Annotated in this window: 41 protein-coding genes and 1 tRNA gene (1 of these 42 running past the window's edge); 22 read left to right on the forward strand and 20 right to left on the reverse strand. The window is 68.6% G+C overall.

The genetic code is table 11. The features are described 5' to 3' along the window. Positions 1 to 102: 102 nt before the first annotated feature. The 4 genes from ACQ66R_RS23405 to ACQ66R_RS23420 all read right to left on the reverse strand — a co-directional run bounded on the left by ACQ66R_RS23405 (position 103) and on the right by ACQ66R_RS23420 (position 3,567). Positions 103 to 882, reverse strand: a complete 780-nt coding sequence (locus ACQ66R_RS23405; protein WP_430426400.1) for a tryptophan 2,3-dioxygenase — start codon at positions 880 to 882, stop codon at positions 103 to 105. Between the two features lie 63 nt (positions 883 to 945). After that, a complete protein-coding gene (locus ACQ66R_RS23410; protein WP_430426062.1) occupies positions 946 to 1,398 on the reverse strand; it encodes a DUF3617 domain-containing protein in 453 nt (150 codons plus the stop codon). 61 nt (positions 1,399 to 1,459) lie between these two features. After that, positions 1,460 to 2,533: a 2OG-Fe(II) oxygenase gene (locus tag ACQ66R_RS23415; protein WP_430426064.1), complete on the reverse strand. Its 1,074-nt coding sequence runs from the start codon at positions 2,531 to 2,533 to the stop codon at positions 1,460 to 1,462. Further along, the gene (locus ACQ66R_RS23420) at positions 2,530 to 3,567 is read right to left on the reverse strand and encodes a 2OG-Fe(II) oxygenase (RefSeq protein ID WP_430426066.1); all 1,038 of its coding nucleotides are present in this window, start codon (positions 3,565 to 3,567) and stop codon (positions 2,530 to 2,532) included. The genes ACQ66R_RS23415 and ACQ66R_RS23420 overlap by 4 nt, the downstream gene beginning before the upstream one ends. Positions 3,568 to 3,740: 173 nt before the next feature. On the opposite strand from ACQ66R_RS23420, the gene gyrA reads away from it, so the two are divergent. From gyrA to ACQ66R_RS23450, 6 genes are all read left to right on the forward strand, one after another. Continuing rightward, positions 3,741 to 6,533 carry a DNA gyrase subunit A gene (gene gyrA / locus ACQ66R_RS23425; protein ID WP_430426068.1) on the forward strand — a complete coding sequence of 931 codons (2,793 nt, stop codon included), beginning with the start codon at positions 3,741 to 3,743 and terminating at the stop codon, positions 6,531 to 6,533. Between the two features lie 204 nt (positions 6,534 to 6,737). Then, on the forward strand, positions 6,738 to 7,229 hold the full coding sequence (coaD, locus tag ACQ66R_RS23430; protein WP_430426070.1) for a pantetheine-phosphate adenylyltransferase: 492 nt from the start codon (positions 6,738 to 6,740) through the stop codon (positions 7,227 to 7,229). Positions 7,230 to 7,296: 67 nt separating this feature from the next. After that, positions 7,297 to 8,595, forward strand: coding sequence for an O-acetylhomoserine aminocarboxypropyltransferase/cysteine synthase family protein (locus ACQ66R_RS23435; RefSeq protein WP_430426072.1), 1,299 nt, complete (start codon positions 7,297 to 7,299; stop codon positions 8,593 to 8,595). A gap of 68 nt (positions 8,596 to 8,663) precedes the next feature. Beyond that, complete coding sequence (locus ACQ66R_RS23440; protein ID WP_430426074.1) at positions 8,664 to 9,545, forward strand: peptidylprolyl isomerase; 882 nt, start codon at positions 8,664 to 8,666, stop codon at positions 9,543 to 9,545. Between the two features lie 3 nt (positions 9,546 to 9,548). Continuing rightward, positions 9,549 to 10,010 (forward strand): peptidylprolyl isomerase, encoded by a 462-nt coding sequence (locus ACQ66R_RS23445; protein WP_430426076.1) that lies wholly within the window; start codon positions 9,549 to 9,551, stop codon positions 10,008 to 10,010. After that, positions 10,007 to 10,573, forward strand: a complete 567-nt coding sequence (locus ACQ66R_RS23450; protein WP_430426078.1) for an HD domain-containing protein — start codon at positions 10,007 to 10,009, stop codon at positions 10,571 to 10,573. The genes ACQ66R_RS23445 and ACQ66R_RS23450 overlap by 4 nt, the downstream gene beginning before the upstream one ends. Here ACQ66R_RS23450 and ACQ66R_RS23455 read toward each other — a convergent pair. Further along, complete coding sequence (locus tag ACQ66R_RS23455) at positions 10,548 to 11,486, reverse strand: endonuclease/exonuclease/phosphatase family protein (RefSeq protein WP_430426080.1); 939 nt, start codon at positions 11,484 to 11,486, stop codon at positions 10,548 to 10,550. The genes ACQ66R_RS23450 and ACQ66R_RS23455 overlap by 26 nt on opposite strands. A gap of 53 nt (positions 11,487 to 11,539) precedes the next feature. Here ACQ66R_RS23455 and queA point away from each other — a divergent pair, with 53 nt between their 5' ends. Continuing rightward, positions 11,540 to 12,619, forward strand: coding sequence for a tRNA preQ1(34) S-adenosylmethionine ribosyltransferase-isomerase QueA (queA, locus tag ACQ66R_RS23460; RefSeq protein ID WP_430426402.1), 1,080 nt, complete (start codon positions 11,540 to 11,542; stop codon positions 12,617 to 12,619). Continuing rightward, positions 12,616 to 13,749 (forward strand): tRNA guanosine(34) transglycosylase Tgt, encoded by a 1,134-nt coding sequence (gene tgt, locus ACQ66R_RS23465; protein ID WP_430426082.1) that lies wholly within the window; start codon positions 12,616 to 12,618, stop codon positions 13,747 to 13,749. Before queA ends, tgt begins: the two co-directional genes overlap by 4 nt. On the opposite strand, the gene ACQ66R_RS23470 is transcribed toward tgt, so the two are convergent. After that, a complete protein-coding gene (locus ACQ66R_RS23470; protein WP_430426084.1) occupies positions 13,724 to 14,464 on the reverse strand; it encodes a hypothetical protein in 741 nt (246 codons plus the stop codon). The genes tgt and ACQ66R_RS23470 overlap by 26 nt on opposite strands. 119 nt (positions 14,465 to 14,583) lie before the next feature. On the opposite strand from ACQ66R_RS23470, the gene ACQ66R_RS23475 reads away from it, so the two are divergent. Continuing rightward, positions 14,584 to 14,658: transfer RNA gene (locus ACQ66R_RS23475), tRNA-Lys, on the forward strand. Positions 14,659 to 14,736: 78 nt separating this feature from the next. Here the strand turns inward: ACQ66R_RS23475 and ACQ66R_RS23480 are convergent. The 5 genes from ACQ66R_RS23480 to ACQ66R_RS23500 all read right to left on the reverse strand — a co-directional run bounded on the left by ACQ66R_RS23480 (position 14,737) and on the right by ACQ66R_RS23500 (position 25,498). Next, on the reverse strand, positions 14,737 to 15,132 hold the full coding sequence (locus ACQ66R_RS23480) for a hypothetical protein (RefSeq protein WP_430426086.1): 396 nt from the start codon (positions 15,130 to 15,132) through the stop codon (positions 14,737 to 14,739). A gap of 157 nt (positions 15,133 to 15,289) precedes the next feature. Then, positions 15,290 to 16,945: a glycosyltransferase family 4 protein gene (locus tag ACQ66R_RS23485; RefSeq protein WP_430426088.1), complete on the reverse strand. Its 1,656-nt coding sequence runs from the start codon at positions 16,943 to 16,945 to the stop codon at positions 15,290 to 15,292. Between the two features lie 36 nt (positions 16,946 to 16,981). After that, positions 16,982 to 20,128, reverse strand: coding sequence for a CHAT domain-containing protein (locus ACQ66R_RS23490; RefSeq protein ID WP_430426090.1), 3,147 nt, complete (start codon positions 20,126 to 20,128; stop codon positions 16,982 to 16,984). After that, the gene (locus ACQ66R_RS23495) at positions 20,125 to 23,904 is read right to left on the reverse strand and encodes a filamentous hemagglutinin N-terminal domain-containing protein (RefSeq protein WP_430426092.1); all 3,780 of its coding nucleotides are present in this window, start codon (positions 23,902 to 23,904) and stop codon (positions 20,125 to 20,127) included. Before ACQ66R_RS23495 ends, ACQ66R_RS23490 begins: the two co-directional genes overlap by 4 nt. A gap of 19 nt (positions 23,905 to 23,923) precedes the next feature. Then, positions 23,924 to 25,498 (reverse strand): ShlB/FhaC/HecB family hemolysin secretion/activation protein, encoded by a 1,575-nt coding sequence (locus ACQ66R_RS23500; RefSeq protein ID WP_430426094.1) that lies wholly within the window; start codon positions 25,496 to 25,498, stop codon positions 23,924 to 23,926. A 478-nt stretch (positions 25,499 to 25,976) separates the two neighbouring features. On the opposite strand from ACQ66R_RS23500, the gene ACQ66R_RS23505 reads away from it, so the two are divergent. From ACQ66R_RS23505 to ACQ66R_RS23520, 4 genes are read left to right on the forward strand one after another with little or no spacing between them, the layout of a single operon-like run. Beyond that, a complete protein-coding gene (locus ACQ66R_RS23505; protein ID WP_430426096.1) occupies positions 25,977 to 27,245 on the forward strand; it encodes a multiheme c-type cytochrome in 1,269 nt (422 codons plus the stop codon). Beyond that, entirely contained in the window at positions 27,242 to 29,200 is a 1,959-nt protein-coding gene (locus tag ACQ66R_RS23510) for a heme-binding protein (protein ID WP_430426098.1), read from the forward strand. Before ACQ66R_RS23505 ends, ACQ66R_RS23510 begins: the two co-directional genes overlap by 4 nt. A 2-nt stretch (positions 29,201 to 29,202) precedes the next feature. Further along, the gene (locus tag ACQ66R_RS23515; protein WP_430426100.1) at positions 29,203 to 31,233 is read left to right on the forward strand and encodes a hypothetical protein; all 2,031 of its coding nucleotides are present in this window, start codon (positions 29,203 to 29,205) and stop codon (positions 31,231 to 31,233) included. Between the two features lie 7 nt (positions 31,234 to 31,240). Continuing rightward, complete coding sequence (locus tag ACQ66R_RS23520) at positions 31,241 to 35,263, forward strand: hypothetical protein (protein WP_430426102.1); 4,023 nt, start codon at positions 31,241 to 31,243, stop codon at positions 35,261 to 35,263. A 7-nt stretch (positions 35,264 to 35,270) separates the two neighbouring features. On the opposite strand, the gene ACQ66R_RS23525 is transcribed toward ACQ66R_RS23520, so the two are convergent. Genes ACQ66R_RS23525 through ACQ66R_RS23550 form a run of 6 tightly spaced genes read right to left on the reverse strand, consistent with a single transcriptional unit; the run spans position 35,271 to position 42,550 of the window. Next, complete coding sequence (locus ACQ66R_RS23525; RefSeq protein ID WP_430426104.1) at positions 35,271 to 36,020, reverse strand: SDR family oxidoreductase; 750 nt, start codon at positions 36,018 to 36,020, stop codon at positions 35,271 to 35,273. After that, positions 36,017 to 36,634 carry a TetR/AcrR family transcriptional regulator gene (locus ACQ66R_RS23530; RefSeq protein ID WP_430426106.1) on the reverse strand — a complete coding sequence of 206 codons (618 nt, stop codon included), beginning with the start codon at positions 36,632 to 36,634 and terminating at the stop codon, positions 36,017 to 36,019. Before ACQ66R_RS23530 ends, ACQ66R_RS23525 begins: the two co-directional genes overlap by 4 nt. Positions 36,635 to 36,693: 59 nt before the next feature. Then, complete coding sequence (locus ACQ66R_RS23535) at positions 36,694 to 38,529, reverse strand: CHASE2 domain-containing protein (protein ID WP_430426108.1); 1,836 nt, start codon at positions 38,527 to 38,529, stop codon at positions 36,694 to 36,696. Positions 38,530 to 38,562: 33 nt separating this feature from the next. Then, the gene (locus ACQ66R_RS23540) at positions 38,563 to 39,423 is read right to left on the reverse strand and encodes a metallophosphoesterase (RefSeq protein WP_430426110.1); all 861 of its coding nucleotides are present in this window, start codon (positions 39,421 to 39,423) and stop codon (positions 38,563 to 38,565) included. A 23-nt stretch (positions 39,424 to 39,446) separates the two neighbouring features. Then, a complete protein-coding gene (locus ACQ66R_RS23545; RefSeq protein WP_430426112.1) occupies positions 39,447 to 40,880 on the reverse strand; it encodes an aldehyde dehydrogenase family protein in 1,434 nt (477 codons plus the stop codon). Positions 40,881 to 40,903: 23 nt separating this feature from the next. Continuing rightward, entirely contained in the window at positions 40,904 to 42,550 is a 1,647-nt protein-coding gene (locus tag ACQ66R_RS23550) for an acetolactate synthase large subunit (RefSeq protein WP_430426114.1), read from the reverse strand. Positions 42,551 to 42,727: 177 nt separating this feature from the next. Here ACQ66R_RS23550 and gdhA point away from each other — a divergent pair, with 177 nt between their 5' ends. Next, on the forward strand, positions 42,728 to 44,086 hold the full coding sequence (gene gdhA, locus ACQ66R_RS23555; RefSeq protein WP_430426116.1) for an NADP-specific glutamate dehydrogenase: 1,359 nt from the start codon (positions 42,728 to 42,730) through the stop codon (positions 44,084 to 44,086). Between the two features lie 86 nt (positions 44,087 to 44,172). Next, positions 44,173 to 45,708, forward strand: coding sequence for a cryptochrome/photolyase family protein (locus ACQ66R_RS23560; RefSeq protein ID WP_430426117.1), 1,536 nt, complete (start codon positions 44,173 to 44,175; stop codon positions 45,706 to 45,708). A gap of 4 nt (positions 45,709 to 45,712) precedes the next feature. Here ACQ66R_RS23560 and ACQ66R_RS23565 read toward each other — a convergent pair whose 3' ends face one another. From ACQ66R_RS23565 to ACQ66R_RS23575, 3 genes are read right to left on the reverse strand one after another with little or no spacing between them, the layout of a single operon-like run. After that, positions 45,713 to 47,563, reverse strand: coding sequence for a cytochrome c3 family protein (locus ACQ66R_RS23565; protein WP_430426119.1), 1,851 nt, complete (start codon positions 47,561 to 47,563; stop codon positions 45,713 to 45,715). A 3-nt stretch (positions 47,564 to 47,566) separates the two neighbouring features. Continuing rightward, entirely contained in the window at positions 47,567 to 48,415 is an 849-nt protein-coding gene (locus ACQ66R_RS23570; RefSeq protein WP_430426121.1) for a hypothetical protein, read from the reverse strand. 33 nt (positions 48,416 to 48,448) lie between these two features. Beyond that, on the reverse strand, positions 48,449 to 50,902 hold the full coding sequence (locus ACQ66R_RS23575; protein WP_430426122.1) for an NAD(P)-binding domain-containing protein: 2,454 nt from the start codon (positions 50,900 to 50,902) through the stop codon (positions 48,449 to 48,451). Positions 50,903 to 51,048: 146 nt separating this feature from the next. Here ACQ66R_RS23575 and ACQ66R_RS23580 point away from each other — a divergent pair, with 146 nt between their 5' ends. The 7 genes from ACQ66R_RS23580 to phoB all read left to right on the forward strand — a co-directional run. Then, on the forward strand, positions 51,049 to 53,019 hold the full coding sequence (locus ACQ66R_RS23580) for a heme lyase CcmF/NrfE family subunit (RefSeq protein WP_430426123.1): 1,971 nt from the start codon (positions 51,049 to 51,051) through the stop codon (positions 53,017 to 53,019). Next, the gene (locus ACQ66R_RS23585; RefSeq protein ID WP_430426125.1) at positions 53,016 to 53,558 is read left to right on the forward strand and encodes a DsbE family thiol:disulfide interchange protein; all 543 of its coding nucleotides are present in this window, start codon (positions 53,016 to 53,018) and stop codon (positions 53,556 to 53,558) included. The genes ACQ66R_RS23580 and ACQ66R_RS23585 overlap by 4 nt, the downstream gene beginning before the upstream one ends. Further along, positions 53,555 to 54,022 (forward strand): cytochrome c-type biogenesis protein, encoded by a 468-nt coding sequence (locus tag ACQ66R_RS23590; protein ID WP_430426127.1) that lies wholly within the window; start codon positions 53,555 to 53,557, stop codon positions 54,020 to 54,022. The genes ACQ66R_RS23585 and ACQ66R_RS23590 overlap by 4 nt, the downstream gene beginning before the upstream one ends. Next, positions 54,022 to 55,242: a c-type cytochrome biogenesis protein CcmI gene (ccmI, locus tag ACQ66R_RS23595; protein WP_430426129.1), complete on the forward strand. Its 1,221-nt coding sequence runs from the start codon at positions 54,022 to 54,024 to the stop codon at positions 55,240 to 55,242. The genes ACQ66R_RS23590 and ccmI overlap by 1 nt, the downstream gene beginning before the upstream one ends. Continuing rightward, positions 55,242 to 56,384 (forward strand): ATP-binding protein, encoded by a 1,143-nt coding sequence (locus tag ACQ66R_RS23600; RefSeq protein ID WP_430426131.1) that lies wholly within the window; start codon positions 55,242 to 55,244, stop codon positions 56,382 to 56,384. Before ccmI ends, ACQ66R_RS23600 begins: the two co-directional genes overlap by 1 nt. Positions 56,385 to 56,454: 70 nt before the next feature. After that, positions 56,455 to 57,153 carry a phosphate signaling complex protein PhoU gene (gene phoU, locus ACQ66R_RS23605; RefSeq protein WP_430426133.1) on the forward strand — a complete coding sequence of 233 codons (699 nt, stop codon included), beginning with the start codon at positions 56,455 to 56,457 and terminating at the stop codon, positions 57,151 to 57,153. Next, on the forward strand, positions 57,150 to 57,671 hold the 5' portion of the coding sequence (phoB, locus tag ACQ66R_RS23610) for a phosphate regulon transcriptional regulator PhoB (protein ID WP_430426135.1). 168 nt of this gene lie beyond the right edge of the window; the window shows 522 of its 690 coding nt (coding positions 1–522); its start codon is at positions 57,150 to 57,152; the stop codon falls past the right edge of the window. The genes phoU and phoB overlap by 4 nt, the downstream gene beginning before the upstream one ends.

Here is a 57,671-nt window from a genome sequence, read left to right on the forward strand (position 1 = left end):
AGATTCGCCTGTGAGGAGAAAAATCGCCTTCAGAATCGCCCATGAGGGGAAGGCGACTGCGACCTGTCGGCTCTCGCCGGTCAGCGACGTGGTCGGACAGGATCAGAGCCGTGTCCGCAAGGACCACAGCTCAGGGAAGCAACGGCGCTTGAGCGTGCTCTGCAGGTAGCTTGCGCCGTCGGTGCCGCCGGTGCCGCGCTTGCCGCCGATGATCCGCTCGACGGTCAGCACATGCTTGTGCCGCCAGGTCAGCAGCGCGTCGTCCAGGTCCACCAGCTTCTCGGCCAACTGATAGAGTTCCCAGTGGCGGGCGGTGTCGCGGTAGACCGCGAGCCAGGCGTCCTCCACCTCGGCGGAGGGCGCATAGGGCTGCGAGACGTCGCGGTTCAGCACCTCGGGCGGCAGGGACAGACCGTGGGTGGCCATCCGCGCCAGGGCGTCGTCGTAGAGGCTGGGCGCCGACAGCGCCGCCTTCAGCTCGGCCAGCGCGTCGCTGCCTTCCTCCTGGAACGCCAGGAACGAGGCGTCCTTCAGGCCCAGCAGGTACTCCACCGTCCGGAACTGCCAGGACTGGAAGCCGGAACTTGTCCCCAGGCCGCCGCGGAAGGTGAGGTAGTCGGCGGGCGTCATGGTGGCCAGCACGTCCCACGACAGCGTCATGATCGTCTGGATTCGCGAGACCCGGGCCAAGGCCTTGTAGGCTGGCTCCGCGTCGCCCTCGCGGATCAGCCGTTTGGCCAGCTTCACCTCGTGGATGATCTCCTTGAGCCACAGTTCCTTCGTCTGGTGGATGACGATGAACAGCAGTTCGTCGTGGCGATCGCTGGCGGGGTGCTGGGCGCTGAGCAGCCGGTCGAGGCCGAGATAGCCCGCGTAGGTGATGGTCTTGTCAGTCACGGGCGGGAGAGGGACCGGCTCGGCCGCTCCAAGTCAAGCTGTCGAAGGCTAGTTGGAGCCTTCGCCCTTCGGCTCGGGCGGCGGGCAGACGTCGGCGATCCGGTGGGCGTCGGTCGAGGCCTTGCCGGTGATGTCGAGCCCCAGGAACTCGGTGGCGATCTCGGCCGTCAGGGTGAAGCTGGTAGGGGTGTAGGCGCCCGCGCCCTTTACGGCCACCTTGTGCCCCTTCTTGGAGACGCAGGTGCCCTTGAGCGCGATCTTCCCGCCGGAGAACACCTTGGTGGGATAGGTGCAGGCGTAGTGGCGGTTGGACGGGCCCGAAACGAACTTGTCGACATCGGCCGGCGTGATGCAGCGCCGCTCGGTCTTGCTCTGCTTGATGGGCGACAGGAGCTTGTTGGTCGACTCCCAATAGCCTGGCTGGATCGGCGGCGGGGCGGCCAGGGCGGCGCCGGCGCATAGCGCCGCGACCAGGGAGAGGGGGACGGTGAGGCGGGTCATCGCGTCGGACTCTGGTTTCGGATTCCGGCGCCAGGGTGGCGAGAGTCGGATGAACGGTGGCTTACCGGGTGTCCAGGCGCAGGGCAGGGCCCGTGTCCAACTTGTCCATGTTCTGCTGACGGATCGCTTCGCCGGCGGCGTCGTACAGGAAGGGCAGCACCGCGTAGCGCCGACCCCGGGTGACGGGTGTCGCCTCGTGCAGCAGGCTGCAGCAGAACACCACCGCGCCTCCGGTGGGCGGCCGGTAGGTGCGCGGTCCAAACTCGGGGAAGCGCAGGTCGCCGCCTTCGAAGTCCTCGGCGTTCAGGTTGATCGAGACGGCGAACTTGCGGTGCGCGGTGCCCAGCGAAACGTTGTCGCGGTGGGGCCGGAAGAAACCGCCTTCCCCCGCGTCGTAGCAGGCGATCAGGTAGCGCTCGAGCCGCGTCGGGTTGAAGTGGAAGGCGCGGCGGATCATCCCGCTGAGATTGCGATCCAGTCCGGTCATGATCCCGGCCTTCAGCTCGGGATCGGTCACGCTGACGTCGCGACGGCTCTTCATGTTGTCGAGCACGCCCACGGTGCGCCCGCCGATGTCGCGCATCACGCCTGAGACCTGTCCGCCCTGAGCGTCGTAGTAGGCCATCAGCTTCCGGCAGAACTCGGGCTCGAAGACCCGCGGGACGACCAGCACCGGCGCGATGAGGGGGGCGCCCGCATGCATCGCCACCGGCGGCAGCGCCGAGATTCGCTGAAGCATCGCCTGGGTCTCGCTGAGCGGCGACCGGGCCATCACCCGCAGCGTCGGGTCCAGCAGCACCCAGCCCGGTTCGTCGCCGAACCGCGACGCGACCTTGGCGTCCGGGTCCAGGAACCAGCGCACCCCCGGGACGGCGTCCGGCGGTACGTTGGCGAAGTCGCCCTGCGGCGAGATCATCAGCCCGCAGACGTGGCGATCGTTCAGCAGCGCCCGAATCGGGGCGAGCGCGGCGGCGGCCTCGGCCTCGGCCGCCGTGTCGCGCGGCATCAGCCCCAACAGCACGTAGCGGCCGGCGACAGTGTTGAAGTGGAAGTTGGGGTTCGCCCGGGTGGGTGCGAAGAATTCCGGCGCGAATTCGCCCTCGGACAGCGGCGGCAGGGCCCAGCGGTCGCTCATGCCTGGGTCTCCCGGGGCGCGGCTGTGCGCGCCTCGTAGGCCGCCCGCACTTCGGCGCCCGCGGCGTCGAACAGGAAAGGCAGGAACGCATAGCGTTTGCCCGCCGTGACTGGCAGGGCCTCGTGCATCAGGCTGCAGGAGAACACCACCGCGCCTCCCGGCGGCGGGCGATAGGTGGCGGTCCCGAACTCGGCGAAGCGCAGGTCGCCACCCGCGAAATCGTCATTGAGGTTCAGCGAGCAGGCGAACTTGCGGTGCGCGGTGCCTTGGGTGGTGTTGTCGCGATGCGGGTGGAACACGGCCTGATCGGCGGCGTCGTAGCAGCTCACCAGGTAGCGCTCGATGTGGGTGGCGTCGAATTCGAAGCTGAGCTTGATCAGCGGGAACAGGCGCCGTTGCAGCCGCGCGCGGATCGCCGCCTGCAGCTCTGGATCGTCGAGCCAGATGTCGCGACGCTTCTTGAGCTCGTCCATCACCGCGACGGTGCGGTCGCCATCGTCGCGCATCACGCCAGTGAAGTCGCCCCCGGTCTGCTGGTGGCGCTCGATCAGCGCCTGGCACAGCTCGGGCTCGAAGATGCGGGGCGCGATCAGCACCGGCGCGTGCAGCGTCACGCCAGCATGGTCGTTGACCGGGGGCAGGGCGGTCACACGGGCCATCATCGCCTCGCCCGCCTCGATCGGCTCGGCCGCTATCACCCGCAGCGTGGGATCCAGCAGCACCCAGTGCGGCTCGGGTCCAAAACGGTCGGTGATCGCGCCGGTGCGGTCGTGCATCCAGCGCAGGCCCCGCATGTCGCGGACGCCGGTCACAAGACCCGCGCTGCGCATCACAACGAACGCCGAGGCCTTGGCGTCGTCGAACAGCCGCTGGTGAGCCGCCAGGGTCCGCATGGCGGGGCCCTGGGCGTCGGGCTCCGTCGGCATGAACAGGAGCAGCACGTAGCGCCCGGCAGCGCTGTCGAAAACGAACTGGGGATTGGAGGGCGTCGGCGCGACGAACCATGGCGCCGCCCGACCAGGAGACAGGGTCATGCGGCCCAACCTAGACATCGGCGGCGCAAAGGTCACCAGGGCTGCGACGCCGCAACACCCGCGCGTACGCGCACGCGCACGCACGTGCGTACGCGCGTTGTGGCCTTGGGTTGTTGCAGGTGCTAACTGGGAGGCCTACCTGCCCCGTCCGATTCTCACGGTTTTTCCTTCCCTTGACCGACGACACCCAAACACCCCCCGAGCACGGCCACGGGGGCATCGCCCCTATCGCGATCGAGGACGAGCTGCGCCGCAGCTATCTCGACTACGCCATGAGCGTGATCGTCAGCCGCGCGCTGCCGGACGTTCGTGACGGGCTGAAGCCGGTTCACCGCCGAATCCTGTTCTCGATGGGCGAGAACAACCACACGCCCGACCGGCCGTACGTGAAATCGGCCCGCGTGGTCGGTGACGTGATGGGTAAGTATCACCCGCACGGCGACGTCGCGATCTACGACACCATGGTCCGCCTGGCCCAGCCGTTCTCGATGAGCCTGCTGCTCATCGACGGCCAGGGCAACTTCGGCTCGGTCGACAACGATCCGCCGGCCGCCATGCGCTATACCGAGAGCCGGATGACCCGGGCCGCCATGGCCATCCTGGCGGACCTCGACAAGGACACGGTCGACTTCAAGGACAACTACGACGGCTCCGAGCAGGAGCCGGTGGTCCTGCCGTCGCGGATTCCCAACCTGCTGGTGAACGGCGCAGGCGGCATCGCCGTCGGCATGGCCACCAACATCCCGCCCCATAATCTGGGCGAGGTCGTCGACGCCTGTCTGGCTTATGTCGACAACCCCGAGATCGGTCTGGACGAGCTGCTGGATATCGTGCCCGGCCCCGACTTCCCGACCGGCGGCCAGATCGTCGGCCGTACGGGTCCGCGCACGGCGCTGATGACCGGCCGCGGCTCGGTGATCATGCGCGGCGTGGCCACCGTGGAGGAGCTTCGCAAGGACCGCGAAGCGATCATCATCCACTCGATCCCCTATCAGCTGAACAAGGCTGCCCTGGTCGAGCGCATCGCCGAGCTGGTGCGCGAGAAGCGGATCGAGGGCGTCGCCGACCTGCGCGACGAGAGCGATCGCCAGGGGATGCGCATCGTCATCGAGATGAAGCGCGACGCCTCGGCCGACGTGCTGCTGAACCAGCTCTACCGCTTCACGCCGCTGCAGTCCTCGTTCGGGGTCAACATGCTGGCGCTGAACCGCGGGCGGCCCCAGCAGATGGGCCTGCATGACATGATCAAGGCCTTCGTGGATTTCCGCGAAGAGGTGGTCGTCCGGCGCATCAAGTTCGAGCTGAACAAGGCCCGCGACCGCGGCCACGTCTTGGTTGGCCTGGCCATCGCCGTGGCCAATATCGACGAGTTCATCCACATCATCCGCTCGTCCAAGGACCCGACCGAGGCGCGCGAGCGTCTCGTGGCCAAGGACTGGCCGGCGGGCGACATGCTGCCCCTGGTCGAGCTGATCGCTGACCCGCGCACGCTGGTGATCAACGAGAACCTGATCCGGCTCACCGACGAACAGGCGCGGGCGATCCTGGCGCTGACCCTGTCGCGCCTGACCGGTCTCGGCCGCGACGAGATCTTCGGCGAGGCCAATGAGCTGGCCGGCACCATCCAGGGCCACCTCGAGATCCTGGCGTCGCGCGAGCGCGTCATGGCCATCGTCCGCGAGGAGCTGGTCGAGGTGAAGGACCAGTTCGCCGTCCCGCGCCGCACCGAGATCATCGAGGGCGACGCCGACGTCGAGGACGAAGACCTCATCGCCCGCGAGGACATGGTCATCACCGTGACCCACGGCGGCTATGTGAAGCGCACGCCGCTGGCGATCTACCGGACCCAGCACCGGGGCGGGAAGGGCCGCTCGGGCATGGCGACGAAAGACGAGGACGCCGTCACGCGCGTGTTCTCGGCCAACACCCACACGCCGATGCTGTTCTTCTCCAGCGGCGGCAAGGCGTTCCAGCTGAAGGTTTGGCGCCTGCCCGTCGGCACGCCGACCAGCCGCGGCAAGGCGTGGGTCAACCTGCTGCCCATCGAGCCTGGCGAGAGCATCACCTCGATCCTGCCGCTACCCGAGGACGAGGCGACGTGGGACCAGTTCGACGTGATGTTCGCCACCAAGTCGGGGAACGTGCGCCGCAACAAGCTGAGCGATTTCATCGGCATCAAGCGCAACGGCAAGATCGCCATGAAGCTGGACGAGGGCGACTCCATCATTGGCGTCGGCGTCTGCAACGCCGAGCAGAATGACATCCTGCTGACCACGGCGCTGGGCCGCTGCATCCGCTTCGCCACCGAGGAGGTCCGTGTGTTCGCAGGCCGCGACTCGACCGGCGTGCGCGGTATCCGTCTGGCCGAGGGCGACAGCGTCATCTCCATGGCCATCCTGCGCGCAGTCCCGGCCACGCCGGCTGAGCGCGCGGCCTATGTGAAGCAGTCCAACGCCAATCGCCGCGCCACCGGCGAAGGTGACGACGTCGAGGATGTGGCCGCGCCGGACGACGAGGAAGACGTCGCCGACGAGGCCGCCCTGTCGGTCGAGCGCTTCGCCCAGCTGGGCGCCGCCGAGGAGATCATCCTGACGGTCTCCACCGAAGGCTATGGCAAGCGCACGTCGGCCTACGAGTTCCGCCGCACCGGCCGCGGCGGCCAGGGCCTCTTGGCGCAGGACCTCACCAAGCGCGGCGGGCGGCTGGCGGCTTCGTTCCCGGTGGACGACAGCGATCAGATCCTGCTCGTCACCGACCAGGGTCAGCTCATCCGCACCCCGGTGAGCCAGGTTCGCATGGTGGGCCGCAACACCTCGGGCGTGATCATCTTCCGCACCAGCGCCGACGAGCACGTGGTCTCGGTCGAACGCCTGGCCGACGCCGGCGAGGACGAGGTCGAGGCGATGGGCGAGGCCGGCGAAGCGCCGGACGCGACCGACGCGCCGCCGGAGAGCGGGGAGGGGTAGACCCTCGCCACGCCGGGCCTTTGTCGGGCTCGCCAACCCGGAGACATCGGGGACCCGCGGTGGCGACGCTTGCGGGTTCCTTCCGTTGTCGGCCTTGCGCCTTCGCATGATCGAGGGTCACCTAGCGGGACAGCGCTTTTCGCTTGCCAGAGGCGGCGGCGGCGGGCGAAAGGGCAAACAGGTGTGTTGGGGGACCTCTGCCGCATGACCCGCGTCGGCCTTTATCCGGGCACGTTCGACCCCATCCACAATGGCCATACGGACATCATGGGCCGCGCCGCCAAGCTGGTGGACAAGCTGGTGATCGGCGTGGCGATCAACGCCGGCAAGGGGCCGCTGTTCTCGCTCGAGGAACGCGTCGCCATCGTCGAGGAAGCGGTCAATCCGCTGCGCAATCAGTGCGAGATCGTGGTCCAGCCCTTCGAGGGCCTGACCATGCACTTCGCCCGCGAGGTCGGCGCCAGCGTGATCGTGCGCGGCCTGCGCGCCGTGGCCGACTTCGAGTTCGAATTCCAGATGACCGCCATGAACCAGCAGCTCGACCGCGAGATCGAGACCGTCTTCTTCATGGCCGACCCTCGCCACCAAGCCATCGCCTCGAAGCTGGTGAAGGAAATCGCGGCCCTCGGCGGCGAAGTCGGCAAGTTTGTCAGCCCCTCGGTGAAGTCGAGGCTGCTGGAAAAGGTCGGGCGCTAGGGGCTCGCCTCTCACGCTCATCGGACCGCGTCGGATCCCGACGCCGGCCAGAACGACAAGGTGGATGATGCCCAACGGAAAACTGCATCCGGATACGCTTGCGCTGCATGCCGGCTGGCGCGCGGATCCTTCGACCGGCTCGGTGGCGGTGCCCATCCACCAGACGACGTCCTACCAGTTCCGCGACACCGACCACGCGTCGGCCCTGTTCGCCCTGCAGGAGCTGGGCAACATCTACACGCGGATTATGAACCCGACGACCGACGTCCTGGAGCAGCGGGTCGCGGCGCTTGAGGGCGGTGTGGCGGCCCTGGGCGTGAGCTCGGGCCAGGCGGCATCGGCGCTCGCGATTCAGACTCTCGCCAAGGCCGGCGACAACATCGTCAGTTCGACAGCGCTGTACGGCGGCACCTGGAACCTGTTCGCCAACACCCTGCGTGACCAGGGCATCGAGGTCCGGTTCGTGGATCCGGCCGACCCCGAAGCCTTCGCGCGCGCCACTGACGCCAAGACCCGCGCCTACTATGCCGAGACCCTGCCCAACCCCAAGCTTGAGGTCTTCCCGATCGCCGAGGTCGCGGCCATCGGGCGGGCCAACGGCGTGCCGCTGATCATGGACAACACCGCCGCGCCGCTCCTGTGCAAGCCGCTCGAGCATGGCGCCGCCGTCGTTGTCTACTCGGCCACCAAGTACTTGGGCGGTCATGGCACATCGATCGCCGGGCTGATCGTGGACGGCGGGAACTTCGACTGGGCGGCGGCCGGTGACCGGCAGCCCGCGCTGAACGCGCCCGACCCCTCCTACCACGGCGCCGTCTGGACCGAGGCGGTCAAGCCGCTGGGCCCCGTCGCCTACATCATGCGGACGAGGACGGTCCTGCTCCGCGACCTCGGGTCGGCGCTCTCGCCGTTCAACGCGTTCCAGATCCTGCAGGGCGTCGAAACCGCGCCGCTGCGCATGCCGCGGCACTGTGAGAACGCCACCAAGGTCGCCGCCTGGCTCGCCGGCCGCGCCGGTGTCACGCGCGTGATCCATCCCAGCCAGCAGACCGGCGAGGCCCGCGCCCGCGCTGATCGCTACCTGTCGGGAGGCTTCGGCGGGCTGGTGGGATTCGAGCTCGAGGGGGGTGTCGAAGCGGGCCGCCGCTTCATCGACGGGCTGAAACTGCTCTATCACGTGGCCAACATCGGCGACGCGCGCAGCCTGGCGATCCACCCGGCCTCGACCACCCATTCGCAGCTCGACGCCGAGGCCCAGCTGGCCACCGGCGTGTCGCCCGGCTACGTCCGGCTCTCGATCGGCCTCGAGCATATCGACGACATCCTCGCCGACCTGGATCAGGCCCTGACGGCCGCCGGCGCCTGACGGCTGGTCGCCGATCCAGGGGCCGGAGGGCCTAGCCGCCGCCCAAATCGGTCGCTACGAGAGGCGCCATGAGGTTCGTACCCGTCCTGATCAGCGCCGCGCTCGCGGCGAGCCCCGCGTTCTCCCAGCCGAAGCCGGCGCCCGCCGCGCCCACGAAGCCTGCCGTGGCCGCGGGCCCCGCGCCGACCGCCGCTGACTGGCGCACGCCCAACCCAGCCGACGTGCTGGTCATCGACACCAACAAGGGCCGCGTCGTCGTCGAGATGACCCCCGAGACGGCGCCGTTGTACACCGCGCGTGTGCGGGAACTGGCGCAGGCCAAGTTCTACGATGGGCTCACCTTCTTCCGGGTCATCGACGGCTTCATGGCCCAGACGGGCGACCCTGAGAACCGCGGCACGGGCCAGTCCGACAAGCCCAACGTGCCGGGCGAGTTCCAATTCCGCCGCGGCCCCGACACGCCGTTTGCGCTGCTCGCCGACCAGAGCGTCTCCGAGCTGGGCTTCATCAAGACCATGCCGGTCCAGACCCAGTCGATGGCGCTGGCCCCGCTGACCCGCGACGGCAAGGTCTCGGGCTACGTCAATTTCTGCCAGGGCGTCGCCGGCGCGGCGCGCGGCGAGGACCCCGACACGGCCAACAGCCAGTTCTACCTGATGCGCGACCACTATCCGGCGCTGGATCGCCGCTACGCCGCGTTCGGTCGGGTGATCTCGGGATTGGACGTGGTGCGCGCCATCAAGGTGGGCGAACCCGTGGCCGATCCGCAGGACCGCATGCTGACCGTGCGCATCCTCTCTGACATGCCCGAGAAGGACCGCCCGAAGATCCGCGTGATCGACCCGGCGGGCCCCTGGTTCAAGGCCGAGATCGCTCGGGTCAAGGCCGCAGCTCCGGTCGGGACGAACGTCTCGGTCTGTGACGTCAACATTCCTGTCGAGGTGAAATAGAACATGGACGCCGAAAACACCCTGCTCGTGGAGCTGGAAACCGGTCCGGTAACGATCAAGCTGCGGCCCGATCTCGCGCCCCAGCACGTGGCGCGCATCAAGGAACTGGCCCGCGAGGGTTTCTACGACGGCGTGGTGTTCCACCGCGTGATCGCGGGCTTCATGGCCCAGGGCGGCGATCCGACGGGCACCGGCACCAGCGGTTCGTCCAAGCCGAACCTGCCGGCCGAGTTCAGCCGTGAGCCGCACGTGCGGGGCGTCTGCTCGATGGCGCGGACGGCCAACCCCAACTCGGCCAACAGCCAGTTCTTCATCTGCTTCGACGACGCCCGCTTCCTCGACGGCCAGTACACCGTCTGGGGCGAGGTGACCGAGGGCATGGAGAACGTCGATGCGCTGCCCAAGGGCGAGCCGCCGCGCGCGCCCGGCAAGATCGTCTCGATGAAGGTCGCGGCCGACGCGTGACGCCGGCGCTCGAGCGGGCCTACGCTGAGCCCGGGCGGCGCTATCACACGCGCCGCCACATCGAGGAGTGCCTTGAGAAACTCGCCGCCTGGCCGGACCTCAGAGAGGCCGAGCGGCGGGTGCTTACCTGGGCGATCTGGTGGCACGACGCGGTCTACGACGCGAAAGCCCCGGACAACGAGGCGCGGAGCGCTGAGCGGGCGCGCCGCGACCTGCCGGCTCTCGGCGCCACGCCGGATGAGGTGGCCGAGGTGACGCGCCTGATCCTGCTGACCGCCGGCCATGCCGTCGCCGCGGGCGACCGACTGGGAGAAGTCCTGGTCTCGATCGATCTCTCCATCCTGGCGGCCGAGCCTACGGCCTATGACGCCTACGTGCGCGGGGTGCGGGAAGAATACGCACACGTGCCCGACGAGGCGTGGCGGCGCGGCCGCGGGGCAGTGCTGCAGCGCTTCCTGGACACCCCGTCGCTCTTTCCCGACCCGACGTTCCGCGCGGCGCACGAGCCTCAGGCGCGGGCCAACCTGCAGCGCGAACTCAGCGCGCTACAGGCGCCAGGGTGACGATCAGGGGGTAGTGGTCCGAGCCCAGGTGCGGACCGCGCTCGACCTTGACCGTCGCCCAGTCTGGGCCGGCGTAGACGTGGTCGATGGGCAGGAAGGGCAGGGGCCAGGCACGGCCCATCACCTGCGCGGGCCACGTCGCCATCGCGCGGTCGCGACGGGTCAGGCCCAGGCTGTCGTCCAGCCTTCGCAACTGCGCCGACCAGGGCGAGGCGTTCAGGTCGCCCGTCAGGATCATCCGTTCGCGTGGCCGTGCGGCCGCCACGAACTCCACGGCCCGGACCTGGCGGGCGATATCGGGCCGCGTCGGCCAGGTGAAATGGGCCGTCACCACCTCGATCGGACCCCCAGGTCGGTCGTAGGTTGCATTGACGAACGTGACGATGTCGGGCTTCGGCGGGCGGGGCCGGACCATGCCGGCGTATTGGTCGCGGGTGTAGATCACCAGCTGGCCGTGGCCGCCCGCGGTGCGCCAGCCGGTTCGCTTCTGGATCAGCCTGCGCAGCTGTCGGCGGCCTTCGGTGAGAGTGATCACGTCGGCGTCCTGGGCGATCAGCCAGTCCACCACGCCCTGGATGTCGCCGTTGTCGCGGCCGGCGTTGAACTGGATCACCTTGATCTGTCCGCGCGCCGTCGCGTCGGCCACGGGTCCGGCGTCGCGCCGGAACTCGGGCACGATCAGGATCCCGCTGGCGAGCAGGCCGAGAAGCGAGGCGGCGATGATCGGCCCGCGACCCGCGACGACCGACCACACGAGCCCGAACGCGGCTGTGATCGCGTACAACGGCGCGAAGTGCGAAAGAAGGTCCAGCCGGTGGAACTGCCCCCCCAGGAGGCTCAGGCCCGCCGCCACCGCCACGGTCAGCATCAGCAGGGTCAGGGCGACGTTCACCCAGCCTATGACCCGCGCCATCCCCGCCCCGACCTTGACGCGAGACCCCCCGCGTGTGTTTCACCTCGCCCTTCATGCAGCTTGCCGACTTCGATTTCCACCTCCCCGAGGACCGCATCGCGCTCCGGCCCGTCAGCCCGCGGGATTCCGCGCGCCTGTTGCTGGTCGCACCGGACCGGCCGATGGCCGACCTGCACGTGCGCGACCTGCCCGATCTACTGCGCGCCGGCGATGTGCTGGTCATGAACGACACCCGCGTAATACCGGCCCGCCTGAAGGGCGTGCGGTTGCGCGGCGAGAGCCGGGTGGCTGTCGAGGCGACCCTGCATCGCCACCCCGAGGCCCACGTCTGGAGCGCGTTCATGCGGCCGGGAAAGAAGCTGGCGGTGGGCGATCGGGTGGTGTTCGGAGAACCCGAAGACCGCGCCTGCCTGCTGGGCGCCCTCGAGGCGACGGTGCAAGCGAAGGGCGAGGGCGGTGAGATCACCCTGGCCTTCGACCTCTCGGGCCCTGACCTGATGGCCGCCATCGCCGAGCGCGGTGTGATGCCGCTGCCGCCGTACATCGCCGCCAAGCGGCCCGAGGACGTCCAGGACCTGACCGACTACCAGACCGTCTACGCCGCCGAGGACGGTTCGGTAGCCGCGCCCACAGCCGGCCTGCACTTCACCCCGGAACTGCTGGCGCGCCTGGAGGCGATGGGCGTGCGACAGGAGTGGGTGACCCTGCACGTGGGCGCGGGCACCTTCCTGCCGGTGAAGGTGGACGACATCGCCGAACACCGCATGCACGCGGAATGGGGCGAGATCGACCCCGCGACCGCCGAACGCCTGAACGCGGCCCGCGCCGCCGGCGGCCGGATCGTCTGCGTCGGCACCACGTCGCTGCGGTTGCTGGAGAGCTCCGCCGATGCGGACGGGACCGTGCGCCCGTTCATGGCGGAGACGTCGATCTTCATCACGCCGGGCTATCGCTTTCGGGCGGCCGACGGGCTGATGACCAACTTCCACCTGCCCAAATCCACCCTGTTCATGCTGGTCTCGGCCTTCGCGGGCTTCGAGACCATGCACGCGGCCTACGCCCACGCGATCGCCGACGGCTACCGGTTCTACTCCTACGGCGACACCAGCCTGCTCTGGAGGGCCGATCCGTGACCGCGTTTCCGTTCAAGGTCAGCGCCACCGACGGCAAGGCGCGAACCGGGGTGCTGAGCACCCCGCGCGGCGACATCCGCACGCCCGCCTTCATGCCGGTGGGCACGGCGGGCACGGTCAAGGCGCTGACCGTCGATCAGGTGGCGGCCACTGGCGCCGACATCATCCTGGGCAACACCTACCACCTGATGCTGCGGCCCACGGCCGAGCGGGTGCGGCGGCTGGGCGGGCTGCACAAGTTCATGCGCTGGGAGAAGCCCATCCTGACGGACTCGGGCGGCTTCCAGGTGATGTCGCTGTCCAAGATCTCGAAGGTGACCGAGGAGGCCGTGACCTTCCAGAGCCATCTCGACGGCAGCCGTCACGCGCTCTCGCCCGAGCGGTCGATGGAGATCCAGGCCGATCTTCTGGGCTCGGATATCGTCATGCAGCTGGACGAACTGGTGGCCTTGCCGGCTTCGGACGACCGGATGGCCGACGCCATGCGCCGCTCGGCGCGCTGGGGACAGCGTTCGAAGAGCGCGTTCGGCGAACGCGATGCGCAAAATCTGTTCGGCATCCAGCAGGGCGGCACCTCCGAGGTGCTGCGCCGTGAATCCGCCGAGCGGATGATCGAGACCGGCTTCGACGGATACGCCATCGGCGGTCTGGCGGTGGGCGAGGGGCACCAGGCCATGTGTGAGGTGCTGGACTTCGCCCCCGGCATGCTGCCCGTGCAGCGACCGCGCTACCTCATGGGCGTCGGCAAGCCGATCGACATCGTGGAGGCGGTCTATCGTGGGGTCGATATGTTCGACTGCGTGCTGCCCACGCGCTCGGGGCGCCACGGGCAGGCCTGGACCTGGGACGGGCCGATCAACCTGAAAAACGCCCGCTTCGCCGAGGACGAGAGCCCGCTGGATCCGCAGAGCGACGTCCCGGCCAGCCGCGACTACTCCAAGGCCTACCTGCACCATCTGGTGAAGTCTGCCGAGATCCTGGGACAGGTTCTGCTGTCCTGGCACAACCTGGCTTTCTTCCAGGCCCTGATGGCCGAACTCCGCTCCGCGATCGCCGAGGGCAGAATGGAGACCTTCCGTCGCGAGTTCGCCGCCCGACAGGGCCCTACCGGGTCGGATACTTCGGCGTAGGTCCACGCTTGGCCGTCGGCTGCGGCGTCGGTGGCGGCGCGCTGGGGGCCTGTTGCGCCGCTGCGGCCTGCTTGAACGCCGTCCGCTCGTGACTGGGCGTTGCGGGGGGACCGCAGCCGCGGGCCTCGCCCAGGCCCTTCAGATAGGCGCGGCGCGTGTGCCCGGCGATGATGGCCGCCGAAACCTGCCGGTCGTGGCTCTCGGCGCCCGACAGCTTCCTGACGACGCCCCGGAACGGAATGGCCCCGCCGGCCAGGTCGCCGGCCACGCCCAGCGCGGTGGACTTGCCCTTGGCGGTCAGGCCCTCGTCGTCGGAGGGGATGGTGTCGATGTCGGGCCCCAGCACGTCGTTGAGCGGCCGGATCAGCGCGATCAGCTGTGGGCACTTCGCGGACCTGGGCGGACGCGCATACGGGTCTTCCAGCGCGTCCAGCAGGACCTGCGGGATATCCACCTTCATGACGCCCAGGTCCCGCAGCGGGGTTGTCGCGGCGCCCTCCACGCTGCTCCGCTTCATCTGGTCCGAGGTCTTCAGCCGGTCGGCCGACGCCGGCGGCGGGTCGGGCGGCGGCATGGACGACCCCTTTGCGGCCGGGGCCTTGCCGGCCTGTGTCTTGGCGGGCGGGGCCTTTGCCGGGGTCCTGTTGGTCTGGGCGAAGGCCGGCGCGGCCAGGAGCGCCGCGGCGACGATCAGGTGAAAGGCGGAGCTACGCATGCGGACACCATACGCCTGCCCACGCCGCTGTTAAGGCCGCAGAGACAAGAACACGCTTGGCCTTTGGCGCGGCGCCCTCTAGGTTCCGCGCCGCTTCGCCCGAGCATCGCTCGCGAAGAGGGCCGGTAGCTCAGTGGTAGAGCATTCGACTTTTAATCGAATGGTCGTGAGTTCGAACCTCACCCGGCCTACCAATCTTCGTCTTCACAGACCTGGAATCGAAAACGCCGCCCGTGGTGCGGGCGGCGTCTCGAAACCGGATGAAACCGCGACTACTGGCCGGTCTTGGCGAGATAGTTTTCCAGCGCCTGGCGGGCGACGGTCTTGCAACCGCTGGCCTCGGCGGTGCGGAGGATGTCGTCCAGCGTCGTGAGGGTTTCGACGGCCGGGCAGATGCCGCCGCGGCGGGCCCCGAACGTGCGGCCCTGGGGCGGCGGTTCGACCAGCGCGCGCAGCGTCTCGAACCGCGCCGTGTCTGCGGAAGCGAGACGATTGGCCGGCACCACGACGCCGCTGGCGGCGCCCTTGAGCGTGGTGACTTCGCCGGAAGCGCGCATCAGGGTGATCGTCTTGCCCGCCCCCAGTTGAACGCGCGCGCCGGCGTCGAACGCCTGGCCGCGCTTGATCGCCGGATCGGTCGATCCAACGACGATGTAATCGCTGGCCATCGCGGCGCCGCCGCAAACCAGTGAAACAGCAAGTCCAGTCAGAAGCTTACGGATCATAGACCTCATTCCCCGTACGATATTTCGGATCGTGGACGCCCCGATGCCGTACCTAGCACATTCAGCGCTTGAACGGTACCTGAACAACCCTCCGGTCGCCTCAGTTACGCGGCGGTCTGCCGCTCAGACGCACAAACCCAAATTTCGCCAGCCAAAGGATTCCTCGTTCGACGAAGGGTCTCCGGTCTGGCGGGAACGCCGCAAGAAGGGCGCCAACCGTTCGCGGCCGATCGGTTATGGCCGCAATCAGTGATTCGGCCTCGGTCGTTGTGGGCAGGCGCGCGGCTGTGTTGCGCACGCCCGGCGACTCGAGGAGGAAGGCCGCCTCGCCGTCGATGAACGGTCGCGCCGACGCGACGAGATCGTCGGCCTCGAGGACCGCCGTCGGATAGGCGGCGAACATCCGGAAAGGGTCAGGCCGGTAGGGGTTTTCCATCCCGGGCCGCCGTCCAGCGGCCGAGCGACGACGTGCAAGCTCGGCCCAGAGCGCCTGATACTGGGGGATGACCGCGCGCCAGTCGAACACCTCGCGCGCCCGGCTCCGACCTGCGGCTCCCATGCGGGCGCGAAGGCCGGGGTCGGAGAACAGCAGCGTCAGGGCCTCGGCCGTCTGGCCGACATCGACGGCGGTCATGAGCGAGGCCGACCCCGCATAGTCCTCATAGGTCATCAGACGCATGGCGTAGGCGTAGACGAGGTCCGCCCCCAGGCCGGCCTGGGGCTGGGTCGTATGAATCCGGAACCCGTCGACGCCGTGGCGGACCGTGTCGCGATAACCGTTCCAGTCGCTGACGACGCAGGGCAGGCCCGCAGCCATCGCCTCGACCGGCGTCAGCCCGAAGGTCTCCTGCAGGTTGTCCGAAAGTGAGAGGAACACGTCGGCGGCCGAGACCAACTCGTCCCGGGTCCGGGCGGTGGTGTCGGGCGCCTGGCGAATGCGGACGTCGGGCGCGAAGGCGGCGGCGGCGGCCAGGAACGCCTGTTCCTCCTCGGTCTTCCGCGCGCCGCCGAACATCAGCCAGTAGACGGGCCGCCCCAGCCGCTCGGCCGCCTGTTGCAGCGCCAGACCCGACGGGCCCGGATGCAGCTTCGTCGTGACGCTGAAGCGGCCCATGTGCAGGGCGACGGGCGCGTCGTCAGGGATGTCCAGCTGATCGCGCCACTTGCGGCGCAGGCCGTCGTCGCGGCCGAAATCTTCCGCGTGGATGCCCAGGGGGATTGTCACCAGTTGGGCCGGCGGGATTCGCGTTGCGCCGAAGCGGTCCTGGAGGTACCCGGCCACGCCTTCCAGCAGGTTTTCGACCGCCCGGCGACCGGGATCGGATGTGCAGATCAGCGCGTCCCATGGCTCCAGCGGGGCCAGGAGCAGGGCCGCCAGCTCGTCCATGATGTAGGTCTCGGCGATCGTGTGGGTGACGCCGGTCAGCGAATGGTTGTGCGCGCCCAGCGCACGCCGCGCCCATGCCTCGCCCTTCATCTCGGGCGTCGGGATGTAGAGCGCGCCGGCGGCGGCCACCTCTTGGCGATCCGCGCGGGCCAGCCACCGGATGGGGCGGTTCACGGGCCCCAGCCGCGCCAGCAGCGCCTCCAGTTCCTCCTGGGGCAGGGCGCGGACGTTCCAGAAGTGGAAGGCGTCGACGTCGGCATGCTTCAGGAAGCCGCGCAGGAACCCTTCGCCCGCCGAGTTGCGCCCCATCGGGCGGGGGATCGAGGCGTCGTAGGCCTCCACATCGAGCTGGATGACGGCGTTGGACATCACGGAACGCGGCGTCGCACGGACGCCGCTACCGGATCAATCCGCCTCGCGCGTGGCCGCGGCCGGAAGCGGCTTGGAACCGTCGCCGACGATGGTGAAGGGCGCCCAATAGTAGGGATGCGAGAACTGCTCGCTCTGCTGAAGGATGACCTGCGATCGGGTCAGCGACTCGGCCTTGCTGGGCGCCGCAGCCGAGAACATCCCGGTCATCAGACGCACGGTCGCCACCGAGTCGACCGACCAGTGCGAGACGATCAGCGAGCGGCCGCCCGCGTAGATCACCGCCCGCGTCAGGCCGCCCAGCGCCTCACCGCCGCCCTGCAGGCCGCTTGACGCGGTGTCGCCGCCGGCGCCGCCGGTGTCGCAGGCTGAGAGAACGACCAGGTCGGCGTCCAGCTTCAGGTCCAGGATCTCGCTGGTGTCGAGCAGGCCGTCCGAATCGCCGATGCCCACCGAGGTCATCAGCGCCGGCTCGGGCAGGCAGGCCGACGGCTGCGGCAGCAGTCCGTGGGTGGCGAAGTAGAGCACCTTGTAGTCGGACAGGTCCTTGCGGTCCTTGACCTTCTCGTCGGTGAACTGCGAGCCGACGATGATGTCCTCGGGCTTGACGCCGCCGATGCTGGCGCCGACCGCGCGCACTTCGTCGGCCGTATCGGGCAGGGGCGGCATCTGCAGCAGCGCCAGCCGCGTATTCTCACAGACGTTCGAGAGGTCGCGTTCGCTGCGCAGGCTGACCGCCCGCTTCACCATGCCGGCATACGCGCGCGTGTCGGATTTCGCCGGCGTGGAGGGGTCGGCGAAGCCCAGGAAGCTCTGCTTCGCCCGCGAGGGCGCGAAGGCCCGCGACTGCATGAAGCTGGCGGCCGAAAGGACCAGCGCCGAGTCGGTCTTGGCGCCCAGCCAGGCCACCTTGCGGTAGTCGGGATCGCCGCCCGCGGGGACGCCCGCCAGGACAGCGGTGGGGTCTTCCGTCACCAGGGTGGCGACCGGCAGCGAGATCAGCGGGCCGTCGGGCTCGTAGATCAGGTGCTTGGCGGCCGTCACGTCCGAGGCCACCGGGCCGAACAGCTGCTTGAACAGCTGGTGCGAGCGGGCGACGTCGAAGGCGGGCAGGGTGTCTTCGGCCTCGAACGGCGAACGCAGCCGGCGCACCTCGGCGCCCGCCGTGCCGCGGTTCAGCCCGATGGCGTAGGGCTCGACCTTGGTCGGCGTCACCAGGAGGCCATAGCCGCGGCTGTCGAGCAGCAGGACCTTCACATAGGCCTCGTCCTTGGCGAGCACCTTCTGGAGGTCGGCCAGCGAGGCCTGCGACGAGACCAGCTGCGAGTAGCGCGGGTTGGCCGACAACAGTTGGCTTTCCAGGCTGTCGGACTGTTCCTGCAACGTCTTCAGACGAGCTTCGAGGTCGGCGCGTTCCTGGCCCACATAGGCGTTCGCGGCCTGGAGGTTGGCGGCCTGGGCCTCGGCGGCGCGCAGTTCGCGGCGGGTGTCGTCCAGGGCGCGCACCAGGCCGGTGACGGCGCCGTCGCCCGAGGCGACGCGGGCGGCCAGTTTGGAGACAGTCTGGGCCGTGGCGTTCGAGACCACGCTGGAGGCGGCGTTGAAGAAGCGCGACTTGTACTCGTCGGCCTTTCCGGGGTCGCTCTTGATGCGCTTTAGCAGCAGGTCGAAGTAGGGCGCGGCGTCGTCGGCCGAGGCGCCCAGGGCGCCGCGCTGCTCCTGGAACAGTTCGAAGGCGCGGGCATAGGTGTCGAGCGCCGCCTCTTCCTGGCCGGCGGCCACCTGCGCGCGGCCCAGGTCGAGCAGCAGCCCACCTTCGGCGGCGGTGGCCGCATGGCGCAGGCGAATGATGCGGATGGCGTTGTTGTACTTGGCGATCGCCTGGACCGGCTGGCCGGTGTCCATGTCGATCTCGGCCATATCGGCTTCGATGCGGGCGCGGAGCCAGACGTTGAGCGCGCCGCTGGCTTCGGCGGCAGTCAGCAGGCGGCTGGCGCGGCCCAGGGCCTCTCGGGCCCCCGCCGCGTCACCCTGGGCGGCGAGTGAGGAGCCCACCACCTCGAGCGCCTGAGCGTCCTGGACGGCCAGCCGATCCGCCAGCGAGACTTGGCTGCCGCCCATCACGTCCCGGCCGGCGGGACGGCGGTTGAGAGCCTGCGAGAGCTCGGGGCCGATGGCGACCTCGCCGGACGCATTGGCGATCGGCGCAGGCGCCCCCGAGCCCAGACCGCGATCGGTCCGGACCTGCTGGCTGGCGCGCAGCGCGGCCTGGCCGGCCTCGACCGCTTCGGCGAAACGGCCAGCGTTGCGCAGGTGGAGCGCGCGATAGGTGCGGGCCTGGGCGCTGAGCAGCGGATCAGCCGCGGCGGCCACCTGGGCGTCGGCGTCGCGGAACAGCCGGTCGGCCTCGGCGAAACGGCCGTTGTTCGAGACGTTGAGCGCCAGGTTCAGCAGCGCCTCGGCCATTTCCGCCGGCGCGGCGCGGCGGGCTTCGGCGTCGGCGACCAGGGCCTGGAAGTCGGTCTCGGCCGCCTCGAAGCGCCACTCGTTGTTCTGGACATAGGCGCGCGCGCGCAGGCGCGCCGGGTCGGCTGCGGCGGCGGCCTGGGCGCGGGCGAGGCCGCCGGTCGAGCCGCCGAAGTCGGCGGCGATCTCGGCGCTGGCCGCCGAGGTCTGGACCGCCGAGGCGGACGGCGGCTTCATCGCGCCCGACACCACCTTCAGGCCCGTCTCGAGGACGTCTGCGATCTGGGCCGGGCCTTCGGCGGCGAAGAGCCCGCCGCCCTTGTTCGACGAATAGGCCAGATAGGGCGCCTTGCCGGCGTTGCTGCGGCAGGCGCGGCGGCTCACGCCGCCCAGGCCGGCGACCTGTTCGGATTTGCTGGCGTCGCAGCTGGCGCGCGAGGCCAGCGAGGCCTCCCACACCCCGGAGTCAGCAGCCTTGGGCAGAACGTAGATGCGGCCCAGGCTGCCTTCCCATCCGCGGCAGCGGATGTTCCAGGCGCGACGGCCGGCGGCCTGCACGGCCGGATCGTCATAGTCGCGCACGGCCTGGCACACCGCGCCCGAGGCGGCGCTCTGCCCCAGGGGGATCAGGTCGGCCCGCGTCTGCGCGCCGGCCGAGGATGCTGCGCCGGTCAGGAGAACCGCGCCGCCCAGGAGGAGGAGGGTCTTGCCGATCATTTCTTCTGCCTGCGCTTGCGCCAGATTTCTTCGCTGCCGGTCCCCGCCACCACAGGATCGGTGACGATTTCGTCCGTGCTGGGGGGCGCCACGCCCAGGATCACCGGCGGACTGATCAGGCTTTCCGACGAAACCGCGTCGGATTGACCCTCGTCCGAGAGGTCGCTGTCGCCGTCGCCCAGGGTGTCGCGGATGCGCAGGGAGCCGTCGGCCATGCCCGAGCTCACCCCGCCCGTGCCGCCGTCGCCGCCCAGGCCGTCGCCCAGCCCGCCAGAGGCCAGCTGGCAGTTCGCCGTGCCGACATCGCAGCTGTTGAAGCGGTATGTCGCGCCGGCCGGCTGGCTGATCGGGTTGCCGTTGTTGTCGACCACCGTGAAGGTCAGCGCGCTGCTGGCTTGCTGGCCGCTCAGGAACTGGCCGTTGTTGGCGAAGGCGCCCCACAGGTCCACGACCTTGGGCGGGTCGATGATCAGGGCAGGCGTGAACTGGCCGGTGAACAGCAAGCCCACCGACTGCAGGCTACCCGAGGCGGCGGCGTTCTGCTGGACCACCTTGTTATCGGCCGAGACCTCGAGGCGGCCGGTGGAGACATAGACCTTCGACAGTTCGTCGCCGGTCGGCGCCACGCCGGTGGGCAAAAGGTTCGCGAGGTCGATGTTCTCGGGCGCCGTGGCCTGGATCAGCGTGATGAACCGTTGCGAGCCCATCAGGATATCCTGGCGGGCGGCGAGGCGGACTTCGCTGAAGGCGCGGATGTTGTTGTACTGGCCGCCGGAGAACGTGGCCGCGCCCAGTCCGCCGGTCACCAGAATCGAGCCCGGCCTCCATGTGAGGTCGGTCGCGTCGCCGATGCGCAGGATGCCGCCGCTGGTGGTCGGGGCCGCGATCCCGGTCACCCGGGCCGTGGCGGTCGAGCCGACCAGGAACGTCACGTTCGGCGTGTTCGTGGTGTTGATCGCCAGGTCCAGCAGCGAGAGGTCGCCTCGCGCGCCGCCGGTGGTCAGGCCGGCATAGATCTTGACCTGGCTGGAGGCGCGGATCTGACCGAACTCGGTGTTGTCCAGGACAAATCCGCCGCCGCCGGCGGCCCCGCCGACCTGTAGCGCGCCGCTGCGCGACTCGATCTGCACGGTGGGCGCCGTGACGGTTCCGGTGAGGTCGAGATCGCTGGCGGCGATGCGGACGACGCCCGCGCCGGTGGTCTGGCCCAGGGTCGCCTTGCCGGCGACGTCGATGTTGACGTTGCGGCCCGCCGACAGCGGGCTGGTCGCCGTGAAGTTGCCGAGGGACGTGATCGAAAGGTCGCGGACGACGGGGGCGATCGCATTGCCGAGGGACAACGTCGTGCCCTGCAGGATCAGGTCGCGCCCGGTGCGGTAGCTGGCGGTGGTGACGCCGCCGGTGGTGGCCCGCAGCGTCAGGTCTTCGCTGGCCGAGACATTGCCCGCCTGTACGGTGCCGCCCTGCAGGATGATCGAGCCCGCGTCGGCGCGCACGTCGCCCACGCGCAGCGCGCCGAGCGCGGTGACGGTGATGTTCCGCACCGCGACGAGCGGGTTGGTCAAGGTGAGGTCGCTGGTCGTGCTGCCGACAGTCAGGTCGCGGCCAGAGGTCACGTTGTCGAGTTGGATGGATGGCGCGCGCAGCGTGGCGTCGCGCGCGGACACAACCGAGACTGAGGCGGCCGACTGGCGCGTGATGTCCAGCGCCGCATCGCGGCCGCCGCGTACGGCGATTGTCGTGGCGCCGGTGACGCCGCCCGTGCCCAGTCCCAGCTTTGCGTCGAAGTCCTGGGATTCCACGCGCACCACGCGACCGTTGCCCGCGGTGTCGGGGTTGCCCACGAACTCGACGCCGACGGAGTCGGGCGAGGCGCCCGTCAGCGTCGCGTCGCCCAGCGAGGCCGTGCCGTGGTTGGCCAGAATGAAGATGTCGTCGCCGGCCCGCGCCGTGCCCACGATCGCGTCGCCGTTCGTCGCGACCACATAAAGGTCGCCCGAGGTGGAGACGGTCCCCAGCTTCACGCTGGCCGCCTGCGCGAAGACCCGGGGCGCGGTGACCGTGCCCACGTCCAGTGCGCCGCCGCGCAGATTGACGTTGCCGGCGGTGATCGATTCGATCTTGGCCGAGCCCAGGTCGACCAGCACGTTCTGGGGCGCGTTCAGCGAGATCGCGCCCGTGACCGTCGAAACGCCGTCGCCCAAGGTGATGTCGCGGCCCGAAGTTATGTTGAGCTTCTGGACGGCGGTGACCGCGTCGATCTTCACGTCGACCGTGGCCGAGATCGACCCGTCGCGCATGACGCCGACGCCCGCCAGCAGGACGTCGCCTTCGGTGGCCGTCGCGGTCAGGGCGCCCGAGGCGATCAGGCTGTTGGCCTTGACCGAACCGGACTTCGCATCGACGTCGCGCCCGGCCACGATGCGGCCCAGTTCGATGCTGGCGGTCGCGGCGATCTTGGCGTCCCGGCCGCTGCTGATGGTCGAAACCGCCGTCGCGTCGAACAGGCTGGCCACCAGAGCCCGGTCCAGCACGACGGACTCGACCATTGAGTCAAAGCCAAAGCCGTTGCCGTTGCCGTTACCGTTACCGTTGCCGTTCCCATTCCCGTTGCCGTTCCCATTGCCGCCGCTCTCGCAGCCTGCTAGCAGGCCGGCGTCGCAATCGGCGGTTTCGGACAGCGTCAGCGGGTCCCTGGTTTCCTCGGCGGGGCGCAGCCAGGGCCGCGGGAAGATGCGGCCGACGTTGTTGATGCGCAGGTCGCGCGCCGCGGTCGCCCTGTTCAGGAACAGGTCGGCTGAGCCGGCGCCGCTGGCCGCCGCGGTCGGCGCGCGGTCGATGATGCTGCCGCCACCCGACAGCACGATGTCCCCGCCGTCCGCCTTGGCGCCGGTGGCCGTGATCATGCCTTCCAGGTTGATGACCGCACCGCCCACGGCCGAGCGGTTCATCGCGGCGATGAAGACCGAGTTCGCGCGGCTCTCGCCGGCGAGGTCCAGGGCCACTTTGCTGTCGGTGCCCGCGCTGGCGCTGGGGATGATGAAGTCGACCAGGTCGAAATCGCCGCCGACCCCCGGCGCGAACCGGATCTGGTAGGTGCGCGCGGCGCCGTAGACCGCGCTGCCGTCGGCCGCAATTATGGACGAGCCCGAGCGGGTGACGACGCTGGGCCCCGCGAAGACCGCCGATCCCCCGTGAGCCGTGATGTCGGCGTTCGACAGGACGTATACCCGCGCGCCCGGCAGCGCATCGTCGCCGCTGAACGAAAACAGGTTCTTCGAGGGGTCCAGGAAGCTGGCCGTATCCGGCGTGCCGATCCCGACCAGCAGGCCGCCCACGTCCACGCGGGCGGTCTTGCCGAAGATGATGCTGTTGTTGCCGACGAACCAGACATTGCCGCCGAAGGCGCTGCCGACCTTACCCTCGATGACCCCTTCGATCTTCGTCGGGTTGAGGCTGCCGATCCGGTTGAGGACGATCCAGTTGCGGGCGCCGAAGTTGAAGGTGACCGTCTCTTCAGGCTTCACGTCGAACGTCGACCAGTTCAGCACCGTGCGCTGGGCGTTCAGGGTGACGTTGGTGTTCAGGCCGCTGGTCGAGATGACCGGATTGGCCCCGCCGGAGCTCACTTCCGGAATGCCGCCGACGGGCGCGGCCGAGACGCCCGAAGGCGCCAATGTCTGCAGGCCGCAGAGAGCGCCGCAGATGGCCGTGCGCGTGAGCAGCCGCACGCGGCGACCCTCGGACGATGCGTGGATGCGGATAAGCGGCGACATTACTACTCCCCCCTTCGCATCATAGCAGGCTGGCCGTGAGCTGGATCAGCACGCGGTCGCCCCGACGCGGCCCGCCGGGACGCGTGTTGTCCAGCGGGTGGGCATAGGTGACTTCAAGATTGGCGCGGTTGTTGACGCGGAAGATCACGCCGCCGCCGACCGACGAGAGCGAGCGGCTCTTCTCCACGCCGGTGACCCGGATGTTGTTGTTGGCCACATAGCCGGTGTCGAAGAACATGTAGGGCGCGGCCTGCACCTTGGGGTGCACAGCCAGAGGTCCGTAACGCAGCTCAAACGCGCCCGAGATCCCCTTGTCCCCGATCACGGCGGCGGGATCGTAGCCACGGCCCACCGTGAGGCCGCCCAGCGAGAGCTGCTCATAGGGCAGCAGGGGGCTGGAAGAATACTGCGCCTGACCGCGGACCATGCCGGTCAGGCGGTCGGTGAAGGCGATGTCGATGCCGCCCTGGCCCTTGACCACCCACGCTTCGGGTTTCGCTGCTTTGCGCGTTAGCAGCGCATCGCCAGCGTCGCTGCCGCCTAGGATCGAAAGTCCCTTTCGGACCCCAAGCCCGCCGCTCAGCAGCATCGGACGGCCACCGACCTCGGTGCGGTAGTCGCCGTCGGCGCGGGCGTAGAACACACGCAGCTCGTCATGGCTGAGACGTCCCGCCCCGCCGACGCTGGTCTTCTGGTCCACAAGGTCCAGGCCGCCCACCAGGTTCAGGTTCTGGTTGCGCGAGCGGACGAACGGGTAGGCAGCCTCGAGATTGGCCACCAGTGACTTGCTCTTGAGGTTCAGCGGGCCGAGCGAGCCGCCCGGGCGGCTCTCGCCGTAGGTGAGGGCGCCGCGTCCGGTCAGGCCTTCCGAGCCGAACCGGGCGCTCTCGGCCACCTGCAGCAGCCACTGCTCGTTGGAGTCCATGGTGTGGAAGGCCGTGATCGCGGTGCTCTCGCCGTAGCCGGTGTAGCCGGCGAGTTCGGTCCGCAGCAGGGCGCCCCAGCGGCCCGCGGCTTCGGAGCCGGTGTTAGTGATGTTGACGAAGGCGGAAGGCCCCTCGCGGGCGACGCTCAAGTCGATGTCGACGGCGCCGCGCGCGGCGCTGGTCGACGGCCGCACCGCGGCCCGCACGCGAACGCCCGGCACGTCGGACGCCAGCAGCAGATAGCGTTGGGCTTTGGCCATGTCGAAGGGCTTCATGCCCCTGAGCTTCTCCGCGTAACGCTCGATCGCTTCCTGTACGGGCCCCACATCGCCGCGGACGCGGACATTGACCACATGAGCCTCGATGACCTCGAGGGTCAGCGCGCCGCCGGCGATCCGCTGCTCCGGGATCTCGACCCGGGCCAGGACGCCGCTTTCGAAGATGATTCGCGCGGCGCGGTCGCGGATGGCGCAGATCACCGAAACCTTCTGGGGCTTGCCCAGAAATTCGGCATAAGTGGCGCGCAATTCGGCGTCGGATACAGCCGTCGCGCCACGGAAACTGACGCTGTTCAGCGTGACTTCAACGTCGGACGACTCGAGCGGGCAGGGGCCGGGCGGCTCCGCGGTGAAGGCGCCGCCGCCGCGGGACGGCGGCGGACGTGACACCCGCGCTCCCGGATCCAGCTCAGGGGCCGTGACGCCTGGGACGGCTGCGCCAGGCGTAGATTGAGATAGCGCAGGCGAAGTCAGGGCGGTCGTCGCGAGTACGAGCAGCCCAATGCGTGGCCAATGGCCGACGCGCCGCGCGGCACGATCACCCCCAAACATACGCGCACCCCCACACCCTAAGTTCGAACAGTCTTACCTTTCGCAAAAGGTGTTGTTAAGCGAAGACTCCTACTGGGCGACGGTGCCGCCACGGCAAGCGTCTGGGGTTGGTTTTGACAGGAATGCGCCGTATTCGGGCTACCTAAGCGGGTGTGAGCCCGCTAAGACTGGATACCTGTTCGCCGGGGGAGGGCCTATGGGGGGAGCACGAGCGTCGGGAGTCGTCGGCGCGCTATGCGCGACGATCGCAGCCGTCGTTGCCGCCTTCGCCCTGAGCGGAGGGCGCACGGCCACGGCCGCGCCTGAGAATTCGTCCATGGCCGCAGTCCACGAAGGCGTCGCCTCGTGCGCCGGGTCCAGTTGCCACAGCCGCCAGGTCGATTCGGGCGTCAACGTCCGCCAGAACGAGCTGATCAGCTGGCAGGACCCGTCCAGCCTGACCGGCGCGCACAGCCGCGCCTACAAGGTTCTGTACGAAGGCCGCGGCCAGGCGATCATCCGCAAGCTGGGCCTGGGCGAAGAGGGCGTCGCTCGCCAATGCCTGGGCTGTCATGCCGATCCCGCGCCGGCCAATCTGCGCGGCGCCAAGTTCCAGCTGAACGACGGCGTCGGCTGCGAGGCTTGTCACGGCGGATCGCGCAACTGGCTGGCCAGCCACCGCGCCGTGGGCGGCACCCACGCCGACAACGTCTCCCGCGGCATGCGGGCTCTTGAGAACCCCAAGGTTCGCGCCAGCGTCTGCCTCGACTGCCACTTCGGTGGGTCCCGCCAGGGCCAGTTCGTGACGCACGAGATCATGGCCGCCGGCCACCCGCGCGTCGCCTTCGAGCTCGACCTGTTTTCCAGCCTGCAGCAGCACTGGGACGTCGACGCTGACTATGTGAAGCGCAAGGGCCACGCGGGCGGGGTCAAGACCTGGGCCGTGGGCCAGGCCATGGCGCTGGAGCGGGCGCTGACGCTCTACGGCGAACCGGGCCGCACGCGCGGTGTGTTCCCCGAGCTCTATTTCTTCGACTGCCATGCCTGCCACCGGCAGATTTCGGACGATCCCAAGGCCCGCCCGCAGTGGCAGGCCAACCCAGGCCGTCCGATCCCGTCGGGCACGCCGCCGTTCAACGACGAGAACATGATCATGCTCTCGGCGGCCGCGAAGGTGGTGGCCCCGGGGCTGGCGGCCCGGCTCGACGCGGACAGCCGCGCGTTCCATGCCGCGATCGCCCGTGACCGGGCCGAATCGGTGCGGGCCGCGGCGAAGCTGGCGGGCACGGCGCGGGCGCTTTCGGACGCCTTCGCCGCGCGCAGCTTCTCGCGGGCTGAGACTCTGGCGATCGTCGACACCATCCTCCAGGGCGAGATCGCGCGCCGCTACACCGACTACACGGGCAGCGCCCAGGCGGTGATGGCGGCCGACACTCTGCTCAACGCGCTGGTCTCGTCCGGCCAGGCCGACCGTGGCGCGGTGGCGCGTATCCGCCCCAACCTGGATCGCGCCTATGCTCAGGTGCGGGACCCCAATGCCTATCGTCCCGAGGCCTTCCGGGCCTCGCTGACCCAGGTCGCCCAGGCCGCGAGGTCGCTGCGATGAAGCCACTGGCCCGTTCGGCCGCGTTTCTGGCCGCATTGGCGCTGGCGTCCTGCGGAGGCGGCGGCGGAGGCGGCGGTGGCTCGACCACGCCGCCCGTGACGACGCCACCGCCCACGGGTGCGACGGGCGTCTACACGCTGCCGGGCGCGCAGGCGCTGACGGCGGCCGAGGTGCAGCAGATCATCGCCCAGGCCGTGGCCGAGGCGCGCGCCCGCAACCTGCCGGCCGTGATCGCCGTCAGCGACCGGGTCGGCAATGTGCTGGCCGTCTATTCGATGACCGGCGCGCGCGCGACCGCGACGCTGCGCGCCGGCCCCACTGGCGTGAACACCGACGCCCAGGGCGCGGTCGTGCCCGCGGCCGGGGCCGCGATCGCCAAGGCCATCACCGGGGCCTATCTGTCGTCGGGCGGCAACGCGTTCTCGACCCGCACCGCCAGCCAGATCGTGCAGGAACACTTCCCGCCGGCCCCCACGACCGTGGGCCTGGAGAGCGGCCCGCTGTTCGGGGTGCAGTTCTCGTCGCTGCCGTGCTCGGACGTGACCACCCGTGTGGCTTCGAACGTGACCGGGCCTCGCCGTTCGCCGCTCGGTCTGTCGGCCGATGCGGGCGGCCTGCCACTGTACAAGGGCGGCGTCCTGGTGGGCGGCGTCGGCATCATGGCCGACGGCGACTACGGCTTCGACAAGAACATCCTCGACGTGGAAGACGACGCGGAGGAGGCGATCGCCTTCGCCGCCGCGACCGGGTTCCTGGCGCCGGAAGAGATCCGCGCCGACCGGGTGACCGTCGACGGCACGTCGCTGCGCTTCTCCGACGCCAACTCGGGCACGCTGCGCTCGACGCCGTCCAGCGCGCCGGCCTTCGCCAGCCTGCCGGCGGGCACGGGCGCGTTCACTGCGGTCAACGGCTACTACGCCGGCGGCGGCGCCCTGGCCGGCCAGGTCTATGGGACAGAGGCCTCGGGCCTGCGGCTGGCCACGACGGCCGAGTTCTCGATTGCCGGCGCCATGGTGCTGTCGAACGGCTCTGGCGCGAACCGCTTCCCGATCCGCGGCGGCACCGACGGGGCCGACGGCCTGACGCCGCTGACCCAGGCCGAAGTCCGGGCGATCCTGGAAGAGGCCTTCACGATCATGAGCCGGGCGCGGGCCCAAATCCGTCGCCCATTGGACAGCCGCGCCGAGGTTTCGCTCAGTGTGGTCGACACCCGCGGCCAGATCCTCGGTATCGTCCGCTCGCCCGACGCCCCGGTGTTCGGCATCGACGTCTCGGCCCAGAAGGCGCGCACGGCGATGTTCTTCTCGGCGCCGTTCGCGGCGTCCGATCTCCTGGCCGACCCCAGCGCCGACGTGCGCAGCTTCGTCCAGAAGTCCCGCGACTTCTTCGCGGACACCAACGTGTTCACCGGCCGCACCGCGTTCGGCGCCCGCACGATCGGCAACCTGTCGCGGCCCTACTATCCTGACGGTGAGGTCGGACGGCCAAACGGACCACTATCCCGCCCGATCACCCAGTGGAGCCCGCTCTCCACCGGTCTTCAGTCGGCGCTCATCATCGGCAACGTGGTCCAGCACCTGAACTTCGTGACGGGCGCCTCGGCGACCGACACGCCCCAGGTCTGCACCGCCCAGCCTGACGTCGCGCCGGGTCAGAAACGTCTGGCCAACGGTATTCAGATCTTCCCGGGCGGCGTGCCGATCTATCGCGGCGGCCGCATCGTCGGCGGCATCGGAATCTCGGGCGACGGCATCGACCAGGACGACATGATCGCGTTCCTGGGTACGCACAATGGCGGTCTCAAGGTGGGCGGCTCGGTCGGCAACGCGGCGCAGAGCATCCGCGCCGACCAACTGATCGTGGGACCTGTGGCGCCGGCGAGGCTGCGCTATGTGGGTTGCCCGTTCGCGCCGTTCCTCGATACCAACGACCAGAACGCCTGCCAGGGGAAATAGGCATGCGCCAAGTGTCCCTCATTGCGCTCATCGCTTTCGCCGGCCTCGCCGGCCAGGCCGAGGCGCGTGCGCATGGGGCCGGCAAGGCGCTGACCATCGACGAGATCCTCGCCCAGGCGGCGGCGACGGACTCGGGCGCGGTCGCCGGTCAGGACGCCCAGGCCGTGGTGCGGGGCGGCAACAAGGGCCGCAGTATCGATGACGTCCTGGCGATGGATGGCCGGTTCCAGCTGGCGGCTCTGGATCAGGAGCATGCCCCGTCCGCTGCGGCCCAGCCCGCGCCGACCGCGCCCGTCGATGCCGTGCCGCCGCCCGAGAGCGAGCCGGTTCCTGCCGACGACAAGCCGCTGGACGGCCGCCGCCGCCCCGGGCGCATCCAGGAACTGCCGCCGGCGATCGATCAGACCAACCCCGGGGCCGTGCGCGCGCCGCCGCCCGACGCATTCCCGCACGATGAGGTCCCGATCCCCGATCGCTGGCGTCTGGCCGGCGCGCTGGGCGTCACCAAGCCGCGCTGGTTCGACCCCTACAACCAGAACTTCCTGAAGGGCGACATCCCCATCAAGGGGACGCACGACTGGTTCTTCGCCTTCACCGGCATCTCGGACACGGTGGTCGAACCCCGGACGTTCCCGATCCCCGTGAGCGTGCAGACCACCTCGCGGCCCGGCAGCCTGGACATCTTCGGGCGCGACTCGAGCCTGGTGCTCGCCCAAACCTTCATCGCCGCCGCCTCGCTGATCCAGGGCTCGACGGCCTACAAGCCGCCGGACCTGGAGTTCCGCATCGCGCTGGCGTTCCAGGACAACTACGTCGACGTGCCCGAGAAGCGGGTGCTCTACGTCGAGCCGTCGAAGAAGACCAATCGGAACGACGCGTTCATCGGCGTGCAGGAACTGTTCGTCGACAAGCACCTGAGCAACGTTTCGGACCGCTACGACTTCGACTCGATCCGCATCGGCATCCAGCCGTTCTCCAGCGATTTCCGCGGCTTCCTGTTCCAGGACAACCAACTCGGCGTCCGGCTGTTCGGCAACCGCGACAACAATCGCTTCCAGTACAACCTAGCCGCCTTCTGGCGCGTGGAGAAGGACACCAACTCGGGCCTCAACGACCTGACCCAGCGGCTCCGCGACGACTACATTTTCCTGGCCAACGTCTATCGCCAGGATCTGCCGCTGCCGGGGATCACCTCGCAGGTCACGATCGTCCACAATCGCAACGGCGAAGGCGACGAGATCCAGATCGACAAGAACGGCTTCCCGGTGCGGCCGGCGCTGATCGGCGATCTGCGTGGGCGCAACTACAACGTCACCTATCTGGGCTACAACGCCGACGGCCGGATCGGGCGGGTCAACCTGACCGCCTCGGCCTACTACGCGTTCGGCGAGGACCGGAACAACATCTTCACCGGCCGCCCGGCCAAGATCCGCAGCTACTTCGTCGCCGCCGAGCCGTCGATGGATTTCGACTGGATCCGGGTGCGCCTGACGGGCCTGTACGCCTCGGGCGACAAGGACCCCTACGACAACCGCGAGCGCGGCTTCGACTCGATTTTCGAGAACCCGCAGTTCGCCGGCTCCGACACCAGCTACTGGATCCGCCAGACTATTCCGTTCGCCGGCGGCGGCCGGGTCATCGGGGTGAACGGGCGCAATGGCATCCTGAACTCGCTCCGGTCCTCGAAGGAAGAGGGGCAGTCCAACTTCAACAATCCCGGCACCGTGGTGCTGGGCGGCGGCGCCGACTTCGATGTCCTGCCCGAACTGCGAATCTCGACCAACGTCCAGCACATCGGCATGGCCAACACCTCGATCGTCCAGGCCCTGCGCCAGGAAGGCTCGATCCCGAAGTCGCTGGGCTGGGACGCCTCAGTCTCGACCATCTGGCGTCCGCACATGACGCAGAACATCGTGTTCCGCGGCTCGGTCGCGGTGTTCGATGCCGGCAAGGGCTTCAACGACCTGTTCTCGAACACGGCCCGGCACGACAAGTACTACTCGATCCTGCTCAACGCCATTCTGACCTTCTAGGGGCAAGATGCTGAAATTCGGGAGAAAATGGCTGGGGTTGGGGGCGCTGGTGGCGCTGACCGTCTTCGCGCCCGTGTCTCTCAAGGCCAGCGACGCCGAGAAGCCGGTGAAGCGCACCTACGTCACCGCTCCGGCCGCCAAGCTGGGCATGACCGATGCTGAGGTCGACGCGGCCAGCAAGGGCTGCGTCTCGTGCCACACCGACTCAGACGCCAAGACGATGCACCTGTCGCAGGCGGTGAAGCTGGGGTGCGCGTCCTGCCACGGCGGCGACGCGACCGTGTTTGCTCCCGCCGGCATGGCGATGAATGCGCCGGGCTATGCCGCGCTGCGCGACAAGGCCCACGTGCTGCCCAAGTACCCGAAGACCTGGCACTACCCCAGCTCGGCCAATCCGAAGGCCAGCTATACGCTGCTCAACAAGGAGAGCCCTGAGTTCGTCCGGTTCGTGAACCCGTCTGACTATCGTGTCGCGCGCCAGGCCTGCGGCGCCTGCCACATGGAGCTGATCGAGAAGGCCGAGCGCTCGCTGATGGCCACCGGCGCGATGCTGTTCGGGGGCGCGTCCTACAACAACGGGATCGTGCCCTATAAGAATTACGTGCTCGGCGAGGCCTACACCGCGCATGGCGAGCCGGCGCGGCTGCTGAGCGCCAGCCCGGGTCACGGCAAGCCGCACGGTACGGTTTCGCCCGAGCAGGCGAAGCGTGGCGCATTGCCGACCCTCTATCCGCTGCCCACCTGGCAGGTGACGCCGCCCGCCGACATCTTCCGCGTGTTCGAGCGCGGCGGTCGCAACATCAACACCCAGTTCGCCGAAGTGGGCCTGCCCAACGCCAACGGCGCCATCCAGCGCCTGGAAGAGCCGGGCCGTCCCGACATTCGCCAGTCGAACCGCGGCCCGGGCACCGGCCTGCGTGCGGCGATCCCGCTACTGAACATCCACAAGACCCGCCTGAACGACCCCTTCATGTGGTTCATGGGCACCAACGACCAGCCGGGCGACTATCGTTCGTCGGGCTGTGCGGGCTGCCACGTGGTCTACGCCAACAACCGCCAGCCGCACGCCAGCGTGACGTGGGCCGAGTACGGTCGCGATGGCCAGAGCGCCCAGGCGGACCCGACCATCAAGTGGACGGTCGACCACCACACCAACGAAGTCGTGGAGCGCAAGGAATCGGGCCACCCGATCAAGCACTACTTCACGCGCGCCATCCCCACGGCCCAGTGCATGAACTGCCACATGCACCAGCCGAATATGTTCGTGAACACCTACCTCGGCTACACGATGTGGGACTACGAGGCCGACGCGCCCTCGATGTGGCCGGAGAAGCAGAAGTATCCGTCCACGGCGGAAATGCGCGAAGTCCTGAACCGCAACCCCGAGGGCGCCGCGCCGCGCGGCAAGTGGGCCGACCTGGACTTCCTGCGCGAGGTTTTCGGGCTGAACAGGAAGCTGAAGGACACCCAGTTCGCCGACTATCACGGCCACGGCTGGAACTTCCGCGCCATCTTCAAGCGTGACCGCGAAGGCAACCTGCTCGACAAGGACGGCGCCGTCGTCGCCAACGACGACCCCGAGAAGTTCCACAAGAAGGGTGCGCCCGAGTTCACGCCCGTCGGTCAGAATGCGCCCGGCAAGGCGGTCCACATGATGGACATCCATGCCGAGAAGGGCATGCAGTGTGCCGACTGCCACTTCTCGAACGACAGCCACGGCACGGGCCTGATCTACGGCGAAGTCGCCAACGCGGTGGAGATCCGCTGCAAGGACTGCCACGGCAGCTCGTCGGCCTATCCGACCCTTCGCACCTCGGGACCGGCCGCGGATCCGAAGGGCAACGACCTCTCGCTGCTGCGCAACCCCGACGGCCAGCGCCGGTTCGAGTGGGTCGAGCGCGACGGCCGTCAGGTGCTGATCCAGCGTTCGCTGCTGGATCCCAAGCTGGAGTGGCGGATCAAGCTGACCAAGGACACGGTCGATCGCAATTCGCCGGACTTCAACGCCAAGTCGGCCCGCGCCAAGCTGATGGGCAAGATCAGCCAGAACGGCAAGCCGTTCGCCTGGGGCCCCGGCGTGCCGGCCGGCGAGCGCGCGCACAACGACGACGAGATGGAATGCTTCGCCTGCCACACCTCGTGGACCACGGCGTGCGCCGGCTGCCATCTTCCGATCGAGGCCAACTGGAAGACCAAGACCCACAAGTACGAAGAGCAGGAGACCCGGAACTACGCGACCTACAACCCGCAGGTCGCCCGGGACGACATGTATCAGCTGGGCCGTCATCAGACGACCAAGGGCTCGACCATCGCACCGGTCCGTTCGTCGTCGGCCCTGGTGCTGTCCTCGACCAACGTGAACCGCGAGCGGATCTACGTGCAACAGCCGCCGATCGCGGCGTCGGGCTTCTCTAGCCAGGCGTTCGCGCCGCACTTCCCGCACACCGTGCGCACGACCGAGACCAAGACCTGCACGGACTGCCACGTGAGCGCGGCCAACGACAACAACGCCATCATGGCCCAGCTGCTGCTGCTCGGGACCAACTTCGTGAACTTCGTGGGCCAGAACGCCTGGGTGGGTCTCGAAGGCGGCATCCAGGCCACGCGCGTCTCCGAGTGGAGCGAGCCGCAGGCGGTGATCGGCAGCTACCTGCACCGCTATGCCTATCCCGACTTCTTCAAGCTGCACGTCGACCAGAACAAGCGCGAGCTGAAGAACTGGGTCCGCGGCAAGCCCTTCGTCGACGGCCTGAAAGGCGGCGAGGAAGACAGCGCTGAGGAGTTCTCGAACTTCACCCATAAGACCGAGGGCGCGGCCCGCTGCGTCCAGCTGCGCGGCGAGTACCTGTTCACGGCGGAAGGGAAGGGCGGCTTCCACGTCCTCGATGCGGCCAGCATCGCCAACAAGGGCGTCTCGCAGCGCGTGATCAATGCGCCGTTCTCGCCACTGGGCCACGACACCCGCGTGCAGTCCAAGAACGCCACCTGCATGGCGCTGGCGACCAACCAGAACATCGCCCCGCTTCGCAATGAGGCGATGAAGACGATCATGGTGAAGGACGCGGTCACGGGCGGCGACGTCAGCCTGCTCCAGGCCAACCAAGAACAGGAATTCCACCCGCTCTACTCGTACGCGGTCATCACCGACAGCGAAGAGGGCCTGATCCTCGTCAACGTCAACACGCTGGCCGACGGCGATCCGCGCAACAACATGCTGAAGCGCGCGGTCACCTGGAACGCCGGCGGGGTTCTCAAAGGCGCGCGCCACATCACGCTGGGCGGCCACTACGCCTACATCGCCGCCGACGCGGGCCTGGTGGTGGTCGACCTCAACAACCCGCTGCAGCCGCGGCACGTGACGACCGTGGCGCTGCCCAACGTGCGTGGCTCGGCGCTCCAGTTCCGCTACCTCTGGGTCACGACCCAGCGCGGCCTGGAAGTTCTGGACGTGACCAAGCTCGAACAGCCCAGGCTGATCGAGGGCGCGACGATCCCGCTGGTGGACGCCCGCCGTGTCTATGTGGCCCGTACCTACGCCTATGTGGCGGCCAAGAAGGACGGCCTGGTCATCGTCAACGTGACCAATCCCGAGCGGCCGCGCCTCTACCAGAAGTTCGACGCCGGCGGCGCGATCAACGATGCCGAAGACGTGGTCGTGGGTTCGACCAACGCCTCGCTGTTCGCCTACATCGCCGACGGTAAGAACGGCATGAAGGTGGTGCAGCTGATCGGACCGGCGACGCAGCCGAACTTCTATGGCTTCTCGCCGGCGCCGAAGCCCGAGCTGATCGCCTGGGCGCGGACTCCATCGGCGGCGCTGTCGGTGTCGAAGGGTCTGGACCGCGACCGCGCGGTGGACGAGAGCGGCCACCAGATGGCGATCTTCGGCCGCCTGGGCTCGCGCCCGTTCAAGCGCGACGAGATGGAACGGTTCTTCACCGACCGCTGGGGCCGCCCGTACCGCGTCACCGACGCGGTCGACATGACCGCGTGGCTGGGTCCGGGGATGGTGCAGCAGGCCGACCGCTGAGGTCGGCCTAGCCCCGCCGCATGATCCGTTCGGCGACGCTCGGCGCGGCCCGCGTCAGCAGCGCCAGCAGCTTCGTCTTGCCGACGTAGATCTCGTTCCGGTCGGCCTTCAGCCCCGCCAGAACCTCGGCCGCGGCGTCTACGGCGCTCATCTTCCCGGCGCCGCGACCGCGGGTCATGTCCGTGTCGACCAGGGCCATGACCGCATCGGCGACCAGCACTTTCAGGCCGGCGTCCTCGCACTGGTAGCGCAGCGCCTTCGTGAAGCTGCGGACGGCCGCCTTGGTTGCGCAGTAGACCGGGGCCGAGGCCTTGGGGGCCAGCGCCAGGCCGCTCGAGACGTTGAGGATCGCTGCCGATGGCTGCTTCGCCAGGTGAGGCAGCAGGCCGGTCGACAGTCCGACGACAGCATCCAGGTTGATCGCAATCTCGTCGCGGAACGCCGTGCGCAGGGCCTGGGGTTCGTCGGCCAGCACGTCGGCGGTCACCTGGACGCCGGCGTTATTGATCAGGAGCGTGAGGTTGGGATGCCGGGCCGGGACGTCGCGCACCAGCCGGTCCACCTCATCGGCGCGGGCCAGGTCGGCCGGCCAGGCGGTCACCTGGCCCACATGCTCGGCCTCCAGTTCGGCCAGGGCCCGGGCTTCACGGCCCACCGCCGCCACGTGGCAGCCCGCGGCGATCAGATGGCGGGTCAGTTCGCGGCCGATGCCGCGCGCAGCGCCGGTGACCAGCGCGGTGCGTCCGTCGAGGTTCATGGCCGGCTCCCAGGGTGCGGCGTGGAGGGCAGGGGAATGAGCTGGTCCACCAAGGCGCGGGCCTGCTCGGGGCGCGGGGTGACCTGCCGGACGATAAGCTGGAAGTACGGCGCGCCCAGCATCAGATCGAGGAGCAGGCCGATGTCGGTGTCTGGGGCCAGCATCCCTCGATCCTGGGCCTCCAGCACCAGCGCCCGCATCGGTCCGCGCTCGCGGGCCTCGATGGTCACGTCCTGCAGCGCGGCCGACAGTTGGGGCTCGTGCGCGGCGTCGGAAATCACCGCGCGGATCGCCCCGCCCAGCGGCGTGTCGGCCATGGCCCGGATCAGGTTCTCCAAAACCCGCACCAGGTCTTCGCGTGGATCGCCGGTGCGTGGCGTGACCGGATTGGCCGTCCGCAGGCCGTGGCGGATGGCGTCGGCGACCAGCGCGAACTTGTTGGGCCAGCGGCGGTAGAGCGTGGCCTTGCTGGCCCGCGCAAGGGCGGCGACCTGGGCGGTGCTGGTGGCCGCGTAGCCGTGCTCGGCCAGGAGCCGCAGCGTGGCGTCGAGGATGCCGGCGGTGGTCTCAGGATCGCGGGGCCGTCCAACGGTCGATGGATTAACGGTACCCATGGGTATCCATAAGTTCACGTCATATCGGTACCGTCAAGTTCCGCAATATAGCTCGGAAATCAGACCGCCGCGTCGATCGGGGTCGTATACGCCGGGATTGGCACCGGCACGCCTTTAAGGTCGATCTCGCCGACGGCCTCGATCGGCACGGTGACCTTGGCGAGCTTCAGCGTGTCGGCGCTGAACAGGATGCGGGTGCCGAACGTCTTGTTGGCCGCTTCCAGGCGCGCCGCGATCACCACGACCTCGCCATAGGCGGTGTAGTTGAACCGCCGCTCGCCGCCGAAGTTTCCGACCAGGCCGATGCCCGACGACAGGCCCATGCGCGTGTAGCCGAAGTTGATCCCACGCTCGATCATCCTCTTGCGGATCTCCAGCGCGTAGAGATCGATCTCGCGCGCGCAGGCGATGGCGCGGTCGGCGTGGTCGGTCGAGGGCACGGGGGCGCCGAAGATCGCGATGATGCCGTCGCCGGTCATCTTGTCGATCATGGCCTCGTGCTTCCACAGGATGTCGATCACCCCGTCGAAGTACTCGTTGATCACGCCTTCGAACGTCTCGAGCGGCAGGCTGGCCACCAGGTTCGAGAAGTTCTCCAGGTCGGAGATCATCACGGTGATCTCGCGTTCTTCGGCCCCGATCTTCACCTCTTCCTGGCCGTCGACCATCCGGTCGATGACCTGGGGCGCCAGGTAGCGTTCGAGGGTGGAGGAATAGAACGCCCGCTGGGTCTGCAACTCGGCCGCGGCCAGCCGGCTCATGAGGAAGAAGCTGAGGCCGAAGCCGATGGCCGGCGTGGTCATCGGCGCCATCCAGGCCAGTTGCTGGTAGGCCAACCACGAGCCCACGCCGTAGACGCCGATACTGACCAGCAGGATGGCGATCGAGATCAGCCAGCGCTGGGTGGAACGGCCGAGCAGGGCGCCGCCTACGGCGGTGGCGAACACCAGGAGGGCGCTCAGCACGATCCCCGGCTTCCTGATGCGGTCGCCGGCCAGCATCTGGGACAGGGCGTGCACATGCACCTCGACGCCCGGCGTGCCGTCGTAGTGGCCGGCCATGAACCGCATCGGCGTGGTGTGCATGTCGTCCTTGAGCGTGGTCGAGTCGGCGGTAGCCGAGCGGGTCACGCGCCCGATGAAGGCGATTTTGTCCTTGAAGAAGGCGTCGGGCAGGAAGGCCACGAAGGCGGCGGAGTAGGACGGCGCGATGGCCCCGGTGTTCTCGGCCTTCACCGAAGGGTCGGCATGGCGGTAGCGGATCTCGAACTCGCCCTTCACGGGCTTGTAGCCCTCGGCGACCATCCCGGCGGCGGTGGCCAGGGCCGGAACCTTGCCGGGCAAGGGGTCGTAGCGGCGGATCACGTCGTCGTAGTCGACGCCGATCAGGGCACGGGCGTCGGCGTAGTTCAGCTTCTTGGCCACCGGGAAGTCGACGCCAGGTGTCAGCTGCGGGTCGACGGCCGCCACGATGGGCGCCTTCACCGGCTCGATCCGGGCCTGGAAGTCGGCGAACTCCTCAGGCGTGCTCCACGTGTCGAGCAGATAGTCGACGGCGACGGCCTTGATGCCCTTGGAATCCAGGGTCGCGATCAGGTCGCCCAGCCAGGCCTTGTTGATCGGCGACAGGCACTTGCAGGGCGAGGATTCGCTCATCGCGTTCAGCGCGTCGTCGTCGATCTTGATGATCACGAACTTCGATTGGGCGGCCGGCGCCGCGGTGGCGATGCGCAGGTCGGACGTCAGGTTCTCCACGAACCGGACCGGGGTGGTGCTGCCCATCCAAAGCGCGGCGGCTGTGGCGGCGGCGGCGGCCAAGCCCAGAACCAGCACGTCGGCCCAGAATTTCCCGCCAGCTTCGCGCAGGCGGCGCACCGCGCCTAGCAGCAGATTCATCGGCCCCCGACGCTTGGTCTCTCCCGCCATGGATCAGGCGAGGGTTCGGAAGGGGAAATTGTAGGTGACGGCGGGGGTGTAGTCGCCGGCCTGACAGGTGTGGGTGGTCAGGTGGCCCGCGTGGCACATCAGGAGCGCGAACGCCGGCGGCTCTTCCACCAGGATTTCGCGACCGTCGGGCACGTGCATATCGACCTCGGTGAGATCGAGCGTCAGCTGGATCGAGGTGGCCGGCGCCGCCGACAACACATGCCCCGCGAACAGGCCGGTGAACGCCCTGTGGATGTGGCCGCACATCATGACCTGGACCTGGTCGCGGCCCTTCAGGACCTGGGCAAGACGCGCGATCCAGGGGGAATCCGGGTCGGGGTCCATCCACTGGATGCCGCTCGGGATCGGCGGATGGTGGAGGATCACGGCGGTGGGCTTGTTGGGCTCGGCGTCCAGCGTCTCGGCCAGCCACGCTGCACGGACCTCGTCGTAGTCGCCGTGGTTGGGGCCTTCCAGCGTGTCACACACCACCATGCGCATGGGGCCGAAATCGACCGCATACTGGATGTAGCCGTTGGCGTCGGTCTGGGCGCCCGGGCCCGAAAACACGGACAGGAATCCTTCGCGGCTGTCGTGATTGCCCACCGCGTAGAAGATCGGAATCTCGCTGTCGGCCATAAGCCGTTCCAGCTCGAGGTATTCCTCGCGTTCGCCACGGTCGACCAGGTCGCCGCTCGCGACAATAGCCACGGGCCGCGGACGCAGCTCGTGTATCGCCCGCATGACCTGACGCAAACGTTCTTCGTTCCGCTGCTGATTCAGCGGATCTTTGTCCGTCGTCACGTGCAGGTCAGTGATCTGCGCGATCGTCAACACCAAGCCGCCTCCCCAAGCAGCGCGCACCGTCCCATGTCAGATACGCAAGCTCAGCGGCGACGGATGACGAGATTGCGAATTTCCGTCATGTCCTCCATCGCGAACCTCACGCCCTCGCGGCCAAGCCCCGAGTCTTTCACTCCGCCATACGGCATATTGTCGACCCGGTAGCTGGGGACGTCGCCGATCACGACTCCGCCCACGTCGAGATGGTCCCATGCTTCGAGCATCTTGTAGAGGTCGCGCGTGAAGACGCCGGTCTGCAGACCGAACTTGGAGTCGTTGACCTCGGCCAGAGCATCCTTGAAGTCGGTGAACTTCGACAGGATGGCCACCGGGCCGAACGCCTCTTCGGCATAGAGCGCAGCCTTGCGGCCGACGCCTTCCAGAAGCGTGGCTTCCAGCATCGCGCCCTCGCGCTTGCCGCCGACCAGCAGCGTGGCGCCGTCGGCCACTGCGGCCTGAATCCAGCTGTCGAGCCGGGCGGCCTCCTTCACGTCGATCATCGGGCCGACGAACGTGGCCTCCTCGCGCGGATCGCCCGCGATCAGCGTCTTGGTCTTGGCGACCAGGCGGTCCTTGAGTTCGTCGTAGATCGAGGCGTGGATGATGATCCGCTGCACGCCGATGCACGACTGGCCCGACTGGTAGAAGGCGCCGAAGATGATCCGCTCGACGGCGTCGTCCAGGTCGGTGTCGGCATCGACGACCACGGCGGCGTTGCCGCCCAGCTCCAGCACCACCTTCTTCTTGCCGGCTCTCGCCTTCAGATCCCACCCCACGCCGGGCGAGCCGGTGAAGCTGAGCAGCTTGAGGCGCTCGTCGGTCGTGAACAGGTCGGCCCCGTCGCGCTGAGCCGGCAGGATCGAGAACGCGCCCTTGGGCAGGTCGGTCTCGGCCAGCACCTCGCCGATGATGATCGCGCCCAGCGGCGTGCGCGAGGCGGGCTTCATCACGAACGGACAGCCCACGGCGATCGCCGGGGCGATCTTGTGGGCCGCCAGGTTGAGCGGGAAGTTGAAGGGGCTGATGAAGGAGCAGGGGCCGATCGGCACCCGCTTCCACATGCCCTGATAGCCCTTCGCGCGCGGGCTGATGTCGAGCGGCTGAACCTCGCCGGTCATCCGCACGCTTTCTTCCGCGGCGATGCGGAAGGTGTCGATCAGGCGGGTGACCTCGCCGCGGGCGTCGCGGATCGGCTTGCCGGCCTCGATGCACAGGGCATAGGCCAGCTCCTCGAACCGTTCCTGGAAGCGCTTGACGCAGTGCGCCAGCACCTCCTGGCGCGCGTAGGCCGGCATTCTGGCCATCGGCTCGGCCGCCTCGACGGTGGCGGCGATCCCCGCGTCGATGATCTTGGCGTTCGCCAGCGCGACGCGGGTGGCGACCTTGCCGGTGTATTTGTCCGTCACCTCGAGATCGAGGTTCGGAGTCTGGGCCTCGTTGGCCAGATAGAGGGGATAGGAATCCCGAAGCGCGGTCATGTCGGTGTCCTTGGCCTCCGCGCCTAGACGGCCGCGCTGAGTTCCTTGATCTGGCGATTGAGGATGAGGTCGTTGTCGGAGTAATCGACCGGGCAATCGATGAGGTTCACCCCAGGCGTGTCCAGGCACTTCTTCAGCAGGGCCGGCAGCGCCGCGGCGCTCTCCACCCGATAGCCGTTGGCCCCATAGCTCTCGGCGTACTTCACGAAATCGGGGTTGCCGTAGGTCAGCCCCCAGTCCTTGAAGCCCATGTTCGCCTGCTTCCAGCGGATCATGCCGTAGCTGTTGTCGTTCAGGATCAGCACGGTGATGTTCAGCTTCAGGCGGACGGCGGTCTCCATCTCCTGGCTGTTCATCATGAAGCCGCCGTCGCCGCAGATCGCCATGACCTTGCGGTCCGGATAGACCATCGACGAGGCCATGGCCGACGGCAGGCCCGCGCCCATGGTGGCCAGCGCGTTGTCGAGCAGTACGGTGTTCGGCATGTAGGCCGGATAGTTCCGTGCGAACCAGATCTTATAGACCCCGTTGTCGAGGCAGATGATGCCGTCCTGCGGCATCGCTTCGCGGATCTGCTTCACCAGATACTGCGGGTAAATCGGGAAGCGCTGGTCGGTATCGTATTTGGCCGCGTGTTCCACCTCGGCGGCGCGAGCCTTGTGCATCTTGGCGAAGTCCCAGCCCGCCTGAGGCAGGATATCTTCCTTGATCTGCCAGATGGCGTTGCCGATGTCGCCGATCACCTCGTACTGCGGGAAGTAGACCGGATCGACTTCCGCCGAGCGGAAGTTGATGTGGATCACCTCGGTGCCGCCCTGCTGCATAAAGAACGGCGGCTTCTCGATGACATCGTGACCCACATTGATGATCAGGTCGGCCGCGCCGATGGCGCGGTGCACGAAATCGCCGGCCGACAGCGCCGCGCAGCCCATGAACTTCGGGTTGGTCTCATCGATCACGCCTTTGCCCAGTTGGGTCGAGACGAACGGGATGCCCGTCTTCTCGATGAACTGGGTGAGCATCCGGCTGGTCATGGTCCGGTTCGCGCCGGCGCCGATCACCAGGATCGGCGACTTGGCCTGCTCGATCCGTTTGGCGGCGGCGCGGATCGACTTCTCGTCGGCGACCGGGCGGCGCGCGTTGGACTTGGGCAGCGGAATCGACTCGGTGTGCTCGTCGGCGACATCCTCGGGAAACTCGATGTGGACGGCGCCCGGCTTCTCTTCCTGGGCGAGGCGGAAGGCTTCGCGAATGCGGCTCGGGATGTTGTCCGACGACGCCAACTGGTGGGTGTACTTCGTGATCGGCTTCATCATGTCGACCACGTCCAGGATCTGGAACCGACCCTGCTTGGACTTCTTGATGGGCTTCTGGCCGGTGATCATCATCATCGGCATGCCGCCCAGCTGGGCGTAGGCCGAGGCCGTCACGAAGTTGGTTGCGCCCGGGCCAAGGGTGGCCACGCAGACCCCGGCCTTGCCGGTGTGTCGACCGTAGGTGGCGGCCATGAAGCCCGCGCCCTGTTCATGCCGCGTCAGGATGAGCTTGATCTTCGTCGAGCGCGAAAGGCTGTCCAGGAAGTCGAGATTCTCCTCGCCAGGGACACCGAAGACGTACTCGACGCCTTCCTCTTCGAGGCACTGCACGAAAAGATCAGACGCCTTGGTCATTTTTATAGCCCCCATCCCAACACAACGTGTTGTCGCAAATTCCCAGGACTTGTGAAGGGCGAAACGTCTGAGAGGCGAGTGCGTCCGCAATTCGCGTTAGACCGTACCGAATTCGCCGCTAAGGTTGAGCGGGAAACGGCCGGGCGAAAACGCGCCGGACATCAGGGGGATTCAAGCATGGCAGTCAGCGATCACGTCGATCTTCCGACCTTCATCGAGGGCGTGAAGCGCCGCAATCCGGGTCAGCCGGAGTTCGTGCAGGCGGTCCAGGAAGTGGCCGAGGACATCTTCGACTTCATCCAGGACAAGGAAAAATATCACGAGGCGCAGATCCTGCGCCGGATCGCGGAGCCCGATCGCGTGATCAGCTTCCGCGTCTGCTGGCAGGACGACAAGGGCAACGTGCGCGTCCAGCGCGCCTGGCGCGTCCAGAACAACAACGCCATCGGCCCCTATAAGGGCGGCATCCGCTTCCACCCCTCGGTCACCGAGAGCGTGCTGAAGTTCCTGGCCTTCGAACAGACCTTCAAGAACGCGCTGACTGGCCTGCCCATGGGCGGCGGCAAGGGCGGCTCGAACTTCAATCCGAAGGGCAAGTCGGACGGCGAGGTCATGCGCTTCTGCCAGAGCATGATGACCGAGCTCTATCGCTACATCGGCGCCGACGTCGACGTGCCGGCCGGCGACATCGGCGTGGGCGCGCGCGAGATCGGCTACATGTTCGGCCAGTACAAGCGCCTGACGAACGAGTTCACCGGCGTGCTGACCGGCAAGGGCCTGGAGTACGGCGGCTCGCTGATCCGCACCGAGGCCACCGGCTATGGCGCGACCTACTTCCTGCAGAACATGCTGAAGAACCAGGGCAAGGACATCGCCGGCCACACGGTCGTGATCTCGGGTTCGGGCAACGTGGCCACCCACGCGGCCGAGAAGGTCACCATGCTGGGCGGCAAGGTGCTGACGCTCTCGGACTCCGAGGGCTTCATCTACGACCCCGAAGGCCTGACCCAGGCGAAGATCGACTGGGTGAAGGAGCTGAAGAACAAGCGCCGCGGCCGCATCAGCGAGTACGCCAAGGAGTTCAAGGGCTCGGAGTTCCACGCCGGCAAGACGCCGTGGGGCGTGCCCTGCCAACTGGCGCTGCCCTGCGCCACGCAGAACGAACTGCTGGGCGACGACGCCCGCACGCTGGTCAAGAACGGCTGCATCGGCGTCTCCGAAGGCGCCAACATGCCGACCAACCTGGAAGGCGTGCACGTCTTCAAGGACGCCCAGATCCTGTATGCGCCCGGCAAGGCGGCCAACGCCGGCGGCGTGGCGGTGTCGGGCCTCGAGATGAGCCAGAACTCGGCGCGCATCTCCTGGAAGGAAGAAGAGCTCCAGCGCCTGCTGCAGGACATCATGCTGGGCATCCACTCCTCCTGCCTGGAATACGGCGGCCGTGCGGGCTCCAAGGTGCCGGACTATGTGAAGGGCGCGAACATCGCGGGCTTCAAGAAGGTCGCCGACGCCATGCTGGCGTTCGGGGTCGTCTAAGACCACATCCTGTCTGATCGTGAGCGCCGCCGCGGGAGACTGCGGCGGCGCTTTTCGTTGGGCCCACAAGGCGGGATAGAAGCGGCATGCCCCGAACGTTGCGTTTGGTCCTGGGCGACCAGCTATCCGACAACCTGTCCGCCCTGCGGGACCTAGCGCCAGGCGACCGTGTGCTGATGGCCGAGGTCATGGCCGAAGCCACATATGTCCGGCATCACAAGCAGAAGCTGGTCCTGGTGTTCGCCGCCATGCGCCGGTTCGCCGAACGGCTGACGGAGCGGGGCGTGGATGTTCGCTACGTGCGGCTCGATGATCCGGCCAACACGCAGGACCTCCCCGGCGAAATCCTGCGGGCGCTTGGGGAAGGCGGCTTCGACCGGATCGTCGTCACTCAGCCTGGCGAGCACCGGCTGACACGCACTTTCGAAGGGCTGGCGCTGCAGGCGCCGGTCCCCCTTCAGGTTCGGCCCGACGATCGGTTCATCTGCTCGAGAGGCGTGTTCGAGGCCTGGGCCCAGGGACGCCGCGAGCTGCGGATGGAGTTCTTCTATCGGGAGATGCGCCGCCGCACCGGCCTGCTGATGGACGGCGACAAGCCTGCGGGCGGGCGCTGGAACTACGACGCCGAAAACCGCAAGCGCCTGCCGCGCAACGTGCGCCCGCCCGAACGGCTGCGGATCGCGCCGAGGCCTGTGGTCCTGGAGGTCATCCGCATGGTCGAGGCCAGGTTCCCCGACCAGTTCGGCGAGACGACGACCTTCGGCTGGGCCACATCGCAGACCGAAGCCGAGTCCCTGCTCGCCCATTTCCTCGCCGATATCCTGCCAGGCTTCGGCGACTGGCAGGACAGTATGAAAGGCGGGGAGCCGTTCCTCTGGCACGCGCGTATCTCGGCGGCGCTGAACATCGGCCTGCTGGACCCGCTCGATGTCTGCCGCCGGGCCGAAGCCGAGTATCGCGCGGGCCGGGCCCCGCTGAACGCGGTGGAGGGCTTCATCCGCCAGATCCTCGGGTGGCGTGAGTTCGTCCGCGGCGTCTATGACCTCAAGGGCGAAGACTACCTGCGCACCAACGCGCTCGATGCCGATCGCACGCTGCCCTGGGCGTTCTGGTCCGGCGACACCGACATGGCCTGCGTGCGCGATGTGGTCGGCGTCACCCAGAGGCACGCTTACGCGCACCACATTCAACGGCTGATGGTGACCGGCAATCTCGCGCTGTTGCTCGGCGTGCATCCTGACGAGGTCAACGCCTGGTACATGGCGGTCTACATCGACGCCTTCGAATGGGTCGAGGCGCCGAACACGCACGGCATGGCCATCTACGCCGACGGCGGCGTCGTCGGTTCGAAGCCCTATGCGGCCAGCGGCGCCTATATCAATCGCATGAGCGACTACTGCGCCGGCTGCGCCTACGACGTCGCTCGGAAGCGGGGCGAGGGGGCCTGTCCCTTCAACGTCCTCTACTGGGACTTCCTGATCCGCAATCAGAGACGTCTGGAGGGCAATCCGCGCATGGCGCTGCCGTACCGCGCCTTGGCCGCCATGGCTGACGACCACGCCGCCATCCGCGCGGAGGGCGAGGCCGTGAGGCTGCGGCTCGGGGCTGTGCCCCGGGCCTGATCGCTCAGCGGGCCGCGACCTTCGTCCAACGCAGCGCCTCCAGCGGGGGGTGGCCCGGCTTCGGTGACGCCTCGCCCGGCTTGTGGAAGCCGTGGCAGGTGGTGCAGTCGGCGTCGTCGGCTGCAGCGATCTTGGTCGCCGGCTGGCCGTGGCAGGTGGCGCAGGTCTTCAGGTCGGGGATCAGCACGTCGGACGCCCGGTCCGACGTCTTAGCCTTATGGCAGTCGGCGCACTCGAAGCCGCCGGCCTTGGACGTGCCGGGTCCGCCGTGCTCGGGCACGCTGTGGTCGAAGCCGCCGCGGGGCAGGTACCTCGTCGTCAGCTTCACCGGCGCCATCTGCACCGTGTCGCCCGCCCAGTTGACCGTGTGGCAGTCGTAGCAGGCGCCGCCGCGCGAGAACGTGGCGCGGTAGGCGCTGGCGCCGCCCGCCGAGAACACGCTGGGCCGGATCGTGCCCGGACGTTGGCGATCGCTGCCCGGCGAGGCCATCAGGCTGCGGCCGGCCAGGGTGTCGACCACCTTCTGCAGTTCGCCGTGCGGCAGGTTCTTCAGCTGCCCGCCCTCACGGGTGTAGGCCAGGCTGTGGCAGCCGCCGCAGTCCTTCTCCATCTCGATCGGGACGAAGTCCTTGCCGCTCGCGTCCCGGCGGTGGCACGAGGCGCACTCCAGCGGCGCGCCATAGCCGCCGGCCTTGCCCAACTCGATCGCCTGGCGGGCGACGCCGCCCCGCGGATCAAGGTGCATGCGGTGCGGGAAGATCAGGCCGTTTCGCTCCTGGGGCATCGTGTCGAGCGCCACGCGCTGGAACGTCGGCTTCGGACCGGCCGCCGAGGTCATCACCAGCGGGCGGAACCCGGGATGCTTGTTCCAGTCGGGCGTGTCGATCAGCTCGGTCTTGGTCAGCCGCATCTTCAGCTGGCTGTGGCAGCTCTGGCAGTCCTGGACCACGACCAGCTTGGGCTTGTCCGACAGCGGCGGCGCCGTGGCGTCGGCGTCTTCAGGCTTGGGCGACTTGGTGTGCTCGATATGGCAGCTGGCGCAGCGGTCGGTGGGATGGCCCAGCGCACGCTGGAACACAGCGCTGACGACGCCGAGGCCGGCCGGCAGCGGCGTGGCCTTCTGCAGCTTGTCGTGCGCGGCGTGCTCGGCCGCCAGTTGCGGCTGGAACGGGCTGCCCAGATTGCGGGCGCGCTCGAACTGCGGCGTCGGGTCGGCGCTGGACTTGTGGCAGGTCAGGCACGAGTCATCGCGCACCGCCTGGAAGTTCTTCACGTGACAGCTCTTGCAGTCGCTTTCGAGGAACGAGTGCGCCTTGGACAGCGCGCCCGACGACCACTGCTGGTCGGGGCGAATCTTCGCCGGCCCGATGATGCCTGACAGCGTCAGCGGGACCAGCAGGCACAGGAGGAAGATCCCAGCGCCCAGGACCCACGCCATGTTGCGGCGACCGAACACGGGCGCCTGCAGCGAGAACACGCTGGCGCTCGGCGGATAGTCGTGGCTTTCGCGGGTGACGGTGACGACGGCCCCGCCGTCCTCGCCCGTCTCGAAGGCGAGCCGGTATTCGCCGAAACTCGCCACAGGATGACGCGAGACGTCGACGTCGATCCGCGAGGTCGACTTGCCGTCCACCGTGAAGGGCAGACCGCCGACGCTTTCGATCGTGACCCGGCCGGGGCCGGAGAACCGCATCTTGGCGTGGCTGGGGTCGACGGCGAGGTCGGCCAGGACGATGTCGTTGGTCGTGGCGCGGCCGATCGTGGCCTCGGGCCCGGCCACGTCACGCTCGCGCACGATCGGATCGCCGCCGGCGGCCCGTTCAGTGATCAGCTTGAGGCGAAAGGTTTGAGCCACCGGTCACCAGTACGCAAAGACGCTGACGATATGCGCCAGGAGCGCCGCCAGCAGGGCGAAAGTGGCCGGTATGTGCACGAACAGCCACGCTTCGAGGAGGGCGGTGATGCCCATCTGCCGGCGGGCCAGCGCGAGCGCATCGGCCTTCTGTGTCATCAGACCCTCGATCTTGGTCAGGGCCTCGGCCTGAACCGCGCTGCCGGGCGAGGGCAGGGCGCGCAGCTGCTGTAGCGCGCGGCGATTGGCGCAATCGCCATAGCTGCCGGTCAGGCGTTTCCAGAAGCCGCCGCCCAGGTCGGTCTGCTCGATCGAGAGCCTCACGATGGCGGCGCCGTTCCGGTCGAGCGGCTGGGCCGCTTCGTGCATCTGGGCGTCGAGGCTGGCCAGCGCGTCGAGCATCTGCTTGCGCGTGGTCTCGCCCCGGTTGCCATGCAGGCGCTGGGGCAGGGTGGCGTAGGCCCAGACGCCCAGGGCGCCCGAGGCGATCACCAGCATCATCAGCGCATAGGCCAGGGTGTGGACGTTCCAGCCGAACTGGAAGCCCGTATGCAGCGTCGCCAGCACGGTCAGCGACAGACCCAGATAGACGTGGGCCGAGACCCAGGCCTTCAAGGAATAGTGGCCCTGGGTGATGACCCGCTTCCGGACGCCCAGGCAGGCCAGCCAGACGATGAGGCCCACGCTGGCCGTGCCCAGCAGATAGCCCAGCCAGCTGCCGCCGCTGGGCGGTTCGGCCAGCCGCATCGCGACGAAGAAATAGACGCCCGTCGCCACGACGCAGAGGCCCGTGGCGATCTGCGCCCAGCGAAAGCCCTTGTGACGCAGGAACCCTTCATGGGTCCGCTGCCTCACGCGCTCGGTATGCCCCCCAACCTGCGTCACGGCCTATCCGGTCTTCTCGAGGCGCGCCACCGACAGGAAGGCGTCGGGCGTGACCCGGATCGCAGCTCCTGTCGGACAGGCCCGGACGCAGGCCGGACCGCCGGCTTTGCCCGAACACATGTCGCACTTGATGGCGAGTTTCGGCGATTCGCCGCCCTCGGCCTTCGCGGCTTTCTTGCGCCATTCATACGACGGTTGGCCAGGGCCGGGGCCCTTGCCGAACAGCATCCATTCCCAGAGCGGCGGCTTTTTGGGCGGCGGCTTGTCCATCTGGATCACGCCGTAAGGGCAGGCCCGCTGGCAGTTCCCGCAGCCGATGCAGGTCTCGTTGATGAAGACCTCGCCGTCGGGGCCCCGCCGGATGGCGTTGGGCGGGCAGTCGCTCATGCAGTGCGGGTGCTCGCAGTGGCGGCACGACGTCGGCACGTGGATGTTGGCGAAGGTGGTGCCGGCCTCGCGGTTCAGGCGGCTCAGTCCGTCGTGACTGTCGGCGCAGGCCTTTTCGCAGTTGTCGCAGCCGACGCACAGGCTCTCGTCGATCAGCAGCACGTCGGTGGCTTCGCCGATCCCCTGCTTGATCAGGAAGTTGGCCACCGAGGAGTACATGTCGACGGCGCCGCCGAACTCGTCCTTCTGTTCCTCGATGAAGGCGTTGATCTCGCGCCGGGCCCGCATCTCGTCGGTCATGCGCTTGGCAAGTTCCGGCTTGCGCACGAGCAGCTTGCGGAACGGATCGGCGGGCAGCTTCACCACCGTCGAGCGGATGGCGGCCTTCACCGTGGCGACGCGCGGGGCGCGCTCGATCATGGCCATCTCGCCCGAGTACGACCCGGCCGGCACGTACGACATGAAGACCGGCTTTCCGCCCAGGTCCTTCTCCACAATCATCGAGCCGGAACGGATGATGTAGAGGTCGTCCGAGATATCGCCTTCCTTGATGATGGCTTCGCCCGGCTTCACCTCGATGACTTCCGAGCCCGCCAGCACCTCCTGGATGTCGGCGGGCGTGAGGCCAGACTTGAAGATCTGCAGCACCTGGCGCTCGGTGGTGATGCGGTTCACCGTTTCGCGAGCCTGCGGCACCTGGCTCATCAGCTTCAGGGCCGCCATACGCGGGATTTCGACGCAGATGGTGGGCTCGGCCGCCCGGATCGTGGCGCCGCGCTTGCGGCCCGAGATCAGGCCCACCTCGCCGAAGATCGAGCTCTTGCCGATCGGCACAGTGATCTTGGCGTTGTTGGGATCGACCTCGACGTTCACCGATCCTTCGGCGATGCCGAACAGGGACGACCCGGGCTCGTTCCGCACGAAGACGGGGTCGCCGGCCTTGTAGGCGCGCACGGTCGAGTCGAGCAGGAACTCCCGCATCTGCAGGGGCGACAGCCCGTTCAGGATCTCGACGTTGCTGCGCAGGAACTCGAGCCACTCGGACACCGAGCGCTTGCCGGGCAGGCCCTTGAGCTTCTCGACCAGCAGCGGTTCGTCGGCGGGTTCCAGGTTGGTGTTGCCGCTGATGAACTCGACCACGTCGTAGCCCTGGTTCATGCAGTGCTTGATCAGCGGATAGCCGGCCAGGGCGCCGATCACGTAGATCCCGGGCTTGCTGGTGCTCTCGAACGTTGGCGTCAGCGTCGGGAAGGCCGTGCGGTCGGGGCTGGAGAACTCCACGCCGGCGGCTTCGACGAAGGCGCGAGGCGGCGCGGCGCCCATCCGGGCGATGATTCGGTCGCACTTGAGCCGCGACTGGCCCTGAGGCGTATCGACGGTGATCCAGCCCGGCTCGACCAAGGCGGTGTTGGTCTCGGTCAGCACGCTGATCCGACCGGCGTCGCGCGCGGCCAACAGGCCGTCGACATTCGGCTTCTTGGCGGTGGGGAAGTCGGCGCCGCGGTTCACCAGGGTGACGGTGTTGTTCTGCCCGGCGTCTGCGATTAGGCCCATCGCGTTCTCGATGCCGGCGTCGCCGCCGCCGATGACGAAGATATGCTCGTCGGTGTACTCGCCCGGATCGTCCAGCTGGTACTGAATGTGGGGGAGGTTGCCCCCTTCACACCGCATCAGGTTCGGATTGCCCTGGGTGCCAACGGCCAGAACGATGTTCTCGGCCTTGATCGGGTCGCCCTTCTTGAGCTGGATCGTGAAGTCGCCCTTGTCGCCGGTGATGGCCGCGACTTCGGCGTTGAACTTCACGTTCACCCCGGCGGCCTTGGTGTCGGCGTTCCACTGGTCGAGGATCTTCTCGCGCTTGCCGGCGTCGAACTCGCACTCGGCGCGCAGCACCAGCACGGACGGCGTCGCCATCACGTGCTTGCCCTTCTGGTAGCGGTAGATGGTGTCCGAGAGGTGGTCGGTCTTCTCGAGAAGGATGTGCGAGATGCCCTTCTTCGCCGCGCGCGCAGCCGCGCTCATGCCGGCAGGACCGGATCCAATGATCGCGATCTTATACGTTTCCGACATAGCCCCAACGCCCCCAGTACCCTGGCCGGTCAACCCCCCGGCCTCGCCGCACCTTGCGCCTTCCCGACTCTCCCTGGCGCTATAACATTTCCGATCTTCACCGAACGCGCTACCACGCGCTCACGTCTCAGGGGAGCACAAAGTCCATGTCGGCGGAAGTCGGACAGTTCGCGCTGATTCTCGCGCTGCTGCTCGCGCTCGTCCAGTCTGTAGCGCCGCTCGTAGGCGCACAACGGGGCGACGGCGTGCTGATGGCGCTGGGTCGGCAGGCTGCGCTGCTGCAGGGAATTTTTGTCGCCCTGGCGTTCGGGTGCCTCGCGTATGCGTACCTGACTTGCGATTTTTCGGTCGCGCTGGTGGCTCAGCACAGCCACACGACCCAGCCGGTCGCCTACCGATTCGCCGCCACCTGGGGCAGCCACGAGGGCTCGATGCTGCTGTGGGTGCTCATTCTGGCCATCTACGGCGGCGGCGTCGCTTTCTTCGGCGGCACGCTTCGCGAAACGCTTCAGGCGCGCGTTCTGGGCGTCCAGGGCGTTCTGGGCGTGGCGTTTCTGGGGTTCCTGATCTTCACCTCGAATCCGTTCCTGCGGATTTCGCCGGCGCCGATCGAGGGGACCGAGCTCAATCCGCTGCTGCAGGACCCGGGTCTCGTGCTGCACCCGCCGCTGCTCTACCTCGGCTACGTGGGCTTCTCGGTGTCGTTCTGCTTCGCGGTGGCGGCGCTGATGGAGGGCCGCGTGGACGCGGCCTGGGCCCGTTGGGTGCGTCCTTGGGTGCTGGCTGCCTGGATTCCGCTCACCGCTGGCATCACTTTAGGCAGCGGGTGGGCATATTATGAGTTGGGCTGGGGCGGCTGGTGGTTCTGGGACCCGGTCGAGAACGCCTCGCTGATGCCCTGGCTGCTGGGTACGGCCCTGCTGCACTCGGCCCTCGTGCTGGAGCGGCGCGGGGCCCTGGTCAGCTGGACCATCCTGCTGGCGATTCTCACGTTCTCGCTCAGCCTCGTGGGCACCTTCCTGGTCCGTTCGGGCATCCTGACCAGCGTGCACGCCTTCGCGGTCGATCCGCAGCGCGGCGTCTTCATCCTGGGCATCCTGGCGGTGACCACCGGGGCGTCGCTCGCCCTCTACGCCTGGCGCGCGCCGTCGATTCGGGCCGGGGCCCTGTTCCAGCCGCTCTCGAGGGAGGGGGGCATCACGCTCAACAACCTGTTCCTGACGGTGCTGACCGCCACGGTGTTCCTGGGCACGTTCAGCCCGGTGTTCATCGAGATGATCAACGGCGACAAGATCTCGGTCGGGCCGCCGTACTACGCCCTGACCTTCGCGCCGCTGGCGATTCCGCTGCTGTTCCTTGTGGTCTTCGGCCCGATGCTGAACTGGAAGCGTGACGAGGTTCGCAAGACCGCCGGGCGACTGAAGGTCCCGGCCATCATCGCCGGCGTCGTGCTGGTCGCGGCGCTGCCGTTCGGCGGGCTCAAGGGCGTGCTGACCGCAGGGGCGCTGGCGCTCTCGGCCTGGCTCCTGGTCGGGTCGGCGACGATCCTGGGGCGCCGCTGGTGGGCCGGCCGCGCCCATCTGGGCCGCTCGATCCGAACGACCCCGCGGGCGCTGGTGGGCCTGACCGTCGCGCACGCGGGACTGGGCCTTCTCACCCTGGGAATCACCGGCACCACGTCATGGGACTCGGACAAGGTGCTGAACATGCGCCCGGGCCAGTCGGTCGAGTTTGCCGGCCGGACGCTGACCATGACCAACTATGAAATGGTCCAGGGCCCGAACTACGAGGCGCGGCAGGCGCGCTTCACGGTGAAGGGGCCCACCGGGACCTACAACCTGCGCAGCGAGAAGCGCTGGCATCCTTCGGCCCAGAGCCAGACCACCGAGGCCGGCATCCACGTGACGCCGCTGGGCAACCTCTACGTTTCGGTGGGCGAGGAGTCCGAACAGGGCGTCGTCGTGCGCCTTTGGGATCATCCGCTGATCGTCTGGATCTGGATCGGCGGCTTCGTGATGTCGATCGGCGGGGCGATCTCGCTCAGCGACCGCCGCCTGCGCGTCGGCGCCGCCCTCAAGCTGCCTGTTCCCGCGTCCCAACCCATCCCGGCCGAATGAAGCGTCTTCTGTTCATCCTCCCCGTCGTGGGCTTCGTGGCTCTGCTGGCGGTGTTCTTCCTGGGCCTGGGCCGTGACCCTCGGGCGCTGCCGACGGCGTTCCTGGACAAGCCGCTGCCCGCCTTCACCGTCGGCCCGGTCCGGCCCGGCGACACGGCCGGATTGTCGAACACCGACTTCGGCAAGGGCGAGCCCATGCTGCTGAACGTGTTCGCCTCGTGGTGCGGACCCTGCCGGGTCGAGCACCCGGTGCTGATGCGGCTCAAGAGCGAGGGCGTGATCATCCACGGCCTCGACTGGAAGGAGCGCTCGCCGGGCGCCGGCTTCCGCTGGCTAAGCCAGAACGGCGACCCCTACGTCCGCGTCGGCGACGATCCGACCGGGCGCACCGGTATCGAATTCGGCGTGGCCGGCGTGCCAGAGACCTTTGTCATCGATAAGCAGGGTCGCGTCCGCTATCGCCACGTGGGGGCGGTGACCCCTGAGGTCTGGGAAGAGAAGCTCGCGCCCCTGATGGCCAAGCTGCGGAGCGAATCGTGAAGCGCCTTCTGCCCATCGTCGCGGCCCTGGCGCTGCTGGCCGGCCCGGCCGCGGCGGTGAATCCGGATGAACAGCTTGCCGATCCCAAGCTGGAGGCCCGCGCTCTCAAGCTCAGCCAGGAGCTGCGCTGCGTCGTCTGCCAGAACCAGTCGATCGACGATTCCGACGCCGAGCTGGCGCGCGACCTGCGCCTGATTCTGCGCGAGCGGATTGCGGCGGGCGACACCGACGCGCAAGCGATGGATCATATCGTGGCCCGCTACGGCAGCTTCGTGCAGTTGCGGCCGCCGCTGCGGCTGGACACCGTGCTGCTCTGGTTCGGGCCGCTGCTGGTGCTGGTGCTGGGCGGGATCGGGGCTGCGGTGTATGTCCGCGGCCGCTCGCCGACCGCCGCGGCGGGCGCGCTCAACGCCGACGAAGAGGCCGAACTGGCCAGAATGCTGGATGGAGACAAGGTGGGCTGATGCTTTGGATTGTGCTCACCCTGATGATGGTGCTCGCGGCCGTGGGGCTGACGGTGCCGTTGGTCCGCCGGTACGACGCGGCGCGCGCGGCGCGTTCGGATACAGTCGGCGTGCTCAAGGCCCAGCTGGGCGAGATCGAGGCCCAGGCCGCGACCGGCGCGATCGCCGAGCCTGAGGCCGAGGCGCTGAAGACCGATCTCAAGCGTCGCCTGCTGGCCGAGGGCCGGCGCGACGATGACGCCCCTGCGCGGCCGCTGTCCGAGCGGACGCTGCTGTACGTCGCCCTGGGCGTGGTGGCCGTGGTGACGCTGGCGGGGACCGGCCTCTACCTGAAGATCGGCCGGCCCGACGTCCCGGCCGCGCCTGCGCTGAAGAACGGCGCCGAGGGTGCGGCCGCGCTCGCCGGCGGCGGCGATCATCCGCAGGGCGAAGTGAACGCCATGATCGCCCAGCTCGAGGCGCAGATGCAGCGCGAGCCGGGCAACGCCGAAGGCTGGCGCATGCTGGGCTGGTCTTACCTGCAGACCGGCCGCAACGCCGAGGCCGCGCAGGCCTATGGCCGGGCCGTGCAACTTGCGCCCGACAACGGCGACTATCTGTCGGCTCAGGGCGAGGCCACGGTCCTGGCCGCCGACGGCCAGGTGACGCCGGCGGCCCAGGAGATCTTCCGCCGCACGCTCGCGGTCCAGCCTGATGATCCGCGCGCCCGCTACTTCCTGGCGGTGGCCAAGGATCAGGCCGGCGACCGCGACGGCGCCATGAACGACTGGATCGCGCTGGTGAAGTCCGCGCCGCCCGACGCGCCGTGGGCCGCCGACGTGCGCGCGTTCGTCGAGCGGGTCGCCGCCGAGCGCGGCGTGGACCTGAAGGGCCGCCTGCCCCCCGCGCCGGCGATGGCACAGGCCCCGGCCATGGGGCCGCCGATGGGCGGGGCCCCGCGCGGGCCCACGCAACAGCAGATGGCCGACGCTCAGAAGATGAGTGCGGGTGATCGCCAGGCGATGATCGAGGGCATGGTCTCGGGCTTGGCCCAGCGCCTGAAGCAGAACCCCAAGGACCGCGCCGGCTGGGAGCAACTGCTGCGCGCCCGCATGGTGCTGGGACAATCCAGCCAGGCGGCGGCGGACTATCGCACGGCCCGCCAGGCGTTCTCTGGCTCGCCGGGCGACCAGCAGGCGCTGCGGGAGGCGGCCCTGCAGCTTGGCGTTCCGGTGGGCTGATGCCGAACTCCGCCGAACGGGTCGGGCCCGGCGAAGCCGCCGAGATGATCCTTGAGCTCCTGCCGGAGCCGGTGATCCTGGTTCAGGGCGGCGAGGAGGATGCGCCCGAGATCGCCTATGGAAACCAGGCCGCCCGCGAGGTTTTCCGCATCGAGCTGGCGGGCGCCCCCTTGGGCGCGGCGCTGCGCCGGCCCGAGGTGCTGGAGGCCATCGAGGAGGCGTTGGCGACGTCGAAGCCGGCCGAGGTGGCGTTCGAGACCATTGGCGTGCAGCCGCGCTTCTGGCGCGCCTTCGCCAAGCCGCTGGAACCGGAGGTGGGCGGCGCCCGGCGTCTGGTCGTGGTGCTGCGCGATGAGACGGATGCGCGACGCACCGAGCGCATGCGCGCCGACTTCCTGGCCAACGCCAGCCACGAGCTGCGCACGCCGCTCGCCTCGCTGGCCGGCTTCGTGGAGACCCTGCGCACGCACGCCAAGGACGACGCCGTCGCGCGTGAGAAATTCCTGGGCATCATGGCCCAGCAGGCCACGCGCATGGCCCGGCTGGTCGACGACCTGCTGTCGCTGAGCCGCATCGAGCTGAACGAGCACATCCCGCCGTCCGGCAAGGTCGACCTCACGCGCACGGTGCAGGACGTCTCGGACGCCATCCGGCCGCTGACCGAGGAGCGCGGCGTGACGGTCGCGATCACGGGCGGCGCGAATCTGGCCTCGGTCACAGGCGACCGTGACCAGCTGGTGCAGGTGATCCAGAACCTGGTGGACAACGCGGTGAAGTACACGCCTCGAGGCGGCCAGGTCACCGTGACGCTGGAAGCCGCCGCCTCCGGCGAGGCGGCCCGTCAGCCCAGTCGGCAGGGCGGCGTCGGCCTTTCGCTGCTCTCGCCCGATGGCGGGGAGGGGCAGGGTTATGTGGTTGTGCGCGTGAGCGACGCCGGCGCCGGCATTGCGCGTCAGCACCTGCCCCGCCTGTCCGAGCGCTTCTACCGCGTCGAGGGCCAGCGCAGCGGCGGCACCGGCCTGGGCCTGGCCATCGTCAAGCACGTGGTCAATCGCCACAGGGGCGGCCTTATCGTGGAGAGCGCCGAGGGGGAAGGCAGCACGTTCAGCGTCTATCTGCCGACCGCTCCGGGTTCCACATGAAGGGGACCGTGACAGTCACAGAAGTGTCGTAAGACCGCATTAGTTTGCGCCCGCATTCGAGGGGGCCTCAGTGACACGTTCCTACCAAGCCGAGCTGCGACAGCTGGTGGCCGAGGTGATCCGCATGGGCGGACTCGCCGAGGCCCAGGTGGTCGATGCCGTCGATGCTGTGGTCCGCCGCGACGTCGCCCTGGCTCAGGCCCTGATCGTCCGTGACCTGCGCCTCGACACGCTGCAGAGCGAGGTCGAGCGCCGGGCGCTGGCGCTGATCGCCGCCCACCAGCCGGGCGAGGCCGACCTGCGCCGCGCCATCTCGACCCTGAAGCTGGCCATGAACCTGGAGCGCTGCGGCGACCTGGCGCGCAACATCGCCAAGCGCAGCCTGGTGCTGTCGGCGGGCGAGCCGCTGCTCCCGTTGACCGGCGCGATCGAGCGGATGGGACGGCTGGTCTCGTCGCGCCTGCGCGCCGTCCTGGACGCCTACGCCGCCGGCGATGTCGAACCTGCCCTCGACGTCTGGCGCCGCGACGGGGAGGTGGACGAGCACTACGAAAGCCTGTTCCGCGAGCTCCTGGCCATGATGGCCGCCAGCGCCAATTCGGTGGCCGCCGGCGCGCACCTGCTGTTCGTCGCCAAGAACCTCGAACGGATCGGCGACCACGCCACGAACATCGCCGAAATCCTGCATTTCCAGATGACCGGCGAGGAGCTCGTGGGCGAACGGCCCAAGGTGAGCTTGCCAGAGGTTGAGCCGGAGAGCCGCCCGTGACCCCGTATGTACTGGTCGTTGAGGACGAGGACGCGCTGGCGACCCTGCTCGACTACAACCTCATGAAGGAAGGCTTCCGCGTGGAGCGCGCCGCCGACGGCGAGGAAGCTCTGCTGCGGGTCGCCGAGGAGCCGCCGGACCTCGTGATCCTGGACTGGATGCTGCCCAAGGTGTCGGGCGTCGAGGTCTGCCGTCAGCTGCGCGCCGGCGCCGAAACCCGCCGCACGCCCGTGCTGATGCTGACCGCCCGCGGCGAGGAAGCCGACAAGGTGCGCGGCCTGGACACCGGGGCCGACGACTACGTCGTGAAGCCCTTCGCCATGAGCGAGCTCGTGGCGCGCATCCGGGCGCTGCTGCGCCGGACCCGGCCCGAGCTGGTCGATGAGCGGCTGGAGTACGCTGATCTGCTGCTCGACCGCGGTCGCCACCGCGTCACCCGGGGCGGCAAGGACATCCACCTGGGCCCCACCGAATACCGGCTGCTGGACTTCCTGATGCAGCGGCCTGGCCGCGTGTTC

It is taken from the genome of Phenylobacterium sp. (assembly GCF_965284355.1).
Taxonomy (GTDB): Bacteria; Pseudomonadota; Alphaproteobacteria; order Caulobacterales; family Caulobacteraceae; genus Phenylobacterium.

What these genes read in the sequence shown, in the direction of transcription:
- ACQ66R_RS23495 (WP_430426092.1), bottom strand. Translation starts at nt 23,904, where the DNA reads ATGTCGCCGCTTATCCGCATCCACGCATCGTCCGAGGGTCGCCGCGTG.
- ACQ66R_RS23580 (WP_430426123.1), top strand. Translation starts at nt 51,049, where the DNA reads ATGTCGGCGGAAGTCGGACAGTTCGCGCTGATTCTCGCGCTGCTGCTC.
- ACQ66R_RS23440 (WP_430426074.1), top strand. Translation starts at nt 8,664, where the DNA reads ATGAGGTTCGTACCCGTCCTGATCAGCGCCGCGCTCGCGGCGAGCCCC.
- ACQ66R_RS23530 (WP_430426106.1), bottom strand. Translation starts at nt 36,634, where the DNA reads ATGGGTACCGTTAATCCATCGACCGTTGGACGGCCCCGCGATCCTGAG.
- queA (WP_430426402.1), top strand. Translation starts at nt 11,540, where the DNA reads ATGCAGCTTGCCGACTTCGATTTCCACCTCCCCGAGGACCGCATCGCG.
- ACQ66R_RS23600 (WP_430426131.1), top strand. Translation starts at nt 55,242, where the DNA reads ATGCCGAACTCCGCCGAACGGGTCGGGCCCGGCGAAGCCGCCGAGATG.
- ccmI (WP_430426129.1), top strand. Translation starts at nt 54,022, where the DNA reads ATGCTTTGGATTGTGCTCACCCTGATGATGGTGCTCGCGGCCGTGGGG.
- ACQ66R_RS23545 (WP_430426112.1), bottom strand. Translation starts at nt 40,880, where the DNA reads ATGACCGCGCTTCGGGATTCCTATCCCCTCTATCTGGCCAACGAGGCC.
- ACQ66R_RS23420 (WP_430426066.1), bottom strand. Translation starts at nt 3,567, where the DNA reads ATGACCCTGTCTCCTGGTCGGGCGGCGCCATGGTTCGTCGCGCCGACG.
- ACQ66R_RS23505 (WP_430426096.1), top strand. Translation starts at nt 25,977, where the DNA reads ATGGCCGCAGTCCACGAAGGCGTCGCCTCGTGCGCCGGGTCCAGTTGC.
- ACQ66R_RS23435 (WP_430426072.1), top strand. Translation starts at nt 7,297, where the DNA reads ATGCCCAACGGAAAACTGCATCCGGATACGCTTGCGCTGCATGCCGGC.
- ACQ66R_RS23490 (WP_430426090.1), bottom strand. Translation starts at nt 20,128, where the DNA reads ATGATCGGCAAGACCCTCCTCCTCCTGGGCGGCGCGGTTCTCCTGACC.
- ACQ66R_RS23535 (WP_430426108.1), bottom strand. Translation starts at nt 38,529, where the DNA reads ATGAATCTGCTGCTAGGCGCGGTGCGCCGCCTGCGCGAAGCTGGCGGG.
- ACQ66R_RS23515 (WP_430426100.1), top strand. Translation starts at nt 29,203, where the DNA reads ATGCGCCAAGTGTCCCTCATTGCGCTCATCGCTTTCGCCGGCCTCGCC.
- ACQ66R_RS23510 (WP_430426098.1), top strand. Translation starts at nt 27,242, where the DNA reads ATGAAGCCACTGGCCCGTTCGGCCGCGTTTCTGGCCGCATTGGCGCTG.
- ACQ66R_RS23470 (WP_430426084.1), bottom strand. Translation starts at nt 14,464, where the DNA reads ATGCGTAGCTCCGCCTTTCACCTGATCGTCGCCGCGGCGCTCCTGGCC.
- ACQ66R_RS23550 (WP_430426114.1), bottom strand. Translation starts at nt 42,550, where the DNA reads ATGACCAAGGCGTCTGATCTTTTCGTGCAGTGCCTCGAAGAGGAAGGC.
- ACQ66R_RS23485 (WP_430426088.1), bottom strand. Translation starts at nt 16,945, where the DNA reads ATGTCCAACGCCGTCATCCAGCTCGATGTGGAGGCCTACGACGCCTCG.
- ACQ66R_RS23560 (WP_430426117.1), top strand. Translation starts at nt 44,173, where the DNA reads ATGCCCCGAACGTTGCGTTTGGTCCTGGGCGACCAGCTATCCGACAAC.
- ACQ66R_RS23410 (WP_430426062.1), bottom strand. Translation starts at nt 1,398, where the DNA reads ATGACCCGCCTCACCGTCCCCCTCTCCCTGGTCGCGGCGCTATGCGCC.
- ACQ66R_RS23585 (WP_430426125.1), top strand. Translation starts at nt 53,016, where the DNA reads ATGAAGCGTCTTCTGTTCATCCTCCCCGTCGTGGGCTTCGTGGCTCTG.
- ACQ66R_RS23480 (WP_430426086.1), bottom strand. Translation starts at nt 15,132, where the DNA reads ATGGCCAGCGATTACATCGTCGTTGGATCGACCGATCCGGCGATCAAG.
- ACQ66R_RS23455 (WP_430426080.1), bottom strand. Translation starts at nt 11,486, where the DNA reads ATGGCGCGGGTCATAGGCTGGGTGAACGTCGCCCTGACCCTGCTGATG.
- ACQ66R_RS23445 (WP_430426076.1), top strand. Translation starts at nt 9,549, where the DNA reads ATGGACGCCGAAAACACCCTGCTCGTGGAGCTGGAAACCGGTCCGGTA.
- gdhA (WP_430426116.1), top strand. Translation starts at nt 42,728, where the DNA reads ATGGCAGTCAGCGATCACGTCGATCTTCCGACCTTCATCGAGGGCGTG.
- ACQ66R_RS23575 (WP_430426122.1), bottom strand. Translation starts at nt 50,902, where the DNA reads ATGTCGGAAACGTATAAGATCGCGATCATTGGATCCGGTCCTGCCGGC.
- coaD (WP_430426070.1), top strand. Translation starts at nt 6,738, where the DNA reads ATGACCCGCGTCGGCCTTTATCCGGGCACGTTCGACCCCATCCACAAT.
- ACQ66R_RS23520 (WP_430426102.1), top strand. Translation starts at nt 31,241, where the DNA reads ATGCTGAAATTCGGGAGAAAATGGCTGGGGTTGGGGGCGCTGGTGGCG.
- ACQ66R_RS23415 (WP_430426064.1), bottom strand. Translation starts at nt 2,533, where the DNA reads ATGAGCGACCGCTGGGCCCTGCCGCCGCTGTCCGAGGGCGAATTCGCG.
- ACQ66R_RS23525 (WP_430426104.1), bottom strand. Translation starts at nt 36,020, where the DNA reads ATGAACCTCGACGGACGCACCGCGCTGGTCACCGGCGCTGCGCGCGGC.